Source organism: Solimicrobium silvestre, assembly GCF_002976435.1.
Taxonomy (GTDB): Bacteria; Pseudomonadota; Gammaproteobacteria; order Burkholderiales; family Burkholderiaceae_D; genus Solimicrobium; species Solimicrobium silvestre.
The window spans coordinates 1-51,757 of sequence record NZ_PUGF01000032.1; the positions used below are offsets into that span (position 1 = coordinate 1).

The window sequence follows — 51,757 nt, forward strand, 5'->3', positions numbered from 1 at the left end:
CTCTTCGGTCACATAATCATCCAGCACCTCCGGCAGCAGCGTGCTTTGGGTGCGGTGCTCTCCTTGGATAAATCGCTTCATCAACGCTCCTTAACGTGGATTCGACTTTTTATATAACGCTTGAGAGATATTTCTGTTTACCTCGTTGACAGATTTTTTGAATTATTTTTTATTGCTTTTTAGGGTGCGTTTTTACACAGCCTCTGCCGAAAAGAGCTATTCACCCTAAAGCCATGAACGTCTCCGAACCTACACATTGGAGCCACAAACAAGTTAAAGACAGTAAATCAAAAATTGAAATTTGGCAACATTATTGTTGGTAAAGACCAAATGACACACAATCCACTTTAAATGTGAATCACTGGCATTTTTCAAATGCCAAACGGTGGCTTTCTTGGTGCTGATTTGTAATAGCCGTAAGTATGAGCAGAGCATTGACAATTCAAGCTAAATTGACGTTGTGAATGTCGTTAACCATTCTGGCGAGTTAGTAAGCAAGAATGCCTCAAGTTGCTTATCTAATCCACCCAGCACCAGTATTCCTAATGTGAGCAGTAGTAAGCCAAGTGCATTTTTCCCTATCTTTCCTGCACCAATCAAATTGCCCTTGATGCGTTGAATCACTCGGCGTGACATCAGACTTAATGCAAGTAAAGGTAGGCATGCGCCCAAGCTGAACAGCAACATGACCAGAGTCATTTGAAGAGGATTTTCTCCCTGGCTGGCAAGCGTAATTGCCGCGCCCAATGTCGGCCCGACGCACGGGCTCCAGACCAGTCCGAGTGTGAGTCCAAGTGCTAGCTGCCCTAACCATCCTTCATGCGGAATGCGTTGCGTCCATGTCTGTCCTGCATTACCCAAACCTTGCGTGAGTCGGGCAAATTGCTGCTGCAACCTCTCGGAAAGCAGCACGATGGACAGAATAATCAACACCACAGCGGCAGTGTTGCGGAAGTGCTCTGGGTTAAGGCCGATCGAGGCCCCAACGGTGGCAAGCAATACACCCATTGCGGTAAATGCTGTGGCCAGACCAGCCGTCAGGGCAAGCGGGCCGAAACGATGACTACTCTGCGCACCGGCCAGCAGAATAGGCAGAATCGGTAATACGCAGGGTGAAAGTGTCGATAATATGCCCGCGCCACCTGCGAGCCCTAAGCTGGCTAGTCCGATGCTCATGGTTATAGTGCCTTAAGCATCATTGCTTCAATTGAATCTGCATGAATGTCAAAAGCGTTTTGAGAGATTACTTTGCCGCCTTTGATCATGATGATCGTGCTTTGAATCGGTACATGCCAGGTCTTGAGAAAATCTTGATGGGTATCGAAATCAACGTCGACGACATTCAATGTCTGAAAGCGTGGATCTTTCAACAGCGTGTTGACGACTTCGTCCTGTCTTTTGCAATAAGGGCACCAAGGTGCTGAAACAAGAACCATGATTGGTTTGCCTTCATTTTTCAACGCATCAAAGGTTGCTGCATCGTAGGGTTTTCCAGCGGCTAGTGCAGCGCCACAGAAAATGACTGAAAAAATCATTGCGGTAATAAAGCGGATAAACATCGTTATCTCCAATTAAATAAAACCATGAAACACAGGGATGCAAAAACGCGCACTCTTGGTGGCGTTACGCTAGGAATGCTGATTGTTAGGTTGAGTGAGGTTAGTTATTGTGAGTGGCAGTTCCTTTCCTGTTGACGCCCATAAGGCGTTATTTATAAAGCGAATCACTTTGCATGAGTCCTGAAATAATTTAATTCCTTACACATAAATTTAAATATTTTCGGATTCATTTATTAGCGTGGAAATACTAGCAGGAATGCCAATTCTTTTTCATCGTAAATATAGGGTAAAATAGGTTTTTTACGGAGAAAATCGCTGTGATAGATAAGATAGACAGAGAAATAATCGAATTTTTAAGAAAAGACGCTCGAATTAGTTATAAAGATTTGGGCGAAAAAGTATTCTTAAGTGCTAATGCCGTTGCTGAACGGATGCGCCGTTTGGAGCAGTCTTTGGTCATTCAGGGTTATCAGGTCAAAGTGAACCTGCAGGCGTTGGAATTGCCGTTGATTGCAATTATTGACGTCAAATTAGCTCTGGGAATTACTGCGCTCGAATTTGAAACTAGATTGCAGCGCGTAACAGGGATTATCGAAGCGATATTACTTACTGGCTCCTTCGACTATATGTTGCGCGTGGCTTGTCACGATCAGGATGATTTAGTGCGCCTGACGGAAGAATTGCGGGCAAAGTGCGGAGTGCAAGACTCTCATACCAGATTGTTACTTCGTTCCATGAATCTGGAAAATCGGCTTGCGCACCGCTGATGGGCTTTGTGCTTACTTGCGCTTACTTGCACTGTACCTATCTTTTAGCTACGCTGCTTCCACATCAAAAGTATGACGCCGATGAGAACGACGGCAACCGCCACCCATTCAAAGCTGGTGACTAATTCTCCACCTAACACGGTTCCAAGAACCAGCGCGACGATAGGATTAACGTAGGTATAGCTTGACGCAAGCGTGGGCGAGGTGCGTTCTAACAGCAGCATATACGCGGTATAGCCGACTAACGAACCGGCCACCATTAAGTAACTCCAGCTTGCCAGCGCCATTGGCTCAGGCGGCCAAACGGGCACTTCGCCTACCGCAAATGAAACGAGCAGCAGCATCACACCACCAATCAGCATCTGGCTGGCGTGGCCCATAAAGCCGGGCGCTATTTTTAACGAAATGCCGCCCGGCAGTCCATACACCGCCCAGACGCTACCGATTGACCATGTTACGCAAGCGATGAACATGAATAGTAATCCGCTGGTTGACGCGCTAAAACCACTACCCTGAGTGAGTAAAAAAATACCGATTAACCCGACGACAATACCAATTCCGCGCCGCATGCCAGGGCGTGCTCCATACGGCCATTCCGCCAGGGCGACCATTGATGGCACGACTGCGCTAAAGGCGACCACCAAACCTGATCCGACTCGGGTTTCGGCTAGTGCGGTAAACCCATAACCACCTAGTAACAGCAGTGCTCCCAAAATGCTCCCACCCACCCACTGGCTAGGTTCGGGCCAGTTAGCGCCGCGCCATTTGGCAAACATGGCCAGTAAAATACCGGCGACGATAAATTGTGTACCCATCTGGTAAAACGGTGGAAAACTAACTAGCGCCCACTTGATTGCCAGATACATCGAACCCCAGATAAACCAGGTTGCAACGAGACATAAGAGAACAAGCGGAGAAAGGCGCGTGGTGCTGAGTTGGGTTGTGGAGTTCATGGATTGGAATCAGGTTAATGTGCGTGTTGATCAATTAATCAGTCTGTCCGGCTGACTGGGTTTGTGCTCTTTTTAATCTGCTTGTTAATTTACTTTTTGAGATACCAGCCCCAAGGTTGGCTTGAGTCAAAGCGAGTGATTTGCTTGGTTTCCAGATAGTTCTCAAATCCCCAGCGCCCTAATTCACGTCCGATACCGGATTGCTTAAATCCGCCCCACGGCGCCTCGACAAAAGTCGGCTGCGAGCAATTAATCCAGACGATGCCTGCGCGCAGTTTTTGGGCTACGCGATCACAGCGCGCAAGGTCGGTTGACATGACTGCGGCAGCCAGACCATAGCGGCTGTTGTTGGCGATAGTGACGGCTTCTTCCTCCGTGTCAAAAGGCATCACGCAGAGCACCGGGCCGAACACTTCTTCATTCCAGATCCAGCTATTTGTGCCCATATCAGCAAGGATGGTGGGCGCTAGAAAATAACCTGAATGATTGTTGGCAGGCGGAGTTGATCCACCAGTTATTAGTGTTGCGCCGTCAGCAAGAGCGCGATCAATTGCGGCGCACACTTTTTGGTGATGTTCGCGTGAAATCAATGGACCCAGTTGTACCTTTTCGTGCATGCCGTTGCCGATTACTATCCGTTTTGCTTCGCTAGTCAGGCGTGCTAATAACTGCGGATAAAGTGTGCGCTCAATCAGCACGCGGGATGTGGCGGAGCAGACTTGCCCCTGATTCCAGAAAATACCGAACAGTATCCATTCAAGTGCCTTGTCAATATCGCTGTCGCCAAAGACGATGAGCGGGGATTTTCCGCCTAGCTCAAGACTGACGCGTTTGATATCTTGCGCTGCTGCCTGCATCACGACGGAGCCGATTGCCCGGCTGCCGGTAAAGGCCAGCTTGTCGATGGCCGGATGTGAAATCAATGCCTGTCCGGCGACGGATCCGAAGCCGGTAATAATATTCAACACGCCCGCTGGCAGCCCGGCTTGCTGTGTGATGTCGGCTAGCGCCAACGCGGTGAGCGAGGTCAGCTCTGACGGTTTGAGTACTACCGTACATCCTGCGGCAAGTGCCGGTGCTACTTTCCATGCGGCCATTAACAACGGATAGTTCCACGGAATAATCGCGCCGACAACACCAACCGGATCGCGCACTACCTGCGAGTTAAATCGTGCATCCGGCAGGGCAGGCAGCTCTGGTTCACGACGTTCTTCCTGTTCTGCCATGTCAGCATAAAAAGTGAAACAGGCTGCGGCGTCGCTGATGTCCCAACGTGCTTCTGGGAGTGGTTTGCCGTTGTCGCGCACTTCAAGTTCCGCTAATTTATCTAGTTGATCCAGAATAGCCGCGCTAATTTTGTGCAATACCTGTGCGCGTGCGCTGCCGCTCATGCGCGGCCATGGCCCACTGTCAAACGCTGTTTTTGCGGCATGCACCGCGTCGGCAACATCGTCACTATCTGCGGCGGCGATGGTTGCGAACACCGTGTCGGTCGCCGGATTGATTACATCGATGTGTCTGCCGCGACGAGCCGGTTGCCATGTGCCGTTGATGAACAGTTGTTCTTGATTCATGGAGTGGTTTTTAGATTGAGGTGGGTTGAAAGTGGGCAGTCGCCGTCATGCTGGCTCCAGGCTCGAGCAACACGAAACCGGTTTCAGCGCCATCTATGTTCTGGACATGGATGGCGTTAGTGGTATGTGTTACTGGTTCGACGCAGCAGTAATCTGCATTGTGCGGAGCGTTTATGCATAAGAAGCGATAAGGTGAGTCTGCCGTCATGCGTAAACTGCCATGCTGCCCAGATATCGTGCACCTGCCATTCCATTGCTCGAAGACGTTATCCAACCCAGTTTGTAGTTCCAGTCCTTCTGCCAACATTTGTACGGCAGGGTGGTTGGGGTCTGCCGCATAAGGCAGGCCCAACTCTGACATTAAATGCATGGCCTTAACTTGCGTTTGCACACGCAAGCCTTTACTCCAGGGGAAGAACGTGTGGAGCCCGATACCGGCGGGCATTGGACTGGTATCTTTGTTGCGTAGTGTTACCGTAATCGACAGTCTTTCTGGGTTTAATTCAATGGTTTGTTGAGCGTGGTAGCGCCACGGCCACGCGCCGCCATGATTGTGGTGTGACAGTGTTGCGCGCTGCCGGTGCAAAGTTTGTGTCAACTCATCTACTGTCCACGCCGTAGTCCAGCCCTGACCTAGCAATGATCGATTGAAGCCAAAGCCGCTAGGCGGCAGCATGACATGGCGGTCGCCGAACATGAAATCGTCTTTTTCTAGCCAGCTGAAAAATGGCACCATCACAAAGGAGGCGCTGTCCAGCGGGCCTCGTCCATGATCCGACCACGGTCGCATCCAATCTACATTGCCGTTGCTGCCCTGCGTACGAAAATAAGTCAATGCGCCGCCTAATGTGGGCGCGAGCCCGACTGATAGCGTTCCACAATGTAGGTGAAGTATCTGCATGATCAGTTTTCAACGACAAGGCGAATAGAAAAATGGCGTCGCTCTAACTCGCGGAAGTAGCTTGGGATATCAAAATAAGACTCCGGCGCAAACACCCCAGCGCGTTGCGGCGTTGACAGGATGAGCTGCGCTGCAATCGAAGCGTTCATTGATGTACAGGCATCAACGTAGGATGCATACATTGGATTCGGTTTGACGATAACTTCACAACGCACTGTGCATGCCTTGCCGTTTTTGCGGCCGCGCCCAATCGCAAGATGAATTTCATGGCTATCTTGAGCAGGAATATGTTCTGCATTTTTTGCGATATTACGATTGATGAGCGCACTAAGAAAGTCAACTGGTTTGATCGCTACGCCGTCAACTAACAAGGGCTCTTCAAAGTCGTTGAATCCGGCTTTCACCAGCCCAACCCAGGCCTCATGTTCGCGATGCGGCAGGTGAAGTTTCCAGGTAAATTCACGAATCCCTTTTTCTTTAATGCCTTCGGCTAAAGGCACTGTTAGCTGTTCGGAATGCGGTGAATACATAAACTCGCAATGCCCCCACGGTTCCGGCAGTGTCATGAATTCACGACCTTGCTGGGGCGCACACTGAACATGTTTCCCATCCAGGAATTGGGTGCTTGGATGTGCATATTCAGCCAGTACGGTTGATACGCTGTACGGTGGGCACAATACCGGATTTTCTGCGCCGACCAGCTCTGCGGCCCAGTACAGGTTAATGCTGTCGATGGTATCCAGTTCGTTGGCGACTGCGCGGCAGATCACATTCGACATGCCCGGATCAGCTCCCACGCCGATTACCGCCGTGACACCTGCGGCGGCAAAGCGTGCATGCTCGGCGAGTTGCTTGACGGTATACGTTCCCAGTCCGCCCAGATCAATATAGCTAACGCGCGCGGCCAGCGCGGCTTCAAAAATCGCCATTTGGTGACCGGCCAGAGTGGGCACAGAATTGATGCACAACTGCATGCCATCTAACGCGGCAGCTATCTCAGCCGGGTTGGTGACATCGAGTTGACGCAAGTCGATACGCGGGTCGTTTAATTCGGCTTTAAGTTTGTTCATCCGCTCTAGTGAGCTATCGCAAATCCGCACGCAGCGGATATCAATAATGGCGCGTTCGGAAAGCAGATCGCGAACAATGCCTGCGCCCATCAAGCCTGCGCCTCCAAGTATGACTATTTTCATAAATATTCCGATGTAGTAAGTAAGAGATTGAAGAGAGTGAAAAATTAGTTATGGGTACGGCCGCCAGCATCATGAAACCAGCTATCCGGGTAGGGGTACCACCAGTCTTGCAACGCCGGTTTGTGATTCAGAATGACCATTTTCGAGCGGCGGAATGCATCTAAACCCTGACGCGATAATTCACGTCCGAGGCCGGATAACTTCCAGCCGCCGAAGGGCAGGGCGTCGTTGTCGATCAGCGGATTATTAATCCAGACCATGCCCGCTTCAATCCTTTCTGCAGCTTCCATCGCTTCTTCCAGACTGGTCGTAAAAATGGAAGCGCCCAGACCAAATGCGCTGTCGTTAGCCAGTGTGATGGCTTCGTTAAAATCTGCTACGCGGCAGATGCTGGCAACCGGGCCAAAGCATTCTTCGCGCATGATGTCCATGTCGTGAGTCACGTTAATTAAAATAGTCGGTTCATAAAACCAGCCGCGTTCTTGGGAGGGTGGGATGCGGCCGCCGGTGACGATTACCGCTCCTTGCGCGACGGCTGCATCAACAAGGCGCATTACTTTGTTGCGCGCCGCCTCGCTCACCAGCGGGCCGATTTCACTGCGCTGCAAACCATGCCCGATGCGTAGCTTTAATGTGCAATTGACGAAGGCGGCGACGAAGGCGTCGAACACTGAATCCACAACGTAAATCCGTTCGGTTGAGGTGCACACTTGGCCGGACATATGAAATGCGGCCGTGGTAGCGCCCGCTGCGGCGATGTCGATCGGCGCATGACTGGAAATAATCATCGGATCACTTCCACCGGCTTCGATCACTGCCGGTTTCATTAATGTGGCGGCAGCAGCGGCAACCGCTTTGGCTGCGGCGACTGAGCCGGTGAAGGCTACGGCGTGGGTACGTTCGGATGCAATCAATGCTTCGGCCACGGCGGCACCGCCGGGCAAGCAATTCACAAGGCCATTGGGAAAGTTTGCAGGTAAGTTTGTAAAGCAGCGCATGAATTCGAGCGTGCATAAGGTGGTAGCCGGTGCCGGTTTGATGATGCATCCGTTACCGCTGGCGAGCGATGCGGCTACCGTCCAGCACATTAATAAAATCGGGAAATTGAACGGCATGATGTGGACGCTGACGCCGAGCGGCTCGTACCTTGCATATTGAAAAGAGCCGGTTTGGGTGGTGCCAGCGACCTTGCCCGCATCGTCACGTGCCAGTTCGGCGTAGTAGCGAAAAATCGGTGCACAGTTAGCTAGCTCTCCAATTGCTTCGGGGTAGGGTTTGCCCATTTCGCGTGTCATCAATTCGGCGCAGTAACGCAGGTCTGCTGTTTCAATCGCATTGGCGAGCGCGTGCAATGTTTTGGCGCGGCTCTTGGCATCGAGCTGTTTCCAATCCCGTTGCGCTGCGGTTGCCGAAGTAAGTACTGCGTCGATTTCTTCAGGGCGACTCTCGGCAAATACGCCAACCGTGTTGCCATTGGCAGGGTCGCGCACGGTATTGACCAAACCTTGAGCAGGAATGAACCTGGGGTTGATAAAGTAGCTGGGCGTTTCGATTGAAAATAGGGAGTTCATAGCTTGCTTCATAGTTAAATTCATGCGGATTGTTTTATTGGTAGCCCGACAATTTCCCAGTGCGGAAAATGTTGGTCAAGCAGGTTGGTAATTGCCTGCAAGTTCGCTTGTTCGAGCGCTTGTCGCAGCAGCCGAACAACACGTGGTTGATGGCGCAGATATTGATATTTGCCATCGCGCCGCGCCAGACGTTCAAATATGCCCGCTACCTTGGTGTGGCGCTGAGCAGCTAGCAGCCAATAATCGGATAAGAATTGTGGGTGATTAATCTCAGGCATGGCGTTCAAATAGCGCGTGATCAGATGTTGTTCCAGCCCGTCAGATAAATCACGTCGCGCATCCTGGCACAACGACATCAAGTCGTAAGCGCGGGAACCGATTAGCGCGTCTTGGAAGTCGAGCAAACCACAGGCAGCGGTTCCAATTCGTTCAGGAATAATCATCAGGTTGTCAACGTGGTAGTCGCGCAGCACCAAGGCATCGCGTCGCTGTGCCACATCGCTTAATGCCTCCTGCCATCGTTGAATAAATTGCTGGCCGAACTTGGTTGCGCCTTGTTTTAATTCTGGTAGATACCAATGTAAAAAAAGCTCAACTTCGCTAATTAATGCGGCCATGTCGTAAGTTGGTAGTTCATGCGGCACATGTTGTGCGCTATGCAGTGTTACCAGCGCATCGACGGCCAGTTCGTATAACGTGGTTTCGTCGTGCCCATTCGCTAATGCACTGGTGTAGGTTTGCGTGCCGAAATCGTCGATCAGTGTTAGCCCTGTCGCAGAGTTGCTGCGCAAAACGCGTGGCGCGGAAAGGCCGATGTTGTTGAGGTAGTGACTGATAAGGATGTAGGCAGACAGGTCGGGCGAATCCGGTTCCATGTCCATTAATAATTGCGCGGGCTGGGCATTCGGTAGTCTGAAATAGCAGCGTGATGACGCATCCGCCGCCAGCGCGATGCAAGGGGAGGGTGCAATGCCAGCGGCGCTAATAAAACGCCGACGTTCGAGATCGCGGATGCTCATTCTTATTTTCTCCTCAACGTATCATGTAAACTTTGGTGACCGTCTCATGTACGGTGCAAACGCCTTTCCAGTCCTGTGGAAAGAAGGCGGCAGTGTCAGGAGTGATCTCAATAATTTCGCCACTCTCATGCACATAGGTGCAACGACCCGCCAGAAAATGACAAAATTCATCACGCGTCACGTGGCAGATCCATTTGCCCGGTGTGCAGCGCCAGATGCCGCATTCAGACTGGCCGTCCGGCCCTTTGTGTAATAGCTTGCCTGATGTGTGCGATGTGCCTTCGAGCATGGTTGGAATCACGCCCCATGCAATTAATTCGGTTTGCGCTAAGGGATTTCTGAGGTAAGGGGTAACCATTGTGATGCTCCGGATTTATTATTAAGTTGATGAGTCAGGATCGCTGTTCAAAGCAAAATGTAGGAATTGCGGATGGTTTCGTGCACAGTGCATTCGCCTTGCCAGCCTGCGGTGAACATGACCAACGTGCTAGCCATTACCTCAATTACTTCGCCGTTCAGATGTGCATAGGTGGCGCGCCCAGCGACGAAGTAACAGAGTTCATCGCGTGGAATGGAAAGGTGCCAGCGACCCGGTGTGCAGACCCACAAGCCGACTTCGGGTTGGTTGTCTGGTCCTTTATGAATGAGGCGACCGCTTGAATGCGATTCAGCTTTAAATTCGTCTTCAATGGAGTTGGGTTGACGACCCCAATTGAGTAAGTCGGTACGCGTCGATACATCGACTAAATGTGGCGCAGAGCTTTGAAATTCAGACATAGCAGATGTACTCCTTTGATAGAAGTTCATCGAGTAATCTTGCTGCCTTGGCCGGCCCGTTCTGTGCCTGCATATGCCGACTGGTAGCGGCTAATTTGGTTTGAATTACGGGTGAATACAGACACATTTCCATCTGACTAATCAGCGCAGTTTCGGTCCAGTCATGGCGATTAAGTTTAAATCCGTGCCCGGTTTCTTCGACACGTGTGGCGTTGTCGTGACCGTCCCAGACAAACGGCATGATGATGGCCGGTTTGCCGAAAAACAGACATTCTGTGAATGAATTATTTCCACCGTGATGTATCACCAGATCGACCAATGGGATGACTGATGGCTGCGGGAACCAGCTATCAACGATGACATTCGGCGGTAACTCGGTGTATTGATCCTTATAGGCACCGACATTAACCAATACCCGGTATGGCATGGTTGCTAGCGCAGCAATCAGGCGCTTAAGCAGCGCGACATCGCCAGCGCCAAGGCTGCCAAACGACACATAAATTAATGGTGCTTCATTGTGTGCGCTAAAGTGCGGCACAACATAGGGCTTTTCTTGGCGGACGCATCCCTCAAGATACTCAAATTGAGGCGATAGCAACGGATGAGCGCGTTTGAATTTTACCGGCTCAGGGTAAAGCAATAGGTTCAAATAAGGCGAGGTCTCGAAGAACTGTCCCAGAGGATACGGTGCTTCGCCTGCGCTAGCCAGAAACGCGTTGAAGTCATCGTGCAAGGGGCGGATCACCTCATTAAATCGGGCCCGAAAACGCGCATGTGCTGCGCTGTCTTGCATGGCGCAGCCGGAAAGATGGGGCGGTATTGCGGGGTCTTCGATCTCGTTTTCAGAGCAGGAAATGATGCGTACCCAAGGCGTGCCATATTGTTTTATCGCTGGGAATAAAATTACGTTATCTACGCAAATTAAATCAGGGCGTATTTTATCCAGCACGCGCGGCAGGTCTTCTTGTGCGAACTTTGCGCTGTCCACAATGGCAGCCCAGCAGTCCTTCACATAATTATCAATTTGATCGAAAGGCGACTTGCTAAAGTTGGGAATGTGCCCATTGATGAAACTCTCCCAGAATTTTGCCATTTCTTCTGCGGCCATCGGCGCAGACAAATTGACCGGATGTGCTTCAAATCCGTATTCCTGATACAGCGCAACGAAGCCGGGATCGGAAAGGAAAACTACTTTGTGCCCCAATTGCGCAACTGCCTGCGCTATGCCAATTGAATTGAGTGCCGGACCGTATGCGGCTTCAGGGAAAAATGCAATTTTGCTGGGCTGCATTACTATTTTCTCCAATCTATGATTATTGTCATCAGTGTTTGTGTAGCTTGTTATTTTTTAACTTGATAGTAATTTCTGGTAAATTTGTTTGTACTAATATTTAAAATAATACACATAATTTAATTGATTGTTGTGAATAATCACTATTAATTGGGATTATTGTCTGATTTTCGATGTATTTTAATTTATTTATTAAGTTTAATTATGTATTTAAATACCGTTTAAATTTAGATGTTCTTGCATTGATGGGTGGGCTGGCGGGAGGAGGGCGAGATTTGCCTGGCACGTTTGTGTCAGGCGAATCCCGGTTCCTTTGTGTGGGGGGGGGATTAGATTTGCGCGGCTACTTCGGCTGCGGCTCGTTCGCCGGAAAGTACGGCGCTTTGCATTGTGGAGTCGTAGATGACGGTATGTTCGCCGGCGAAGTGAATATTGCCTTCCTGTGCGGCTTCGTATCCCGCGAACAGGGTCATTTGGCCGACTCTGTAGTAGTGATAAGTGCCGCGCTGCCAAGGACTAAGTGCCCAGCGGCTTTCGTAGGATTTTCCTGAGTAGGCGGCGGTAGTGCCTGGGTAGACATTTTCGATCTGTGCGAGAAACCAGTTGATATCGGCGCTTGGTGTTGCTCCGCGTACGGCGCCGGTTAAGCTGGAGTCTGCTGGAAAAGTAACCATTAATGCCGGGTGACCTTTTGGTCCTAATGGGACTGATTCATCCCAGGCAGTCTGGTAGCCGGAGGGGCCGGTGTTGGTTACGCCGTTGTAGTTCAGTGCGGGCCAGGTCTTGGTTGAGAATTGCGAGGTTATCTTCGATCCTTGTCCCATTCCCTGTTGATTGATTGCCGTCAATTTTAGGGTGGATAGTCCGGCACCGGTCAGGTTGACTAAGCGTAAGGTGCTGAATGGCAATGCAAGCACGACGTGATCGGCGGTGACATTGCTGCTATTGCCGTTGTTGTTGAATGTGCAGTTATAGCTGCCGTCATTGTTTTTGCATAGTGCGGTGAGTTGATACCCTTGCTTGATCGAATTTGCCGGTAACTGGCTGATCATGCCGCTGATAATTTGGTCATTTCCGCCCTTGATGTGAAGTGCTTCATCGAAGCCGCCGCCGTCGAAGGTTTGGTCATTGCCCAGCCATTGGATCATGCTCAATGCTGAGCTGTCTGCGGCGGTACCTCCGCCGCCAACTTGAATGGTTTGAATGAGTTGGCCTAAGCGCGAATTCGGATCAAGTCCGATCTCTGTCAGGTAGTCCAGGCAAGACATATTGTCTAGCCGGAATGCTTCGGGTGTGTAGTTGTTGTAACTGCTTGTTGGTCCGGTCAGTGCATAGGACGCCTTAAAGGCGGGCCAGGCCAGATTGTTCCAGTCATTCTGTTGCGCGTTTTCGCTATAGGTGCTGTTGTTGACCCAGGCAACAAACTGGCCTTTGGGGAGTGCTCCGCCGTTGACGGTTTCGGTTTGAAGTCCGAGTGATTGAGCCAGGGCGAGAATGTTGCTGTCGGTCGTGCTAATGAAGGTCCCGCCTTGTTCGGCAATTAATCCATTATCAAAAAATCCCCTTAATGACCAGCAGCGACCGCCAAGGTGGCTGGTGTCGGCGTCGTAAATGGTTGATGCGATAGGTTTGGTGCGATTCCATAGGCTGTGAGCGCAGCGCAGTCCGGCTAATCCTGCGCCGACAATGACGATGCGTGGTGCAGTGTTTGCTTTGGCTGCGTTTGATGAGTTGCTCCAGCCGACGGCGAGTGTCACTGCCGCAGCGGCGCCGGTACGAAGTACTTGTCGGCGGGAGATTCCTTTGGTTTCGCTGGGCGTGTCTACTGGATTTGTGCTGGTATTTTCTGTTGCGTGCTGTGGTGATTTGGGATTTTTTTTCATCTTTTGCTCCGTTTAATTTTAATTGGTCGATTGTGTAATCGAAGATCAAAGGCTGGGATTGCAATGAATGGAAAGCTAGAGGGTGTTACGCGAATCAGCGGTGCTGACTGGTTATTGCTGTCGATCTGGTGTGGTGTAAGTCATCATTATGATTCGCAATTAATTGTACTATTAAATTAAATAAGACAAAGTAAACGTTGTAAAAAGCAAGAAATATATGGTTTTATGCGGTTTTATTGGGATTGTTTTAAATAATATTAATAAGTTTACAGTTCATTTTTAGTAATAAATACCGTTTAGTTTATTTTTATGGTCAATTGTAGACGCGTACAAATTCATCGTTATTTAATGAAAAACGACATGCCTATGGCGAATTTGTAGGAGGGATTTACGCTATGTTGTTCTGGGGAGGTAGATATTTTGCTGCTCTAATTGAATGGATTAATTCAATTTTCCATAAGCCAGGCAGCGGTCCAACCTGCAACCTGATCTCGCCATGCGCGACGCGAAAATGTGTGGTCGGCTGCAGCGAGTTCATGCTGGCATACCTGCGGTTGCTTCAAGAATTTTTTCCATTGCGGGGATGTGCTACTAACCTCGGTAAATTCCTTTGCAGTCAGGTCTTGACCACTCAAGATCAGTAAGACACGGCCATTAAAATTCTGCAACCCGGCCAGCATGCGTTCCGGAAGCTCAAGCTGCGCTGTCTCTTTTTGATGTGCCGGTTTCAGTTGCTGAAATAGCGAAGTAGCGGCGTGTAGGACATTAAATTTTCCACCGAAAACCTTCTTCCAAAAATCAGCTTGCAGCAATCGTTTTGGGTAGTAATGTTTTAGGTAGGCTTTGGCTAGTCCCTGTTCTGTCCTGATCCATGGATTTAGCATGACGATGCCGCTAATGCGCGGGTCGTGCTGGGCGTAAAGTGCTGCTGCTGTTGCGCCGTCGCATAAACCCCACAAAACAATGCTCTGTATGCTGGGCGCTATCGCACAGAAATAATCTAGCGCAGCACTCAAGTCGGCATCGATATTGTCGAAGTTTATTGGCTCGCCAGTGCTGTCGCCCATACCGCGATAATCGAAGCGCATTACCGGGATGCCGCGTGCAGCAAGTTGACGCGCCAGCAGTGTAAATTGCCGATGGCTACCCGCGCGATATTGAGGGCCGCCTACAATGATTAATACGCCGGATTGTCCTGCCTGTTCCGGTTGGCTAAGTACTCCCACCAATTGCTGACTTTGGCAAGTAAAGCTGAGTGCCATTTCTTCATAGTGCATCATTCGGCTCCAGCAAAAATGGCGCAACTGGCATTTAGCCATTCGGGTGCAATGATGGTTTCCTGAGCGAGCCAAAAGGCTGAACCGGATAGCCGATGTACTTGTAGGGAATTGCCCAATTGCCGCCATGTGTCGGCGATTAACTGACGTGCCGGGGCAAGTTCATTTTGTGCGTTATTGCTTATTTCCAGCCAGTGCAATTGACCTGCTGGTAGAAGCCAGTCTTGTGCGTTCAGGCTATCTATCTGTTTTGCCAAATCTGCTGCTATTTCATAGCCGGCTATTTCTATCGTCTCACCCGCTTCCAGCATGGCGCGTATCTGTTTAGTGCCGCTGACGGATTGTTCTTTGCCGCTGACCATTTCATTGGCGAGCAGCAGGCGGAAAAACTGTGTCATAAACTGTTCGCCGCTAAACACGGGTTGCCAGAGCATGAGTTTATTTATCTGCTCACGTCGCTCGCGCACAACATCCATCGCAAGCAATGCGCCCAATCGATCACCCCAAAGATTTAATGACTTACTGTGTTTTTGTTGCAGCCAATTTAGTCCAGCGACAATGTCTGATTTCCAGATATCCCAACGTGCGTCGGCAAAATCGCCGCTGCTATCGCCGCAACCGTACAGATCAATTTGTAGTACGCCGTAGCCCAGCCCTGCAAGTGCGCGGGCTTGCATTGCAGCCATGCGCCGGCACTTGTTCATTTCTTCCGCAAAGGCATGCACATGCACAATGCTGCCAAGATCTGCGTCAATCTTGTTGAGTGTGGGCGCATGATATAAGCAAAAGCGCTGACCAATCGGAGTGGGTAAGAAGAAGGCTTGAATGGGTGGGGGCGACGCGCTCATTTGAGGCCGGGTTCAGAGCTTGCTATCGACAAAGGCGGCCAGGCTGCCTAGTGTGGCGAAAGTGTTGCCGCTGATTTCATCATCTTCAACGGTGATGCCAAAATGTTCTTCGATTGCAACGATTACATTGATGACGGCCATCGAGTCGAGCTCGGCCAAGCTGCCAAGCAGCATGGAGTCTGCTTGCAGTTTTTGTGCTTGGGCGCCGAGATGAAGGGTTTCGGTCAGGATGTTTTTTAAGGCAATAATTGAACTCATGCACTACCTATGTTGTACGTTTAGCTTAGCTGCTGGCGCTTAAATCGTTTTATCTGGTGCTATTGATCGACTATTGCTTTTTTATGTTGAAGGCTATTTGGCAAGTGATTAATATAATACCTGAACTGATGCTACGCGGCATTTTTTCAATTTCCTAGTGGGAGTATTTGTTGGTTGTGGTGCAAATATTTTCCCGATATGGTGAAGCGTGGAAATATTTGCTTGACTGAGAATGCGCTGTAAATGTAATGTGCACTGGTATTGGGCTGAATGTATTTACCGTATTTTTTATCAGTTAAAGACTGTCGATATTTTTTACGCTTTTTAGTGAAATTGTTGAGTTTATGATCCGCGCTCATAAAATATTCTCTAAGTTGTTGATAAAAAAGGAAATTTATTTTGCGTTGCTGAGTGGAACGTATCTTGCTTTGAATTGCTATAACATACGTGCAATACGATAGGATATCTAATTAGGATCTCTATTTGGGATTCATCGTGTAAAAATGGTATGCAGGACGGAGAGCGTCATGACGATTGAACAGACCCCGCAAGACGAAGATAAACCTCAACCTCAAAAATCAGAAATAACTGATTTTGCGGGAGAGTCACGCCGGCGCTTTACCAAAGCAGGGTTGGCAGCCTCGGGCGTGTTAATGACATTGGCGAGCCGTTCCTTGTTAGCTTGCCATGAAATTTCACCATCCGGATTTAGTTCTGTTAATCAGAGTACCCACGGAACACCGCCAGCTAGCCGCTGTCGCCGTCCTTATTACTGGGCAGGTGATTGCAGTTGGCCAATAGATAAAACAACTAAATTTAGCAGTGTATTCCGCTCCTGTACTAAAGGATCTCCGTACTATAACTACACCTGTGCAGATGTGTTGGCAGGAAAATGCACGACTGACACCAATAGTTATGATTGTGTTGGTCAGTATTTAGTTGCCGCTTATCTGAATGCTTGTATGGGATGGTCGAGCAACTTTTTAACAACCTCACAATGCCTCGAAATGGGTAATGAATGGTTACAGACGAAGGTATATCATCCGACTGCAATCGTTTCTTGGAACTGCAATAAAATCGTCACCTACCTGCAGAACGTACAGGCCTAGTCTCTATAAGTTGAGGATTCTTGATAAGAATGAAATGGCGAACCGTTACCACTACTGCCAATAACTTACGAATTTGGGGGGATGAGTATGTTGTCTATAACCCTCAGTCTGGAAGCACCCATCTGCTAGGTTTGGCTGCTGGCCAAATTCTTCAAAAACTGGAAATTTCACCGTTGGATGTCAGTAGCCTGGCATCGTTACTTGGTGCTGAATGGCAGCAAGAGGCGGAGCCTGATTTTGTGCAATCCGTGCAAAATTTATTGACTGACTTGCAAGCGCTAGCCTTAATTGAGTGCGCCTGATTGAAACTTTCCTCGCTTACTCCTTCGGAGCTGATTCGGCAATTGCGTCAGGGATTATTCCTGCAAACGGGCGCATTTGTGGTCCACATAAAAACCCGTATTCCAGCGGTTGCACATGGCTTGGGGCTGCTGTATGCCGATTATTCCCTGGCTAGTAATGAGTTTGCCGATTTTCATGTGACATTAGCGCCACCGCGTAATCTTCGTCGCTGGTTGCGGTCGCAGGTTCTGTTTCAGTTTGAAGGAAAGTTACCGTTTAAACCCTTACCCTATAGTCAAGCCTTCCCGATGCTGGAATGGGGGTTAAATTGGTGCGTCTCTAACCATGCACATACCTACCTCATGATTCATGCTGCCGTAGTGGAAAAGGGCGGGCGAGCCGCCATTTTGCCAGCACCTCCCGGTTCCGGGAAAAGCACTTTGTGCGCAGCCTTGATAAATCGGGGCTGGCGCTTGTTGTCGGATGAACTGACCCTAATACGCTTGAATGATGGCTTGATTGAGTCATTTCCACGCCCCGTCAGTTTGAAAAATGGTTCCATAGAAGTCATCAAACGTTATGTCCCTTCTGCCATATTTAGTCCTGTCGTGAAAGATACGATCAAAGGCACAGTCGCCCACATGAAACCCTCTACTGACAGTGTGCAGCGTGGGCAAGAACCCGCTCGCGCTGCATGGATCATCTTTCCTAAATTTACTGTAGGTGCGGAAACCCGTCTCGAAGAGATTCCTTCTGCACGCGCCTTCATGCGCGTCGCAGACAATTCATTCAATTATGGGCTGCTGGGGCAACAAGGCTTTCAAGCATTGGCCCAACTCATCGATCATAGTCAGGCCTTCGACTTTAGCTATAGCGAGCTTGATGAGGCAATGCAGGTATTTGATAATTTAACCTTAACAAAGCAAGCATGAGGCCAAACGGTTTGATACTTGCCGCGTTGCGTGACCCTGCCTCGTTGCCTGATTGGAATCTGCACGAATGGGATTTACTCTTGCGTCAACTCAGGCATGCCAATCTGACTGCCAGCTTGCATGCGCAATTACTTGCGCTTGGTCTGTTGTCGCGCATTCCAGCACAACCACGTCGGCATCTTGATTGGTCGGCTAAGTTGGCTAGCAGGCATACACAATCAGTGTTGTGGGAAGTTGAGTTTATCCGCCAGGCAATGAGCGAGGCCGGAGTGCCATTGATATTGCTGAAGGGTGCCGCTTATGTCATGGCTGCGCTACCGCACTCACGCGGGAGAATATTTTCGGATATCGACATTATTGTGCCGAAGGAAAATTTGGATCTTGTTGAGTCAACGCTGATGTTATATGGCTGGAATGCTACACATCATGATGGTTATGATCAGCGCTATTACCGCACCTGGATGCACGAACTGCCACCAATGCAACATCTGACGCGTGCCACCGCCATTGACGTGCATCACGCTATTTTGCCGGTAACGGCTCGGCTACATCCTGATTCGACAAAATTATTGGCAGCGGCAGTGCCGGCTAATGGAGATTTAACAACCTTGGTGTTTGCACCGATCGACATGGTTTTGCACAGTGCTGTGCATTTGTTTCATGACGGCGAATATGATCAAGGTTTGCGTGATTTGGTCGACATTCATTCCTTGTTGGTGCATTTCTCTGCAGAGCCCGGATTTTGGACCAGTCTTACTACGCGTGCGCAAGAGTTGGAGCTTGTCCGCCCACTGTTTTATGCGTTGCGTTATGCCGCACGTTTATTGCATACGCCAATACCGTTGCAGGTAATGCAGGCGGCCGATTCGGGGCGGCCTAACTCAGTATTGCTTGCGTTGATGGACAGTTTGTTTGAGCGTGCGCTAATGCCAAAACATGCCAGTTGCAATGATCGCTACACCGGTGTTGCGCGTTTTGCATTGTACTTGCGCGCCAATTGGCTGCGTATGCCACTCTTGTTGCTGACACGCCATCTTTTGCATAAAGCTATTTTATCGCCCAGAAAAAAAGAAGAGTAATGTCAGTGTCGAATTTCAGTTGTATTGCTTGACATCATTCTTTAAAAAAACAGAAAAATAGTTGAAATTTTTCGTCAAAATTTGTCTGTCTGATACTTGCGCTGACTTTAGAACCTGTACCATATCTTAACTGTGGGCAAGTGATGTCCGGCGGCACTAAAAGTCGATGCATGAATTCAGGCCGAATATCACAGGCTGAATTTCAGCATTGTTAAAAATCATTTTCGAGCTAATGTTAATGAAAGGGCGCAAGTCCTTGGATTGCATATGGCAAGTTTAAAATACGTTTGTTTGTTGGTTTATTGCTCTACTTTTGCAATTGGTAGCTCGGCATTTGCTGGTCATGTTGAATTGCTGTTGAGTACTGATGACAACATTCCTACAGAAGCGATGGTATTAACGAAGCTGGCGCGACAATATGAAAACGCCGAAGGCATCCCAAGAGATTATGCCTTTGCACTAGAGCTATATTGCCAAGCTGCAAAATTAGGTTATGCCGATGCGCAGTACGCGTTGGGCTGGATGTATGCAAATGGACGCGGGGTGGCACGCGACGATGACGTTGCGGCACTCTTGTTCCACACGGCAGCACAGCAAGGGCATGTACAGGCCAAGACGATGACACACTACGTCAGGTCTGGAACGATCAAATTACCAGCATGTAAGTCGGAGGAGATTTCAAAGGTTGTGGAGCAGCAGGCCGTATTGCTGGAGAAACAATTTCCGCGTGGTCAAGTCTTCGATCTGGTGGAAAAACTATCCCCGCTTTATCGCATCGATCCGAATTTAGTATTAGCTATTATTTCTGTGGAATCAGGTTTTAATGCACATGCTGTGTCGCCAAAAAATGCACAAGGTTTAATGCAGTTGTTGCCTGAAACGGCGCAACGTTTTGGCGTGAAAGATTCGTTCAATATTGAGCAAAATTTAAAGGGCGGCATTGCCTATCTGCAATGGCTGTTAGCGTACTTTAAAGGGAATGTTGTATTGGTTGCTGCTGCTTATAACGCAGGCGAAAAGGCAGTTGAAAAATATCGTGGTGTCCCGCCTTACCCGGAAACGGTGGACTACGTAAAACGAATCACCGGTTTGTACCCCAAACCTAGTCATCCTTTTCAGCGCCATATTGTAGAAGCATCAGCGGTAGTAATGCGATAGCACTCAACGAAGTTGAAAGATATGGTTGGAAGATACGATTGGAAAATATGCAGAGCGTTTGTAACGACGGGCCGCTTAGGCGGTGGATCAACTTAGGGAATGCCGTTGGACGTGCTTTTCATTTTTGACTAGGCTGATGTTTTAGTCTTTTTTGAGTAAATGAAGGAAAGACTGTGCGTAATATGGCGGCTTGAGTGAATAGGAAAATCAAAATGTTGATTGAGATATTACTCGGTAAGAGGGACTTGCTTATTCCTTACTTCATGTTCAACAAAGTACTCAGAGGCAATATGGAGTCAACCGTATTGCAGGAGATCTATAAACTCCGATATGAGGTTTATTGTCTTGAATGTAAATATTTAACGGCGGACGATTTCCAGGAAGAAATGGAAACGGATAACTACGATGAAAGCTCAACACATTTTGCGGCATATAACTTAGATCAATCCATTGTAGGTACGGTCAGGCTGGTTCAGCCGCACGATGAGCAGGAATATCCATTCGAGAGTCATTGCGGTGTATTTGATGGATTTGAGTTTCCTGATCGTAAGATGTGTGGCGAAATATCACGCTTGGTAGTGCGCAAAACCTACCGCCGTCGCCGGGGCGATTCGATGGAAGGGGTATCCAAAGATTTTGTTGAAGAGGGTAGTGTTGCGAGCATAAAGCCAAATCCGGAAAGCCATCAGCGTAGCACCAACAGTCCTTTGCTATTGCTGGGTATGTATAGAGAAATGTACCGGCACAGCCGTCAAAACAATATCCGTTACTGGTATGCCGCAATGGAGCGATCCTTGGCGCGGTCACTGGAGAAAATGGGGTTCAAGTTTATTCCTATCGGACCGCAAACTGACTATTACGGACAAGTTACGCCGCATATAGTTGACCTTGAGGAACTGAATGTCAGACTAAGGCGCGAGAACCGATTTTTAGCGGCATGGTTCAACGACGAACCTATTCCTATTTGGATCATGGTAAAGACGTTGGTTGGAAGTATGAAGAGTCAAGCCAAGAAGAAATAAGTTTATGTAGAAAAAATTAATTTGAGGTGAGTTGACGCGTTATTGTTTAGAACTCTCTTCACTGCTATGGATGAGTGCGTCCCAACATCTTTTCGATGATCAACCATGAATGCTATTTTAGCGAAACTGCTGCGGCGCCTTATTCGGTCCCAACTCCAACGCAGTTCACCGCAAAAATTGCTTAAACTTGGTGAAAAGAAATTGTTGCGATCATTTCATCGCGCAGCGCAATTCTCTCCCGCCTATCAAACCTTGCTGGCAGAATCCAGCGTACAAGCGAGTCAAGTACGCACGCCAGCTGACTTTGCTCAGCTTTGCCCTCTGTTAGAAAAAACCAACACATTTCGCCGCTTCCCGATTGAGCAATTGATCGTAGCTAATACCAAATTAGCTGATCTGGCTTCCATACTCACCAGTTCCGGACATGGGCAAGGTGGATATGCGTTGGGTATTAGTACACGCAATCAATACAACTCGACTCCTTTTTTGATTGATCTTGGGCTGGACTTGGCCTTTAACGTTGATAGCAGGCGTACCTTGCTGATCAACTGCCTTCCGATGGGCGTTACCTTTCAGTCAAAAGCGCTATGTGTTGCGAATGTGAGTGTTCGTGAGGATATGGCTTGCGCCATCGTAAAACAAACCGGCCATTTGTTTGAACAAATTATTCTCTGCGGCGACCCCTTGTTCCTGAAACGCTTATGTGACTATTCTGAGGAGCTTCGGCTGGATTGGGCGCGCTATAAAATGAATGTGATTATAGGAGAGGAAACATTTACTGAAAGCTTTCGCGACTATTTGGCGGCCAGTCTTGCCATTAATTTGAGTGATGCCAATAGCGGTTTAATCGGGAGCTCTATGGGAGTCGGTGAGCTTGGCTTGAATCTGTTTAATGAAACGAGGGAAAGCATTGCTATCCGGCGTGCCTGTGTCAAAAATAAGACGTTATTGCAGGATTTGATGGGCGATATTTCCAGTCAGGCACCTCTGCCTACGTTGCTATGCTTCAACCCCTTGCGAACCTATGTTGAGGTAGTTAATCGCGATGCCAGCGGCAATGGAGATCTGGTTGTTTCCGTGCTCGATACTGCAGCGCCTGTTCCTCTAATGCGTTACAAAACGGGCGACCGCGCCAAGCTCATTGATGCGGATCACCTTGCGCAAGTGTTGCAAAAAAGCATTCTTGGATTAACGGCACCAGCACTACCGTTGATTGCCTTGCTTGGCCGCAGCAAAGACATGCTCCCTGGTAATTGGCATGTCGATCACTTTAAGCAGGTTTTGTATAACAATCCTAATGTTGCTCGTGAATGTTCTGGTGCTTTTCGCTTAAGTCAGCGTGAAGATGGCTTGCTATGGGAGGTGCAATTGCGGTTGGACTGCCCCGCAGATCCCATGCTGCTAGCAGATGCCCTCTCGGCTGATTTAGTGCTGTTAGGCAAGGAAGGGGCGGCTAAAGTGCACTGCCTAAGCTATGAAAAATTCCCCTATGGAAAAACGTTGGATTACGAAAGAAAATTTGTGTATTGCTCAGCATAAACAGAGCGATGTCGATTTTTTTTACAGTATGGATGTGGTGTGTTTTAGGTGGAATTTTTTTTTGATGCAATTTCTTTTTAAATCAACGAGTTATGTTTATTTTCTAAATTTGGCACAGCTTTTGCTTATTCAAGCTCGTAGATGATGCGATTCAACCTATCTAAGGGGTAACTTAAATGAATATCAAAAAAATTTCCACCGCAGTTGCACTAGCGTTTGCAGTTTGCACAGTAGCGTCTGCCGGTCCAGTAATCTTAGAATCCGGTAATCTGAAATTTACCGTGGCTAACTATGATTCAGCTGCTGTTGGTTACGGCAATACCGCTGGTCTGGTATGCACTACCGCTGCGACATGCGCAACTGCAGGCGGTGCGGTGCCTGGTGGTGTAGCAGGAGAAAGCTCTTGGGGGATATTCTCCATCAGCTCGATTTCTGAAATATCTACCGGTACTACTATCTGGAGTGCTGGCGCTGGCCAATACCTGACAGGTATGTTCGGTGGCTTGCAAGATTACGAGGTACAAGTCACCAATTCAATCACCGGGCCTTCCACAACAATTTTGGATTCAGGCGGTTGGTTGAATATGTATATGAATTCAACTAACTACACCCCTGCTGACGGTCCTGGCGGTCGTACTGGTCAGTATGCCTACACAGGCATTACAGGCGGTACTTTGATGCTATCAGCCGATTTTTCGCCAGGTATCCTCGGCGGCATACCTGCTGCAACATATACTTCCACTTATCAAGACGCGTCAATCGGCGGTACTGGTGAGGGTTATATGGATGTAACTGGTGGGGCTTGGGCAAGCCAACTGGCAACGGATTCATTGACTGATCCTAACGGTGGCAACCATGACTTGTACTTGGGTACACAATTCGCGGCAAATGCAACAGCAACAGCAGATGGCTGGACAGTAATTTCCGCATCTCAAGTATTTGGCGCCGCCCCAGAACCAGCATCATTAGCTTTGTTCGGTTTAGGATTGGCAGGACTGGCATTTTTACGGCGTCGTAGAACTTAATCCGTACATGCAGTAAATAGAGTAGCTGCCTGGTGTAAGCCAGGCAGTTTTTTTGCATTTATCAGAGGTATTTCAGCGGATCTGCATTAAGCAGTATGTTGCCTTATCTTATGGATGCTGAAGTGGGACTTACGCAAAACCGCTCCAGCGGCGTTACGCTCTCCTTGCTGTACATTCGTACTGTCTGCGTCGGCGTGCCTTACTGGAACAATTTTGCGTAAGTCCTAATAGTTCAAATGCTAGCGTACCTGAGATTCTTGAGAACAATAATTCATCTCGTAAACAAATATCGCTGATATGATGATATGGATTTCAGACAATTCCACTGAATTTATCTGAAGATTCCGGTATTTTCCTGCAAGGAAAAAAGCTGGTGCAAATTGTCAAAGCGAATATCTATAACCTTGTATTAGACGCATAGCGACCCTTGGGCTCGTAAGCTAATTCAGGGAGATAAAGCACTCTCCAAAAAACGATTTAATGCTAAATACTGAGATCATGCAAAGTGGGAATGTAGACTATGCGTATTGCCAATCACCATGTGCCGCAAATCACGGCGTTTTTGCTGTGTGTTGAGTTTTTAGAAGCATTTGCATCAACTTATTTAGGAGCAATGTTACGTTTTCTTGACAGTAACTATCATTACTCCCCGCATCGCGAATTTTTTTTCATATCTGGCATTGCCTTTGCTGTCGCAACCGCATTCAGCATGAGTGCGTTTGGTCTGTATCGAATTAGTTACCGGAAGGGAATACGCAATACCTTACTGCGCCTGATCCCGTCATTTGCATTAAGCTTTTCACTGATTACCCTGTTGTTTTATTTGCTGCCGGATTTGTATATTGGACGGGGGATTTTAGGTTTAGTCGTCCTCATTGCCGCGTCGATGATCATCGGCACGCGCGCATTGATTTTCAAATTTTCCGAAGTTGGGCTACTCAAGTCACGCATCGCCTTCCTGGGCTGCGGTAAATTAGCCAATGAATGTAGAACATTGGCCCTCAATAATACTTCCTATCATCACTACGAACTGGTTGGTTTTATTCCCACCGAAGGCGAAGAATGTCTGGTGCCTGTAAATGAACTGTTGACCAATAACAGTGACTTGACCACTGTTTTGAAGCAGCATAATGTGCATGAAATTGTTGTGTCGGTAATGAATCGGCGTGGCGTTCAATTTCCCTTGCAAGAGCTGTTGGATTGTAAGTTACACGGCATTAAGGTGATTGAATCTACCGCATTTATTGAACGTGAAGCTTGTCAGATCAGGGTGGAATCGTTGCATCCTGGCTGGTTGATATTTGGCGAAGGATTTAATCAGAGTTTTTTGCGTAAGTTTGGCAAACAAACATTTGACTTGATCATTAGTGCGTTAATTTTTGTGATTACCTCACCCATTATGTTGCTGACTAGCATCTTTATTTATTTAGAGGATCGCGGCCCTATCTTCTTTAGGCAGGAAAGAGTGGGAAAAAACAACAGTACTTATATGGTTCTTAAGTTTCGCAGTATGCGCAGCGATGCCGAAAAAAACGGTGTACCACAATGGGCCTGTAATAACGACCCGAGGGTGACGCGCGTGGGCAATATAATACGTAAATTGCGTATCGATGAATTGCCACAAATTATCAATGTTCTTTATGGTGATATGAGTTTTGTCGGGCCTCGACCTGAGCGACCATACTTTGTTGACCAGCTTTGTACAGAAGTACCGTTTTACAATTTACGGCATAGCATTAAACCGGGCATTACCGGCATGGCGCAGGTTCGCTATGCTTACGGTGCTTCGGTAGAAGATTCTTTGCAAAAGCTGCAATACGATCTGTATTACGTAAAAAATAATAGTCTGTTTTTGGATGCCCTGATCCTGATTGATACCGTGCAAGTGGTCTTGTTCGGAAAAGGCAGATAACTTGGACATTTTCTTATGCATTCCCCCATGCTAAGCAACGTCGCAATCTTGAGTTACGGCCTTGCCGCTGCGGCATACCTGGTTTTGTCGGGCATGTTGCTGTGGAAGTGGCGCGGGCGGCTACGTTGGATGCCGCTCATGGTTGCCGCCGGTATAACAACGGTATGGGCGGCGTCGATTGCGCTGAATGCAAAATTTGGAATCCCGACCGGATTTTGGATCAATAGCCTGGAAGTTATGCGTAGCGCGAGCTGGATCATTTTTTTGCTCATGCTGCTGCAACCGCTGGAGCGCGAGACCCCTCAATCCCTGTTTAAGGAAAAACCCTATGTAGTGCTAATAGGGCTATTCCTGTTGCTGTTGCTTGCGGCGACCATGCTCACTAATGTCGGTCTTATGGTCAGGTTTGGCGGTATCGTTAATATTACCGGGCGTGTTGCGTTGGCCGTTATCGGCATGTTATTGCTGGAGCAATTATTCAGGAATACGACGGAACACCAGCGCTGGAGCGTTAAATTTGCCTGCCTGGGTTTGGCGGCTTTATTTGTGTATGACTTCTATCTCTATGCAGATGCCATGTTGTTCCATGCCATTAACGGTGAAATATTGGCGGCGCGCGGTTTTGTGAATGCCTTGTCGGTGCCACTGCTGATGATCTCGCTAAACAGGGATCCCAAATGGACGTTGGGTATTCTAGTCTCACGCCGTGTCCTGTTTCATTCCGCGACCTTACTGGGGGCCGCTGCTTACCTGTTAACAATGGCGGCGGCGGGTTACTACATTCGTTTCTTCGGTGGGCAATGGGGCACGGTGTTGCAGGTTTTTTTCTTGTTCGGCGCGGTTATATTATTGTTTATTCTGCTGTTTTCAGGATCGGTTCGGTCTTGGCTGCGAGTCTTCATTAGCAAGCACTTTTATAACTACAACTACGATTACCGTGACGAATGGATACGCTTTACCCGGGTTTTGTCTGAGTCGGAGCCAGGTCTAGGTGAGCGCGCCATACAAGCCGTTGCGCAATTGGTAGAAAGCGGTGCAGGCACCCTGTTCATTAGCCGCGAATCTGGTTATTGCGAACCTGTTGCGCAATGGTGCGCCCAATTTGAGAGCCAGGCTGAGGCGCTGAATAGTCCGTTTTGCCGATTCCTGCAAGAGAAGCAATGGGTGATCAATTTGACCGACTATAAATTGCACCCCGAAAAATACGATGATATTTCAGTCCCACAATGGTTGCTCGATTTTCCTAGAGCCTGGTTAGTGCTGCCGCTGATACTTCATGGACGTTTGTTCGGTTTTATCATGTTGGAACAGGCCAGAAGCAAGTTCGATGTGAACTGGGAAGTGCTGGATCTGTTGAAAATTGCAACCAGTCAGGCGGCTAGTTATCTGGCCGAACAAGAATCTGCGAATGCGTTGATGGTGGCCCGTCAATTTGAATCTTTCAACCGTATGTCGACATTTATGGTGCATGATTTAAAGAATCTGGTGGCGCAATTATCGTTGTTGACGGCCAATGCTGAAAAGCATCAACATAATCCCGAGTTTCAAAAAGACATGCTGGATACTGTTGATCACTCCGTACAAAAAATGAAATTTTTGCTGCAAAAACTCAGCCGGGGATTTGAAGTGGAAAGTTTGAGTGCGTTGGCGATGGATGAATTGCTGCAACGGGCGGTTGCCTCTAAATCTCCCTATGAACCCAAACCGGTATTACAAATTGAGCAGCCGGATATTGCGGTGTATGCGAATCGAGAGCGTCTTGAACGTGTCATTGGCCACATCATACAAAATGCGATTGATGCGACTCCCCGAGACGGCGATATCAAAATTAAGCTGGGTCTGGATGGACGTGATGCGTTGATCGAGATTGAAGATAACGGAGTAGGGATGACGGAAGAGTTTATCCGGGAAAAACTGTTCAGCCCGTTCGTGTCCACCAAGGTGGCGGGAATGGGGATCGGTGTTTTTGAAACACGGGAATATATTCAGCAATTGGGTGGCCGGTTAGAAGTACAAAGTCGGCCGGAGTCGGGTACTCGCTTCAAAATTACATTACCCGTCTACAGCACACTAGAACAAGTCAACACACAAATAGCGTAAATGCAAAAGGGTAGATTGTGAATCAGGAAAAAAAGAAACTGTTGATCATTGAAGACGACCTCGGTTTGCAAAAACAGTTGCGCTGGAGTTTGGACGCCTACGAGGTCATCGTGGCTGGCGACCGTGAAAGTGCGATGGCACAAGTGCGCCGCCATGAACCCGCCGTCATTACGATGGACTTGGGTTTGCCACCTGATCCCGACGGCTCTTCGGAAGGTCTTGCCATCTTACAACAGGTTTTGTCGATGGCACCCGACACCAAATTAATCGTCTTGTCCGGTAACCAAGACCGGCAGAATGCGCTCAAAGCGATTGCAATGGGTGCCTACGATTTCCATCAAAAACCTTGCGACCCGGAAATGCTGAATCTGGTGATACAGCGCGCCTTCTTTCTGCATGCGTTACAGCAGGAAAATCGGCGCATGTTGCAAAATCAGGCCGCGTCGCCGATGGCTGGAGTAATCACCCGCGACCCAGCCATGTTGAAGGTTTGCCGCAATATAGAAAAGGTTGGGCCGTCGTCGGCTTCGGTAATGTTGTTGGGTGACAGCGGTACCGGTAAGGAAGTGCTGGCAAGAGCATTGCATCAATTAAGCCCGCGACAAGATAAACGTTTTATGGCGATTAACTGTGCTGCTATCCCTGAGAATTTACTGGAAAGCGAATTGTTCGGTTATGAAAAGGGCGCATTTACCGGGGCGGTGAAGCAGAATCTGGGCAAGATTGAATTGGCGAATGAAGGTACTTTCTTTCTTGACGAGGTGGGTGATTTGCCGATGGCGCTGCAAGCTAAATTGCTACGTTTCCTTCAAGAGCGGGTTTTTGAACGGATCGGCGGGCATAAGGAAATTCCGGTGGATGTGCGCATCGTCTGCGCTACCCATCAAAACCTGAAAGAGTTGGCGTCCACCGGTCGTTTCCGCGAAGACTTATATTATCGGCTCAGCGAGATCGTGATTAATATCCCGCCGCTAGCTGATCGTGCCGGTGATGCCGCATTACTGGCCCATCACTTCAAGAATAAGTTCAATGCCAAAGAAGGGCGACCTGGGCTTAATTTTAGCCAGGATGCCTTAGCGCTGATAGAAAGCCATCGCTGGCCGGGTAACGTGCGCGAGATGGAAAACTGTATCAAGCGAGCCGTGATTATGGCCGATGGCCTGCAAATAACGGTGGAAGATCTTGGCCTTTCCGCTAACAACATCGCGGAGGAGCCGATCAATTTGCGCCAGATCCGTGAAGACGCTGAATACAAGGCCGTTGTAAAAGCACTGGCACACGTGGACGGTAATATTGCCAAGGCAGCCGAGTTGTTGGGCATTAGTCGTCCGACACTTTATGACTTAATGAATCGCCATTCGATTAAATGAGGGAAGAATGATGTGCAGTTTTGATATCCGCTTATGACCGATCTCGTACATCAACTTATTTTAGAAGCGGCGGCTCGCGCTCCACAAGCGGAAGCGCTTTGCTACCAGGGACAGCGTATGTCCTATGCGGAACTGGCACAACAGACGCAACAGGTTGGACAGGCATTATTAACATTAGGTGTGCAGCGTAGTGATCGCGTCGCGGTATATCTGGAAAAACGTTTTGAGACTGTGCTCGCCATGTTTGGCGCATCCGCTGCCGGTGCTGCCTTTGTGCCAGTCAACCCCTTGTTGAAAGCGGAGCAGCTGATCTACATTCTCAATGATTGTCAGGTAAAAATTTTAGTCACCTCGGCACAACGATTGGCTGTGGTGCTGCCATTGTTATCCGAATGTCCCAGTTTGAAGGGGGTTATTGTTGTTGGCGGTGACAGCTCTACAGCCATCGCAAGTGGATCGCATTTTCAACTTGTGCACTGGGAAGCTCTGGAACAATTGCACGATGCGCGAACACCGCATTGCTGCATAGACCGCGACATCGTGGCTATTCTTTATACATCAGGAAGTACCGGACAGCCCAAGGGCGTTGTGTTGTCGCATCGCAATTTACTGGCCGGTGCACAAAGTGTTGCGCACTATTTGGAAAACACGGCCGATGATCGGGTTTTGTGTGTTTTACCGCTGAGCTTTGATTACGGCTTGAGCCAATTAACCACGGTATTCCTGACTGGCGGCACCGCAGTACTGCTCAATTACTTACTACCGCGTGACATTTTGGATGCTGTAAAGCAAGAGCGCATTACCGGGCTTGCTGCCGTACCACCATTATGGATTCAACTCGCAGCGTTAGATTGGTCTGGAGCAACAAGTCTGCGCTATCTGACTAATTCTGGTGGCGTAATGCAACGTTCTACATTAGATATCTTGCGTCGAAATTTGCCTGATGCAAAAATCTATTTAATGTATGGCTTGACCGAGGCCTTCCGCTCCACTTTTTTGCCTCCCGAGCAGTTGGATCGCCGTCCAGATTCGATAGGTCGAGCGATTCCTAATGCAGAAGTGCTGGTGTTACGACCAGATGGTAGTGAATGTGATGCAGAAGAGCCGGGCGAACTCGTACATCGAGGTGCTTTGGTTGCATTGGGATATTGGAATGATGCGGAAAAGACGGCAGAGCGTTTCAAGCCGCTGCCGCTACAGTTACAGAACAGCAGCTTGCCGCTGCCGGAAATTGCCGTGTGGTCGGGCGATATCGTGCGTAAGGATGCGGAAGGGTATTTGTATTTTCTGGGGCGTACTGACGAGCTGATTAAAGTCTCAGGTTATCGAGTTAGTCCAACTGAAATAGAACAAGTTATTTGTACGATGGATGGCGTAAGCGAGTTTGCCGCAGTAGGAGTTGCGCACCCTGTTTTGGGGCAAGCTATCGTCGCCATTGTTAAGCAGAACAGTAACTTAACTGCAGAGACTTTGCGCCAACAGTGTCAGCGCAGGCTGCCCGCGTATATGGTGCCGATGCACATCGTAGTCGAAACTGAAGCCTTGCCGCGCAATGCCAACGGCAAGATAGATCGCAAGGCATTGCAACGTCGCTTTGCACATATTTTTAACACTGAGTTTCAACATTAAATGAGTATGAATTCAGACAAACCAGTCCATGCAGCACAAACCAGTTTCACGGTCGCAGACAACTGCCTGCAGGTGGGTAATGTGTCGTTGACCAGGTTAGCACTGCGTGTCGGCGGTACGCCATTTTATGCCTATGACAGAGAGGTGATCTCGGCCAAAATCCATACTTTGCGCAGTGTTTTACCTGCGCAGCTGGCTTTGCATTATTCGATTAAGGCTAACCCCATGCCAGCGGTAGTTCAACATTTAGCGGGGTTGGTTGACGGTTTGGATGTGGCATCTGCCGGTGAAATGCAACTGGCATTAGATACTTTGACGCCGTCAGAACGTATTAGCTTTGCAGGCCCGGGCAAGACAGATGCTGAGTTGCAACAGGCAGTTGCCGCAGGCGTGGTGCTTAATCTGGAGTCGGTCAATGAACTGCGTAGGTTGCAGCGTATCAGTGGAGAGCTGGGCTATGTGCCCAAAATTGTACTCAGAGTAAACCCTGATTTTGAACTGAAATCATCCGGGCTAAAGATGGGGGGCGGCGCTAAGCAATTCGGTATTGATGCAGAACTTGTGCCGGAAGTGTTGGCTGAGTTAGCGAATATGGATATGGAATTTTTGGGATTCCATATTTATGCCGGCTCGCAAAATCTCAATCCAGAAGCGATTATCGAAGCGCACGCCAAAAGTAGTGCCATGGCTATCCGGTTGGCTGACATTGCCCGGCAAGAAGTCCGCACGTTGAATCTGGGAGGCGGTTTTGGCATACCTTATTTCCCGGGCGATATCCCTTTGGATATTGCCCCAATCGCAGATCATTTGCACCGTTGTCTTGAACGCGTAAAACTAGCCTTACCGAAGGCAACAGTCGCGCTGGAGCTGGGGCGTTATCTGGTTGGTGAGGCTGGCATTTACGTTACGCGCGTTATCGACAAAAAAATGTCACGCGGAAAATGTTATCTGATTACCGATGGCGGCCTGCATCACCATCTGGCCGCATCGGGTAATTTTGGTCAGGTGCTACGCAAGAATTATCCGGTTGCTGTCGGCGATAAAATGCAGACAATGTCCGACGAGCTCGTGTCAGTGGTTGGCCCCTTGTGTACGCCGTTAGATTTGTTAGCTGATCAAATGCCGCTTGCTCATGCCGAAGTAGGCGATTTAATTGTCGTTTTTCAGTCCGGTGCTTATGGTTATAGCGCTAGCCCCATGGCGTTCCTGTCACATCCATCTGCACGTGAGGTGTTAGTGTGAATCAGCCTGTGTGATTTTGTAGGGGCATCCCTTGTGGGTGCCTTCGTTGATTAGCCAAGGGTACCCACAAGGGGCACCCCTACGCAAATCCATCTCGTTTTAAAAACTGGAGTTGCAATGAATGCTGCGTCCTTGTTTGTTAGTTTGGTGTTGTTACTGGGTTGGTGTGATGCCAGTTCAGCCGCTCCGGCCAGTGCGGTATCGTCTGCTGACGACGGCGTTCCAATCACGTCGATAAAAATACAAAATGCCAGCAAAGGCGCTACTCATGATTCTGTTGCGACCCCCATCACGTTCGGGCAAGTATTTGCTGCGGGCGATGTTCCTGACCCCAATGCGTTGGTCGGACGACTTGCCGATGGCACGCACATTCCATTGCAAGTAGATGCAAAAGCACGTCATCCTGACGGCTCATTACGCCATGCTGTTATTTCTGCGGTAGTTCCCGTGCCGAGCGGTAGCAGTATTACGGTTTTGTCCCTGAATAAAGTAACCGCACCAACCGCCAAAGCCAGTGGGATCGGACCTGAAGCACTGCTTGGCAACGGTTTTAGCGCCAGTGTGAATTTAACTCTGGATGGTCAGGTTTATTCGGCATCAGCGAACGATTTGCTGCGGAGCGGAAAATACATTAATTGGCTTGCTGGCCCGCAGGTCAACGAATGGGAGGTATCTGCTCCGTTAAAGACAGCGCAAGGGGTCGCGCATCCTAATTTATCGGCACGGTTTGCTATTCGTTCCTACACCGGAATAAATTCCGCTTCGGTTGACGTGACCGTCGAAAACGATTGGGCTTTTGCCCCTGCGCCGCAGAATGTGACTTATGACGTGCAAGTGCTGGTTGGCGGGAAGGTTGTTTATACCAAGTCGGCGTTAAAGCATTTTCATCATGCGCGCTGGCGCAAGGTGTTTTGGTGGGGCACGGAGCCACAGGTTAATCTTCAACACGATAGCGCTTATCTGATTTCAACTAAAGCGCTACCTAACTACGATCAAAGCCTGAAGATCGCGGCATCGACTCTGAATAATATCGGGGTGCGATTTAGTGGCATGGCAACGGAGCCGATGGGGAATGGTTTGGCGGTGCCGTATATGCCGACGACTGGCGGCAGGGGCGATATCGGCTTGTTGCCAAGCTGGGCGGTCAGCTATTTACTGAGTATGAATCCGGTTGCCAAGAAAGCGACCTTAGGCACGGCTGATTTATCCGGCAGCTGGTCTATGCATTATCGGAACCAGAAAACCAACCGCCCCGTCAGCCTGGTTGATTTCCCGTATATGACGTTGGTGGGAAATCCTAGCGATACCTTTAACCCTGCGACGAAAAGGAGCGAGGCATTTCCTGCCTGCGGCGGTGATTGCGTCACACCGTATAGCGCTGATCCGGCACATGAACCGGCATTGGCTTATCTGCCGTATCTGGTTACTGGCGATTATTATTATTTGGAAGAACTGCAATTTTGGGCGATGTTCGATTTGTTTGAGAGCAACCCAGGCTATCGAGCCAACATCAAGGGTTTGTTTCATCAAACGCAAGTCAGGGCGCAAGCCTGGACATTGCGCGATCTTGCCAATGCCGCCTATATCACCCCCGATGCGGATGTTCTGAAGAAGCAGTTTGAAACGGCGTTGTCGGATAACCTTGACTGGTACAACAGCGCATACAAGCCTAAAGCCAGTCTGGATAACGCCTTCGGCGCGCTGACCGATATTAATGCAAGGCAATACAATAACTTTACCGGTATCGCTCCGTGGCAAGATGATTTCTTTACCTCCGCCGTAGGGCACACGGTGGAACTCGGCTACGCCAAGGCCAAGCCTTTGCTGGCATGGAAAGCACAGTTTCCAATCAAGAGAATGATAGACCCTGCTTACTGTTGGATAGTGGGCGCCGTGTATGCTTTTCAGGTCACCGATACGAACGGTGGCCCTATTTATACCGATATGGCAAAAGCGTATCAGACCAGTAATCCACAAGCACTGACGGCTCTTCCTTGCGGTGGAACTGAAATGGCATATTTCCTCAAATTAAAAGTAGGCGAAATGACCGGGCATTCCTCGGAGCCGGACGGTTTCCCGTCGAATATGCAACCTGCGCTGGCGTATAGTGTTTATTCCGGTGCGGCAGGTGGTGCTGATGCATGGAAAGTATTTATGGCGAGATCAATCAAGCCGGACTACTCCACGTCACCGCAATTTGCAATTCTTCCTAGACAGTAAATAATTTTTTAACGGAGCTTGATGTGGCGATCAGTAATTCCAAGAAGATGAAAATTTATCTGCATGTGGCAATACCAAGCAGCAAGGAAAACCACGCATTGCCGACTAGCTTGAAGAAGCGTGTCAAGCGTGTGATGCGCACGGCGCTGGACTGGTTGGCCTGGGGTATTAACAAGACCTTCCTCTTTAAATGCTACAACTATACCCAGCGTGCTTATTGCAACCGGGGTGATATTGCGATCAAGCTGGCGATCAAGGAATTGTTGCAAAAGGGGCTGCACGACGTGGAGCTGGACTTCGTCGAAACCGAATGGGGTTGCCTGAACAAAGAAATATTGGCTGATATTAATCAGAACGCAGCTATTTTTGTTATTGCTGGCGGCGGTTATTGGGTGTTTAGTAAGACCAAAAAATTGAGCCGTGCCTTTCTTGCCGATTCGCCTTTTTTTCCTAAAATAAGCTGTCCTATAGCGGTGTTTGGTTCTGGCGTGAACTTCAATATGCCGTCGGCAGATGCCGTCCTCAACGTTCATCTTGATGCGGAACTGCAAAAAGTATTTATGGAGTTTGACCAGCGGGTAAACTTTCTGGCGGTTCGGGATCAGCTAACTGTTGATTTTTTTCGCTCGCTCGGCATGAAAAAAACCACGCTTTTATGCGACCCGGCGGTGTTTCTTGAGCCCGCCGCAATGCAGGCGCGGCCATCTGGCACACCCATTTCAATAGGTATTAACCTGGCTTTTCACGGCCCGTTTGCCGCGCAGATATTCAAAAAAAATATTCTTTTCTACATCGAATTTTTGAAGTCGGTACAGAAAAAGTTCCATGCAAAGTTCATGTATTTTGTCCATTCAGATGAAGAGCTTCTGATCGTGCAATTGCTCAGATTCTCCGGTATTAAATTAGAGGTAGTTGATCAACCTGCGGCAGAGCTGACCGGTGCTTATGCCCAGTTAGACGTGCTCTTGTGTCAGATGATGCACTCGAATATTCTCAGCTTTAATGTTGGCGTTCCGGCCTTGAATATTGCCTATGATTCAAAAAACTTTGGATTCAATCAATTGATCGGCATGGAAGATTATTGCGTCAGCGCCCACAATCTGGATGCTCAAGTTCTGCTGGAAAAAATGAGCGATCTGATTGCGAATCGCGCGGCGCTTGCGCTCAAACTGGCAAGCAAGAAAAAAGAACTGTCGTTTCCCATGGAAGCGTTCTTGCACGAAGTTCGGGAACTTGCGCTGTCACCTCAATCAGTCGAAATTGAGTCGCCATTGCCGTCTTTATGTGTGAAATCCGGTTGATGTTAACTGGTGTTTTTTTGGATTGGGTCGTCTTTATAAAGAGCTAAAGATCATGTCAACTACTCCTGGTAATCAAGATTTGGCGCAATTTTTTAAAGCGGGACATTTCCTATTGTCTGACGCGAATAGCCCGGACGTTATGCAGCGCATCGTCGCGGCGATGAATCGTTTGAAAGTCGCGTATCCGTTTGGGTTTGATCATGCCAACGGCTTTGGCGCGTCAACCATGAAGCCGCGGCTGGCGGCCCCATTGCCAAGTGACCGCGCACCGACCATTATTTATCATAACGTGGGGTTTTTAGAGCCCGATCTTTTACTGCCTTTACATAACCCCGTTATTATCGACATGGTTGAGCGCGTCGTTGGAAAGGATTTTTATTTGTCCAATGTGTGGTTGCAAGTTGTGCCGCCACATACGGGCCGGATGGGATACCACAAGGACGAGCACGGTTCTATTTCCATCACTATGCCGCTAGATACCATCGGCTGGAATAGCGGCAGTACCTGTCTGGTTCCCGCAAGCCATCGTAATACCCCACCGCCTAATTTTTGTATGCCGGATATTATGCTCGAGCACGGGCGTGAAGCGCAGCTAACGGGCAGCCTCGGCGATGTGGTTTTCTTCACGCCGGAAACCTGGCACGGGCGGGCTGCCAACCAGACCGACCAGCCAACTTGCCGGTTATTTTATAATTTTTATAGCCGCGCCAGCCGCGACGCGACGCGCTGGAGCCCCTGCATTACTGCGGATAAAGTGGCAGAAGTTGCTGAAACGCTCCCAGTGCAATACCGGCACATGTTACGCATTGACCCAGCCAAACCGAAACCAACAGCAACGCAGGGCAGGTTCACTACATGGGTGATGCGCAACGGTTCGTCGTCCTCGGCAGCGAATTTATCTGCGGTGCTTCGAGAGTATTTTTATTGGCGTTTTACTTTCAATACGCCGATCGTAAAAGATGCCAGAGGGCAGAGTTTGCCAGCGTACCGAACCACCATTACCGAGAGTGAACAATTTTCGTTATTGGAATATATCTGTCATTTAAATGCGATGCGAACCGTCAAAAACGGTGTGCGCATGACGCTTAACTATTGGATGTCGGTATTCGGTATTGGGGGCAGGGCAGTAGCAAAGGGTGGCGACTAGGGCAGCTGATTCATTAACCATTTCGATGTGCAATGAAACCACACAACAGAATTAGTTCTCTTGAGTCTAGCCGTGGCTTGTTAGCGCTTTGGGTCGTGGTGGGGCACGTACTCAGGCATGCGGGCTACCGTGAACAAGATCTGGGCATCGCTAAATTTCTTGTGGAACCGGGGCTGGCGGTTGACGTGTTTATCATGATCAGCGGCTTCGTGATTTTTTTCCTTTTAGACCAGCAAAGAACGTCGACTTTGCATTTTTTGGTGCGGCGCTGGTTCCGGCTGATGCCAGTGTTCTTGTTCGTATTAATAGCCTCGGCGTTGACGTTGAATTGGCAGTTGAACGTAATTTCCACTACGCCGTGGCAGGGCGATGCGGTCATGAATGACTTGGCGATTCATTTGGATACGGCAAAATACTTCGTTGCACATTTGCTAGCGCATATCACGTTGTTGCATGGTCTGATATCCGATCATATTTTACCCAACAGTCAGTACGCTTTTATTGGTCAAGCATGGAGTATTTCAGTCGAATGGCAGTTTTACCTGGTCGCCCCGTTCATTTTTCATGCCGTGATTGCTAAAAAATGGAACACGGTAGCGAGCCTGTTAATCGCCGTTTGTGTTTTGCGTTCTCTCAATTACAGCGGTGAAGGGTTTGCGGTAAATCAGGCAGGGTATTTTTTGATTGGCATGCTGTCTTACTTTATCTGGAAGCGCGCTGATCAGCTTAGTGCAATAGATTTTCGACTGATTGAAGTAGCCGCCTTGGTGTTGATTGCCTTAAGTTATTTCCTCATAGTTCGGAGCTTATCGCCGGTGCTGTGGATTGCTTTAATGACGTGCATGCTGGCCGAGCAGCATGACTCGCCGGGCTTAGTGCAACAGTATCTAGGCCGGCTATTGAATCACCCGTTATTACGCTGGTGTGGAAAAATTTCTTACTCCGTCTACATGGTTCATATGCTGGTTATTTACGCGATTCAATACAGCATTTTGACCATGTGGCCGCACATTGAAAAAATCTATTTTGTGGCGTTGATGCTGCCCTTAGCCGTAGCGGGAACGCTAGGTCTGGCAGTATTTTCGTGGACTTTTATTGAGGCTCCGGGGATAGAGCTCGGACGTCGGGTTAGTGCGTATGTGAAAGTACCGGCACCGACAGTAATCGGTTAGATATTCTATTGTTACTCTTCTATCGGATCGCGAATGTCGAGCACGCGATATCGAATATAATCCTGCGCCCGAATAACCAGGCAGCGAGCCGTGTTGCGCCGGAAGGTGCCAACGCCCAACTTATAGGTATGATTTGCAAAGTCCGATTTATGGCGCTGCGCTCCCATGCCATTGTCGATGCATGCGATCCCAAACTGTGCGGCATTTTTTGTCAGCAAATAAAATAATAAACGTCCAGGTGAGTAGGCCGAATAACTCACTTCATAGACGGGAAACCAGTAATGAAAAACCCCGTTGGCAAGCAGCCCGAAGTGTGAGCTGATTAGCTGGTCGCCTGAATACAACTTAGATAAAACCCCTCTGAAATACTTGTTCTGCACCGCATGCAAATTTGTCAGACACTGGTTAGCCCATTGGCTGGCCATGCCATCTGTGGCTCCGGTTACATAGTATTGGTGTCTTTTTGTTTGTATCAAACTTTGCAGATCGGACAAGTCGGGTGAATGGAATTCAAACCGTAGTTCGCCTTTTTCTTTGGAAATTTTATGCAGGCAGCGCATCGTATCCTTGGTAAATTTCGGCGAAATGCGTTCTCGCTCAGCCCAATAAGCCTCAAATCCATCGCATAAATGGGTTGCCGTTCCTTCACGAATAAATTCTGTATTCAGGCCTAGTTTTGCTTGAAATTCATGGAGATGATCGAAGGAATATTGATGAATTTTTGATACTTCCAACAGCTCGATGAGTTGTTCCGGTTGTAATTTTTCCGATGAAATGTAGCCATTGTAATCAGACAGGTATAAGCCTATTCGCTCGGCGCGCCCCAGCACACTGTTGGTAAATTGAAATGGAAAGAAGCCAATTGGGGTAGTGTCTTGCAGTGCAACCGTCACATAGCACCGATCTTTGGCAACTTCGGCGACAGCGCGTGCAAAGTAAGGCGAAAAGAAGGGACTATGAAAAGCCTTGTTGTCTTGGGCGATTTTTTGCCATGCCTCGAACATATCGGGAGGCAAGTCTACAAGTCGAAATCGCTGAAAAGAGGTTAAGGGCATAGGGTACTGAAAATAAATAAGTAATTTAAAGTTATTCTAGTTGTTGAGAAAGAAATTACCCCCCCAAAACGTTGCTTTTATTTGTTAAATAATGAAAACACCAGCATCAGTAAAGCGCGCGGTACATAAGTAAGACTCTTCATCGGTCGTGTCCCGTAGTAAGCAGCCTGCAGGAAAGCGGGAATACTCGGAAGATACTCATCGGCAAAAAATAAATTGCAGCCGGTTTGAAATGATTGTAGTCCACGAATATGACGAATTTCCTTAGCCGACAATTTGTCTTTTTGCTGTACCAGATGTTTCTCCAGCATAGGCAGTACGATCATTTGCGTTTGTGCAAGATGGCGCTTCATGAGGCTGCCAGCACTATCATAATAGTTGATCAAAATCTCTTTTAGTACGATAACCTTGCCTCTCAGCGCTAATCTAATCCACAAATCAAGGTCTTCTCCTACCGGAAGATTTTCGTCAAAGCCGCCCAGTTCCAGTACCAGATGTCGGTGCGTGAGTACCGTTGGGGTAGGTAGAAAATTATAAATTAGCAACGTTTTCCATGCCTCGGCACCTTCCACCGGCGGGCGATTAATATGCCCTTCTTTCAGATATTCACCCGACTCTGAAATCAGTTTACTGTTGCATGACACCAATGTAATGCTCGGATCGCGCTTAATTTCAACTAATTGTTTTTTTAACTTGCCTGCCAGCCATATGTCATCGGCATCTAAAAATGCGAGAAATTTCCCTTTTGCTTCACGTATTCCATAATTGCGGGCAGCAGATACTCCGCCATTTTTCGGCATTTGCAGCAAACGTATCACGCTATGAAGTTGCATTAATTCAGTGACCGCGATGAAGGTGTCATCCGTACTGCCGTCATCGACAATAATAATTTCAAGTGAATCAACGTCTTGAATCAGAACCGAGCCAACCGCCCTTGATATCGTCTCCGCTGCATTAAACGCGGGGATGATGACACTCACGTCGCAAGTTTCATCGTTGCTAACGCAGTCATCGTTGTTGATGGGGTTGTTGGTTAAGTTGTTCATTGGCTTATATTCCCAGCCGCCAGAGTACGCTCTGGAATCCACGCGCAACCAGCGTTGGCAGAGAATTATTGTGCCAGACACCTCGGTAAAAATAATGTTCGTCGCTGAGAATTTCCTTCTTGCTAGGCGTTACCCCTTCGCCCCGATCTATGGTGTGGATATTGTGCAGCGTAGTTGCCTTGCATATATTGTCTAGCAACAGTCTTCCCGGGCCGTATTTGGCCATTTCCGGATTGTATACAGGCAACCAATATTGTAAGACGCCATTACCCATGATGCCAAAATGGCTGGCTACCCATTGATCTCCGGCCTGCAGATGCGAAAGCACGCCCCGGCATGAGCTTGACTTGGTAAACAGCAGCCGTTCCAGAAGATCGATCTTCCAGGCTTGCGCCAAGACATCGGGCACATTGGTTCTTTTGTACTGCGCCCGTTTTTGACGTATCAGGTTATGCAAATGCTCTGTGCGATTTTCGATCAGGTCGAAGGTGAATTCAAGCGGGCCAAAGTCCTCCTTCAAATGCTTCTCGCGCCGTGTCATTTCGCGCATATGCTTTTGGCTGATCGGGCAGTCGACTTCATTGCCGTTAAATATTTTGTCACAAGGAATTCGTAAGCCCGGCCTTGGCAGCTCACCGGTTAAGCCATAAGCCAGTTGCGATTCATCTAAATGGGAAAAGGTGATCTGATTCAGGTTCGCCAGCGATAACAGCGTGGCCGGCGTAATCCTTAAATCTTCGCTGGCGATCAGACCAAAGTAGTCGGTCATTTGCCGGCCGACCGGTTCTGCGGATTTTAACCATTCCGAAGTGCGATTTTGGAATTGGTAAGGTAAGAAACCACGCAACTGCCCATCTTGCGAGATGACGCATACCTTCACATTGACACCCGACTCGGCAACGGCGCTGGTGTATTGAAAGCTTAAAAAAGGCGAAGACAAGTGAGCAATGTTTGCTGACAAGGCATTCCACGCTGTAATTTCTAGTTCCGTCAGATCTGCAGGCGTTACTACGCGTGAGCTTAGTCCGCTGTTTAAGCCACTATTTAGTCCATCCTTCAGTCCACTATTTAAGCCGCTACTCAGCATAGTTTGACCTCGCCACGTAGCCCAGCCTGACTGGCCTTAAGAACAGCCAATATGCCAGCATGAAAGGGTGAAACTTGTTCAGCGTATCGGTAATGCTGCGTTCAGAAATATGGATGCGACCGAATACCAGATTATCTGGGCTTTGTTGATTGACGATATTTAAAATAGGGTCGCTACTGAACAGGTAGCGGTAGTGCGCTTCCCTGCAAACTTGCAGCACACTATTGTCGTAGGCACCGTGAGGAAATGACATGGATTCTATATACAGTCCGTTTAAATGTTTGGATAACGTTTCTTGCGCTAGCTTGACCTCGGACTCGGCGCTAGCCACTTTTGTTAAGGGCTGATGCGTCATGCCGTGGCTGCCGATATAGTGGCGCGCTTTCGCTAGTTTGTGTAATTGGATCAGGCTCAGCATCGCTGCCGGAGCGTTTGCCCTGTCTTGCAAAATAGTTGCAAGATGCCTTAAATTGTTTGGATTGTGTGTATCTAATTGTTGGATCACCGAGCGGATTTCCGCTTCGCTGCTGCGCTCTTTTCCAACCAGCACCACATCAATACTGCTCTGTATGAGCGCCGCATTTAATTGCGTTATTCCATCTGGATGGGTTGCCAGCAGGCGATAGACAGCTTCCTGCCAAAATGGCGCAGCCTGATTGATCACCGACCCGGCTACAAATACGACAGAAGCCATACCCAGCTCATCGAGTATCGGCTGAGCGTATTCGGCAGTGTCTGCCCAGCCGTCGTCAAAGGTAATTAACAGGCTACGCGGCGGTAATTTTTTTTGATCGTGCAAGGCGGCGGCCAGCTCATCCATAGAGATAACGTGATAGTGCCGCTGAAAGAATTGCAGGCATTTTTTAAAGGTTGCCGTGTCCATAGTCCACTCAGGATCAGCGCCCGGGCGACGCTGATCATGGTGCGGAAGCACCCGATGAAACATGGCAACGGTGAGACGTTCTTTATTTCTAAAACGGTGATAAATACTCAAAATACCGAGTTTGTATGAGAGGATTTTTACCGCCGTTTTGAATTGTTTTGTTACGTTTTGCTGGCCTTTAAACGACGATGGGCTAGGGGGCTGTATCGACGTCAAAAATTCAGTGATCTGCGCAAAAAAAGGATGCTTGGTTAAGATAACGCCGAGCAGCCATCCTACTGTGGCAGTCACCGCGCCTAGTACCAGCGGTTGCCATGAGCTGCCCGATGCGGCGGGCCAAAAAAGATAAATCAGCAAAGGCCCGGCGGCACTAAAAATAGTAATTAATCCGCTGTGCCGGCAAGCATGCAGTAACTCGATAAAATTGATGCGTATCGTCATGCGCAAGTACCTGGACACAATCATCAAAGTCAGCAGTTCTGCCGCGATAATGGCAATGGATATGCCGAAAAGTCCAAAGCTGGACGCATAAATGACCGCAATAACGCGCAATGGCTGGGAGAGAAGTTGCGCAAAGGTGGCATGTTGTACCTGCCCATTGGCGATCATGACATGTCCCGCAAAGATCGATAAGGAGGAAATCGCTCCGGCGATGCACAGCATTTGTACGATAGGAACCGACGCATCCCATTGCGGCCCATATAAAACACGCACCATCGGCAAGGCCAGTAACGCCATAACAGAAAAAAACGGCCATGCCAATGTCGTTAAATAATTGACCGAAAGCAGATACGGTTCCCGCAGATCGGTGCCACTGCGTTTGATTTGGGAGAAATACGGCAAGATCAGAGGCGTCAACGCGGAGGCGATCAATTTTGCGAAAAGCTGGACTAAGCCATTACCGCGACTGAAATAACCCACTGATGCCATGTCGATGACTTTGGCAATCACCAGATCGGGACTATTCGTGCCGATAGCGTTGGCAGCATTGCCCAGGCTGGAGATGCTGCCAAAGGAAAGGACTTTACCGATATTCGTGAATTGCGGCAGCCACGGAATATCTTTGGGCCGTCCGATGTTGGAGGCGATTCCAAACGATAGTATTCCTGCAAAATTTGCCCAGGCTAAACTCAACGCACCAAAACCGCGCGTGGCTAATATGGTAGCGACTGCCACATGACAGATTGCGCTGGCAATTTTAATAAAGAAAATTCTCTTGAACTGCATTTCCCGGCGATAAATCCCGAATAACAGGGAGCCAAAAGGGGATACGGCAAAGCTCAGCGCCATCACTTCAAGAATGTCTTTGATAGCCGGATTTTTGTAAAAACCTGCCACTAGAGTACTGCACGCGTACATCGCGCCCGCAACCAATAAGGCCAAAATAATGGCAACGCCGTAAGCGGATCGAATTTTTTCTTTAGTGAGCTCCGCCTCTTGGATGATGTAGTTCACCACGCCAAAGTCACGGAATACATGGAGCAAAGTCATTAAGAAGGCGGCCACCGAATACAAGCCGGTATCCGCTGGCGTCAATATGCGAGCAAGAATAAGTACACCGGCGAATTGAATCGTCAGCTCCAGATACTGAGTGACAAAGTTGATGCCGATTGATTTTCTTGTACTGTTCATCGTCATTCAGCCAACCAGCGTAACAGGCGCAATTTAAACATCAGTTGTGATTTATCCCAAGGGCGACCGCGTGGAATCTGGTAGGGATCGGTTTGACCGGTTGCCGGCCCCATGGTGGTGATGAATGCAGCGCTATAGCCAGCTTCTTTCGCCATTTGCACGTGGCGCTCGTCATAATCCATGCCGACCTTGCCGTTAGGGTAAGCAAATAAGCGCACCGGTTTCCCTATAATGGCTTCAAGTTCTTGTTTGCAGCCGACAATTTCTTCTTTGGCGCGTTGGTCATCTAGCTTGGTCAGGATTGGGTGGGTAACCGTATGGCCGCCAACTTCAATCCCGTTTTCAACCAGTGTGCGCACCATGTCGTGCGTGAGCATTAAACCGGAGCGGTGCGCAGCGCCAATCAGGCTTTCCAGCTTGAGTGACAGATCCAGCCGCTGTTCCGAAGGCAGGTATTTAGCTGCCCGGATTAATTTGTCGGCTGCATTTTCTCGATCGGCCAGCGATGAAATTGGGTGAATTCCCAGCCCCGAATTAGTTAAGTCAAGCGGGCCAACGGGCAAGCTCCGTACCGCTTCGAGTATTCGGTCATTCCACATATTGCTGCCGTCCAGATAGCTGGTGGTGACAAAAACGGTCGCAGGGAAATTGAATTCTTTGAGTATCGGAAGCGCCAGATCGTGCGTGGAGCGGTAGCCGTCATCAAACGTAATGCATACCGCTCTGGGCGGCATGCGTCCGTTGCGTAAGGTGTCGAGCGCTTCATGGAGCGGTAATACATTAAAGCAGCTGGCCAACGCTTCCATCTGCCACCGAAAGCTGGCGACATCCGGTTCCGACTCCAGCAAGGGGTCGACGTGTTCAAGAATGCGATGGTAGATCAATATGCAGAGTCGACCCTGCCCAACCGCACTTGGTGCAATTTGATTTCCCACAACGCGAATAAAACGCGATGTTAAATTATTTATAAGTGAGAATGTCATGCGCTCTACGGTGTTTGTTGGGGTACACGGATAGTCAGGTCTACATTGCTGGCAGTAATTGCTGTTGCTTCAGGTTCTGCCGTAGCGTTGCTAGTCAGGCTGTCCTTTGATAATAGTAATTTCTCAAGCAAAATCAATACGGCGACGATGTCGTAATAAAGATCGTAGTAAGCCAATGTCAAAAAAGCACCGCCGATTGCGTAACCAATAATACTGACTTGGCACATGGCGGCAAGATCCGAAGCCCATTTCAGGTCTTCTCGGTCTTTGCAAAATTTTAGTACCCGAGTTCCCGTGCGCCATGCCAGAAACATAAAAAGTAGAAATAGGCTGATGCCGACGAAGCCGTGTTCACCCACTACCTGAAAATAAATGCTGTGCGCTGCATGTTGGTTATAGGGTTCCGGCGCATACACAACGAAGAGCCGGTTGGTGAAGCAGTCAAAACCACCGCCCATCAAGTTGGCAGAGGCGACGTTAATGGCAAATCCCCAGGCATTGATCCGACCTAAAGCGGATGAATCTTGTTGGTAATTATCAATCGTGTGCATGCGATCAAACCACTGTGCCGGCATTACGGCGTAAATGACAACGACAATCAACAGCAAGATTATTCCGGTACGAATTTTTTGCCGGTTCTTCAGCCAGAGGAAAAAGAACATGGCAGCGCCGCCTAACAGCGCGCCGCGTGAGTACGAGCCGACGGCGGCGATGACTGTCAGCATTGTTAATCCGATGAAGCCATAGCGCAGAATTTTTTGCGTGACACTTAGCTGCACATACCAGATCAAGGGTAGTGCGGTAACCAGCGCCAAAGCTAGCGCATTGTTATCCGTGATATAGCTGCCTTCTGGGCCAAACACATGGCTGCTACCGCCGGAAAGTATCGTGAATACGCCGCCTTTAAACCCAAAAAAACCGAGCGAAAGGCCGATTGTCCAGGCCAGTGCCTGTATTTCTTGCTTGGTATTAATGGTAAGCAGGATCACCGCCACCAAGATCATAGTTTTCATAACGCGACTCCATTCGGCCCAGGCTCGCGTTGGTTCCAATGCGTAAAAAGTAGTTAATGTCATCCATGTAACGAACACCAGCAGGGTTATCGTTAGCCCTGTAACTGGAAAATTTTTCTTCTGGTTCGATACCAGTAGACTAATCAACGTCACCACGACGATGACTGCTGCAAACGGAAAGTCATAGGCTGCGCCATACGTTAGCCTATGCGGGTTCATCAAGCTGACCCAGGTGAACAGCAAGACGCCGATAAACGGCTTCTTGAACACGAAGGGCAGGATGCTGAAAATTAAAATAAAGAGTGCAATATCACGCATGGTGCCGCAGCCTCTCAAATAGTTGCACGACGCGCTCTGCGTTGGCTTTCCAGGTCAGTTGCTTGTCCGCGATAGTGGCTGATGCATTCTTGCTGACACTTAGTCGCAGTGCGTCATCCTTGCACAGTCGGTCTATCGCTTTTGGCATGCCATCGGCCTGGTTGGGGTCAAACAATATCGCATTGTGCTCATCAAACAATAGCTCGCGAATATTTGCTTGCGCCGGTGCCACAATCGCTTTACCCAAGGCTAGATATTCAAACAGTTTTAGCGGTGACGCGTAGGCGACCACGGCGGGCTGTAATGCGATATCAAATGCAGCCACATATTCCGGTATCTTTTCCCGCCCGATGATGCCGGTAAAACTGACTCGGTTCGTCACGTTGAGTGCTTCGGCCTGTTTCTCCAAAGCGGGTCGCGCTGGCCCGTCGCCGACCACCATTAAATGCCGGCCAGCTTCCGGAGGGTCATTGGCGATCATGTCGATGACTTTATCTAGCCCGTGCCAGTCACGCACAAAACCGGTAAAGCCAAGTACCAGTTTGTTCTCTAATCCCAAGGCGGATTTAACCGAGTTGTGGGACGCGACATTGTCGAACTCTTTGGTGTTAATGCCGTTATGAATAACCAGCATTTTTTCAGGCGCTACGCCGTAAGATTGTATGATTTCGGCCATGACCTGAGTGACCGGCAGCACAAAATCTGCCGCCCGCCATGTTGTGGCTTGCGACCAGCGCGCCAGACGTTTAAGTGACAGTCCGTCATAGCGTTCCCGCTCTTCAAAGATCGGTGAATTAACTTCCAGCAGCATGGGTAAATGGTGTTTACGCTTAATCCATATTCCGGCCAGAAGAAAAAGGTTGTAGCGCTCGTAAAGACAATCGGGCTGATGTTGTTTGACGGCTTTTGCCAGGGCGCGGTAAGCGATCCAGTTGTAGGCAAACTCCATCAGCTCATAGCAAAATTTGGGTACATAGCGCTTCAACATCACAACAAAATTATCGTCGGAGCCGAATGACGTATGTTGATTGCCGGCCGGTGCTACAACAATGACTTCATGCCCCAAGTCACGCAAGGCGGCGATCATTTCTTTGATGTGAACGGCTTGGCCGTCTTTGGAACTGGTGCGATGGTGGTAAAGAATTTTCACTGTGCTTTTCCACCATTCAAAATAGTGTTGAATAAGCGCAGTTGCCCCTGCGTAGTTTCGTCCCAGCTAAATTTTTCTGCGTAGCGGCGAGTGGCTTCATGCTCTGGATAGTTGGCTCGCAAACTGTGTATCGCGGCGATCAATGCCTGCGGAGTACGTTCAGAAATCAGTATTCCAGCATCAAGAGAAGTGACGACCTCGGGCGAGCCACCCACGTTACTAGCAATGACCGGTGTGCCGCACGCCATCGATTCTAAAAGGACATTGGCCCAACCCTCCCGGCTAGAAACTAACACCAGTGCATCTGCCGCACTATAAAACGTTTTCAGCTCCGTTTGGGGTACTGAACCTAGCCATTGCACCCGATCGGCTACGCCCAACTGCTGTGCTAATTCGTGCAGTTTTTGGTGTTCAGGACCACTGCCTGCGATCATCAGATGAATGTCGGTGAGTGAACTCAAAGCTCTAATTACCAGATCATGTCCTTTGTGGGTAGTTAGCGATCCGACTGACAGCAATGTGAAGTGTTGCAGCCCTAATTCTTGCCTTACTTTCTGTCGATCCATCGGCTGAAAGCGCTGTAAATCGACACCGTTACGCAGTGGCGTAATGTGCTCGGACGGCACGCCCAGTTTCACCATTTCATCTTTGAGAGCATGGCAGACGGTAATTACGCCTCGTGCGTTTTTTGCCGCCCACAGTATCATTTTCTTGGGCAGGTGATATTGCGGGATCAGGTTAATGTCCGTGCCACGGGCGGTAATTACGACTGGTTTGTTGAAGTATTTGCCGAGCATGACTGCTGCAACGCCGTCGGGATAAAAGTAATGGGCGTCGATTAAATCAAAGTCGTAGCCTTCATCAATAATGCGTGCCAGTGTTTTTTTCAGTGAATGCGCCATCAGCAATGGCGACAGGTGCATACCTATTTTGGGAATCTGGGTGTAGCGGGGATGGTCAATGTGAATACCCTGACGGGTTTCCGCTTCGGGTACACGGGCAAAGCTGGCATAGCGGCCAAAGTGCGGGTGTTTGGAGGGAAACCAGGGAATTGGTGCAATAACCCGTGACTCTGCCTGACCGCTGGCAACTAGGTAGCGCAGCCTGGTCTCTACAAAAATTCCGTGATTCGCTTGTTCTGCATTCGGGTACAACGTGCTGAATGTGAGTAGCTTCATCTTATTAGGAGGTATGGGTAACGTTACATGCAAACGCTGCCGATTAATAGAGTCAGACTTTGTAGAGATACTAACAGAGGGAAACTATTTTGGAAGCAACTTTTCGGAAATAGGGATTGAATAGTTGTTTATTGGTACATAACGACAAATGTATTATTTAATGAGGATACGTCGCTGCGTACTACGTCAAACCTGATAGAGAAAAGCCTTAACATCAAGTAGAGTCCGCGAGCTTTAATTTGATAGCGGGTATTCAGTTCATCGATCGCACCGATGGTGGCAAAGGTCATGAAATGGTCAGAAGAAAGAGCATGTGCATGCAAATGGCATGCACAGTCTTAAAGCAAATTTCTCGAGCTGTTTTTTCGAATTATGAAGGAAATTTATGTGTTTTTGACAGAGTTTGTGCACAAAGGCTATGCCCTAAAGAGGGCATTTTGCTTATTCAGCTTCAATAGTTGTGACAATCTCAAAATACTGTTGTTTTTTGTTTAATAACAGATCGAATGCCCTCTTTAGGGCATAGACAGGGAGTTGCTTGCAGAGTATATTGCCAAATCTTTTTATTGAGCAACATGCAACAGGTGGTGAATTGCTGTTTCAAACAACAGCGACTCGGCTTGGGTCACACTATGCAATCGGCTGTGCGAATCTATCTTCTTTCGGCAACAATCATCAAGTCCACAAACAGGATTTCACATTGAAAAAGCTTTTATTCATTTTCTTATTTTTAATTTTTAATAGCGAATTGTCTTATTCTCAGACGTCTTATTCTCAGACTTTTGCTGCAACAGCTGTATTTTCTGGTCCCGCTACAGTGTCTACTCTTGCTGCTTTTACTTCGTATTGTTTAAATACATACACTCCTGAGCAATTGCATGGTGCTACGCTTTCTGTAGATATGCAACCATATATTCCAAATACAACTTATGTATTTTATTATTGCATGATTAATGGTAATGGGAATCCTCCTAAATGGTTTCTTTTTGCTGGTGATTTTTATTTTAGTTGCCCAAATTATGATGTTATTGTCCTTGGTCAGGATGGTTTCAATAGTACATGCGTCTGCCCTCCAAACAACCTCTATTTTGGTGATGTCCAAAAATGCGTTCCAGTGATACAAGTCCCCCCGCCTAAAAAAGATTGCGGTTGCAAAGTAGGCGACCCAATCGGCGTAGGAACCGGAAACAGTGTTCAAACGCAGATCGATTTAACGGTAGCCACACCCTTATCTGGTTTAACAACGGCACGCACTTACAACAGCGCACCGGGTAACCCCGATGGGCAAATGCTTCGCTCGTTTGGCGCACGCTGGACGCAGCCTTATGATGTCAGCATTGTTCCAATGGGAGTTGTAACGCCGACCAATCCCGTTACCTATAACTTTCCCGCGATCTGCTGGGAGCGAACTGATACCAACTATATCTGGTGTGACTATCCAAAGTATATTGCATCGCCATTACAGCAGATCGTCGAAGTGGTCCGTGGTGGTGGTCAAGGACTGTATTTCACCTCCGCACCGGGTGGGCCTGTCAACGGGACGATGACATGGTTTGCCGATTCCGACGTGTCAGGTCAATTAACCTCCACCGTTGCCAGCAATGGCACAACGATGACAGGCTATACCTTCACGGATACCGATAACCACAAAGAAACTTATGACGGTAATGGCGTGTTATTAAGCATCTCCGCGCAGGGTGGCAGCACCCAGCAACTAACCTACAGTACCGGCGTATCGAATGACAGTAGTGTCGGACGTTATCCAGCCACGGCACCGATTTGCCCGCATGTGCAAGCCGGTGCCGTGGTCAATGGCGGAACATTATTGTGCGTGACTGATCAATGGGGACGCCAACTGCAATATGAGCACGATAGTTTAGGGCGTATTACCGAAACGATTGATCCCAACAATCAACTTACCCAGTACGCGTACGATGGTCCATCGGCTGGTTGCACCGCAGCCAATACCGTATCCTCCTTAGCGTGCAGCGCCAATAATTTAACGGCCATTATCTACCCGGATGGTAAAACCAAGACTCTGTATTACAACGAAGCGGCGCAAATCAACGGTGGAACGGTCTGTCCTAATTCAGCACCGGTGGGTAATGGCTTTAGTTATCTGCTGAATGCCTTAACGGGCATCGTTGATGAGAATGGTAACCGCTCGGTGAGCTGGACGTTTAATTGCAGTGGCGTAGCCACGTCATCGCAATTAGGAGCCGGGGTCGACAATTATCAAATTGCGGTGGGTACCCCGAATGCGAATGGGAGCGGTACAAGCACCGTGACGACGCCATTAGGCGCCCAAGTGACGTACGGATTTACGCCGATTAATAGTTTAGTGGTCAGTAATACGATCACGCAACCGGCCGGCAGTGGCAGTGGGGTAGCCACCGCAACCAGTACGTATGATGCTAACTCGAACGTGCTCAGCTATACGGATTTTAACGGCAACGTCACTACCTACACGTACGACATGGCACGTAATCTGGAGCTGACCAAAGTCGACGCAGCTGGTACTGCGCAACAGAGAACGAGCACAACAGTGTGGAACCCAACGTACCGCTTACCCGCACAAGTGGCCGAACCATTACGCTTAACCACGTACACCTACGACATGAACGGTAATCTGCTGAGCAAGACACAACAAGCGACGAGCGATGCGAACGGCAGCCAGGGACTTAGTGCTACGGTAATCGGCGCCCCGCGCACGTGGAAATACACGTACAACAGCGTCGGCCAAGTGTTGACGATCACCGGCCCCCGCACCGATGTCACCGACCTTACGCAGTTCGCCTACGACACCTACGGCAACCTGAGCAGCGTCACCAACGCCGCCGGTCAGATCACGACACTAAGCAATTACGACCTGAATGGTCATGTCGGCAGCATCACCGATCCGAACGGCTTAACCACCACCTACGTCTACAGCCCACGCGGCTGGCTGACTAGCCAAAGTCGCGGCAGTGAAGTCACCAGTTATAACTACGACGGCGCAGGCCAACTACTCAGTGCCACCTTCCCGAATCAGGCGAAGTTAAATTACACCTACGACGCCGCGCATCGCTTAACCAACATTGCCGACAACCTCGGCAACACGGTCAACTACACCCTGGATGCCATGGGCAACCGGACACTGGAACAAGTCAACGACGCCAGCGGCAACCTGACGCGCCAGATCAGCCGCGTGGTGGATGCCCTAAACCGTCTTCAACAAATCACTGGAGCTCAATAATGCAGGCGCCTATCTGTCGTTGTAAATTAAACCGATCCCTAACCCTCTTAGCGACGCTGGGACTAGT

43 protein-coding genes are annotated in these 51,757 nt (G+C 48.8%); 20 read left to right on the forward strand and 23 right to left on the reverse strand.

Annotated features, from left to right (window positions below):
- Window positions 1-447: 447 nt before the first annotated feature.
- Both S2091_RS21640 and S2091_RS21645 read right to left on the reverse strand, forming a co-directional pair.
- Window positions 448-1,176, reverse strand: coding sequence for a cytochrome c biogenesis CcdA family protein (locus tag S2091_RS21640; protein WP_105534057.1), 729 nt, complete (start codon window positions 1,174-1,176; stop codon window positions 448-450).
- A 2-nt stretch (window positions 1,177-1,178) separates the two neighbouring features.
- Window positions 1,179-1,559, reverse strand: coding sequence for a thioredoxin family protein (locus S2091_RS21645; protein ID WP_105534058.1), 381 nt, complete (start codon window positions 1,557-1,559; stop codon window positions 1,179-1,181).
- Between the two features lie 317 nt (window positions 1,560-1,876).
- On the opposite strand from S2091_RS21645, the gene S2091_RS21650 reads away from it, so the two are divergent.
- Entirely contained in the window at window positions 1,877-2,326 is a 450-nt protein-coding gene (locus S2091_RS21650; RefSeq protein ID WP_105534059.1) for an Lrp/AsnC family transcriptional regulator, read from the forward strand.
- Window positions 2,327-2,370: 44 nt separating this feature from the next.
- On the opposite strand, the gene S2091_RS21655 is transcribed toward S2091_RS21650, so the two are convergent.
- From S2091_RS21655 to S2091_RS21715, 13 genes are all read right to left on the reverse strand, one after another.
- Window positions 2,371-3,279, reverse strand: a complete 909-nt coding sequence (locus tag S2091_RS21655; protein WP_105534060.1) for an EamA family transporter — start codon at window positions 3,277-3,279, stop codon at window positions 2,371-2,373.
- An 89-nt stretch (window positions 3,280-3,368) separates the two neighbouring features.
- On the reverse strand, window positions 3,369-4,853 hold the full coding sequence (locus tag S2091_RS21660) for an aldehyde dehydrogenase family protein (protein WP_105534061.1): 1,485 nt from the start codon (window positions 4,851-4,853) through the stop codon (window positions 3,369-3,371).
- A gap of 10 nt (window positions 4,854-4,863) precedes the next feature.
- Complete coding sequence (locus S2091_RS21665) at window positions 4,864-5,754, reverse strand: aldose epimerase family protein (RefSeq protein WP_105534062.1); 891 nt, start codon at window positions 5,752-5,754, stop codon at window positions 4,864-4,866.
- A gap of 2 nt (window positions 5,755-5,756) precedes the next feature.
- Window positions 5,757-6,947: a saccharopine dehydrogenase family protein gene (locus S2091_RS21670; protein ID WP_105534063.1), complete on the reverse strand. Its 1,191-nt coding sequence runs from the start codon at window positions 6,945-6,947 to the stop codon at window positions 5,757-5,759.
- A gap of 44 nt (window positions 6,948-6,991) precedes the next feature.
- Window positions 6,992-8,518 (reverse strand): aldehyde dehydrogenase family protein, encoded by a 1,527-nt coding sequence (locus S2091_RS21675; RefSeq protein WP_105534095.1) that lies wholly within the window; start codon window positions 8,516-8,518, stop codon window positions 6,992-6,994.
- A 20-nt stretch (window positions 8,519-8,538) separates the two neighbouring features.
- Window positions 8,539-9,537, reverse strand: coding sequence for an aminoglycoside phosphotransferase family protein (locus S2091_RS21680; protein WP_105534064.1), 999 nt, complete (start codon window positions 9,535-9,537; stop codon window positions 8,539-8,541).
- Between the two features lie 13 nt (window positions 9,538-9,550).
- Complete coding sequence (locus tag S2091_RS21685; RefSeq protein WP_105534065.1) at window positions 9,551-9,895, reverse strand: cupin domain-containing protein; 345 nt, start codon at window positions 9,893-9,895, stop codon at window positions 9,551-9,553.
- A gap of 47 nt (window positions 9,896-9,942) precedes the next feature.
- Window positions 9,943-10,314: a cupin domain-containing protein gene (locus tag S2091_RS21690; protein ID WP_105534066.1), complete on the reverse strand. Its 372-nt coding sequence runs from the start codon at window positions 10,312-10,314 to the stop codon at window positions 9,943-9,945.
- Complete coding sequence (locus S2091_RS21695; protein WP_105534067.1) at window positions 10,307-11,605, reverse strand: glycosyltransferase; 1,299 nt, start codon at window positions 11,603-11,605, stop codon at window positions 10,307-10,309. Before S2091_RS21695 ends, S2091_RS21690 begins: the two co-directional genes overlap by 8 nt.
- Window positions 11,606-11,934: 329 nt before the next feature.
- On the reverse strand, window positions 11,935-13,488 hold the full coding sequence (locus tag S2091_RS21700; protein WP_105534068.1) for a flavin monoamine oxidase family protein: 1,554 nt from the start codon (window positions 13,486-13,488) through the stop codon (window positions 11,935-11,937).
- A gap of 446 nt (window positions 13,489-13,934) precedes the next feature.
- Window positions 13,935-14,768 (reverse strand): hydrolase 1, exosortase A system-associated, encoded by an 834-nt coding sequence (locus S2091_RS21705; RefSeq protein ID WP_243405525.1) that lies wholly within the window; start codon window positions 14,766-14,768, stop codon window positions 13,935-13,937.
- The gene (locus S2091_RS21710) at window positions 14,765-15,613 is read right to left on the reverse strand and encodes a hydrolase 2, exosortase A system-associated (RefSeq protein ID WP_105534070.1); all 849 of its coding nucleotides are present in this window, start codon (window positions 15,611-15,613) and stop codon (window positions 14,765-14,767) included. The genes S2091_RS21705 and S2091_RS21710 overlap by 4 nt, the downstream gene beginning before the upstream one ends.
- A 12-nt stretch (window positions 15,614-15,625) precedes the next feature.
- Window positions 15,626-15,871, reverse strand: a complete 246-nt coding sequence (locus tag S2091_RS21715; protein ID WP_105534071.1) for an acyl carrier protein — start codon at window positions 15,869-15,871, stop codon at window positions 15,626-15,628.
- Window positions 15,872-16,398: 527 nt separating this feature from the next.
- On the opposite strand from S2091_RS21715, the gene S2091_RS21725 reads away from it, so the two are divergent.
- The 18 genes from S2091_RS21725 to S2091_RS21805 all read left to right on the forward strand — a co-directional run bounded on the left by S2091_RS21725 (window position 16,399) and on the right by S2091_RS21805 (window position 38,110).
- Window positions 16,399-16,980, forward strand: coding sequence for a hypothetical protein (locus S2091_RS21725; protein ID WP_105534073.1), 582 nt, complete (start codon window positions 16,399-16,401; stop codon window positions 16,978-16,980).
- Between the two features lie 29 nt (window positions 16,981-17,009).
- Window positions 17,010-17,282: an HPr-rel-A system PqqD family peptide chaperone gene (locus tag S2091_RS21730; RefSeq protein WP_105534074.1), complete on the forward strand. Its 273-nt coding sequence runs from the start codon at window positions 17,010-17,012 to the stop codon at window positions 17,280-17,282.
- Between the two features lie 42 nt (window positions 17,283-17,324).
- Window positions 17,325-18,194 carry an HprK-related kinase A gene (locus tag S2091_RS21735; RefSeq protein WP_279338281.1) on the forward strand — a complete coding sequence of 290 codons (870 nt, stop codon included), beginning with the start codon at window positions 17,325-17,327 and terminating at the stop codon, window positions 18,192-18,194.
- The gene (locus tag S2091_RS21740; protein WP_207769782.1) at window positions 18,191-19,273 is read left to right on the forward strand and encodes a nucleotidyltransferase domain-containing protein; all 1,083 of its coding nucleotides are present in this window, start codon (window positions 18,191-18,193) and stop codon (window positions 19,271-19,273) included. Before S2091_RS21735 ends, S2091_RS21740 begins: the two co-directional genes overlap by 4 nt.
- Window positions 19,274-19,540: 267 nt before the next feature.
- The gene (locus tag S2091_RS21745) at window positions 19,541-20,431 is read left to right on the forward strand and encodes a transglycosylase SLT domain-containing protein (RefSeq protein ID WP_105534076.1); all 891 of its coding nucleotides are present in this window, start codon (window positions 19,541-19,543) and stop codon (window positions 20,429-20,431) included.
- Window positions 20,432-20,643: 212 nt separating this feature from the next.
- Entirely contained in the window at window positions 20,644-21,453 is an 810-nt protein-coding gene (locus tag S2091_RS21750; protein ID WP_105534077.1) for a PEP-CTERM/exosortase system-associated acyltransferase, read from the forward strand.
- Window positions 21,454-21,654: 201 nt separating this feature from the next.
- A complete protein-coding gene (locus S2091_RS21755; RefSeq protein ID WP_133166955.1) occupies window positions 21,655-22,992 on the forward strand; it encodes a phenylacetate--CoA ligase family protein in 1,338 nt (445 codons plus the stop codon).
- 176 nt (window positions 22,993-23,168) lie between these two features.
- On the forward strand, window positions 23,169-24,017 hold the full coding sequence (locus S2091_RS21760; protein WP_105534079.1) for a PEP-CTERM sorting domain-containing protein: 849 nt from the start codon (window positions 23,169-23,171) through the stop codon (window positions 24,015-24,017).
- A 95-nt stretch (window positions 24,018-24,112) separates the two neighbouring features.
- On the forward strand, window positions 24,113-24,238 hold the full coding sequence (locus S2091_RS24680; RefSeq protein ID WP_279338280.1) for a hypothetical protein: 126 nt from the start codon (window positions 24,113-24,115) through the stop codon (window positions 24,236-24,238).
- Window positions 24,239-24,537: 299 nt separating this feature from the next.
- The gene (locus tag S2091_RS21765) at window positions 24,538-25,929 is read left to right on the forward strand and encodes a TIGR03013 family XrtA/PEP-CTERM system glycosyltransferase (RefSeq protein WP_105534080.1); all 1,392 of its coding nucleotides are present in this window, start codon (window positions 24,538-24,540) and stop codon (window positions 25,927-25,929) included.
- Window positions 25,930-25,944: 15 nt separating this feature from the next.
- Entirely contained in the window at window positions 25,945-28,029 is a 2,085-nt protein-coding gene (prsK, locus tag S2091_RS21770; protein ID WP_207769783.1) for an XrtA/PEP-CTERM system histidine kinase PrsK, read from the forward strand.
- 17 nt (window positions 28,030-28,046) lie between these two features.
- Window positions 28,047-29,399, forward strand: a complete 1,353-nt coding sequence (gene prsR, locus S2091_RS21775) for a PEP-CTERM-box response regulator transcription factor (RefSeq protein ID WP_105534081.1) — start codon at window positions 28,047-28,049, stop codon at window positions 29,397-29,399.
- A 33-nt stretch (window positions 29,400-29,432) separates the two neighbouring features.
- Window positions 29,433-31,028: an acyl-CoA ligase (AMP-forming), exosortase A system-associated gene (locus tag S2091_RS21780; protein ID WP_105534082.1), complete on the forward strand. Its 1,596-nt coding sequence runs from the start codon at window positions 29,433-29,435 to the stop codon at window positions 31,026-31,028.
- Between the two features lie 6 nt (window positions 31,029-31,034).
- Window positions 31,035-32,270, forward strand: coding sequence for a pyridoxal-dependent decarboxylase, exosortase A system-associated (locus S2091_RS21785; RefSeq protein WP_105534098.1), 1,236 nt, complete (start codon window positions 31,035-31,037; stop codon window positions 32,268-32,270).
- Between the two features lie 117 nt (window positions 32,271-32,387).
- The gene (locus tag S2091_RS21790) at window positions 32,388-34,490 is read left to right on the forward strand and encodes an RIFT barrel domain-containing protein (protein ID WP_243405527.1); all 2,103 of its coding nucleotides are present in this window, start codon (window positions 32,388-32,390) and stop codon (window positions 34,488-34,490) included.
- Between the two features lie 23 nt (window positions 34,491-34,513).
- Window positions 34,514-35,791 (forward strand): polysaccharide pyruvyl transferase family protein, encoded by a 1,278-nt coding sequence (locus S2091_RS21795; RefSeq protein ID WP_133166956.1) that lies wholly within the window; start codon window positions 34,514-34,516, stop codon window positions 35,789-35,791.
- Between the two features lie 52 nt (window positions 35,792-35,843).
- Window positions 35,844-36,938, forward strand: a complete 1,095-nt coding sequence (locus S2091_RS21800) for a phytanoyl-CoA dioxygenase family protein (protein ID WP_105534084.1) — start codon at window positions 35,844-35,846, stop codon at window positions 36,936-36,938.
- 32 nt (window positions 36,939-36,970) lie between these two features.
- Entirely contained in the window at window positions 36,971-38,110 is a 1,140-nt protein-coding gene (locus tag S2091_RS21805; protein WP_105534085.1) for an acyltransferase family protein, read from the forward strand.
- A gap of 11 nt (window positions 38,111-38,121) precedes the next feature.
- Here S2091_RS21805 and S2091_RS21810 read toward each other — a convergent pair whose 3' ends face one another.
- From S2091_RS21810 to S2091_RS21845, 8 genes are all read right to left on the reverse strand, one after another.
- Window positions 38,122-39,165, reverse strand: a complete 1,044-nt coding sequence (locus S2091_RS21810) for a GNAT family N-acetyltransferase (protein WP_105534086.1) — start codon at window positions 39,163-39,165, stop codon at window positions 38,122-38,124.
- Window positions 39,166-39,242: 77 nt separating this feature from the next.
- Window positions 39,243-40,211: a glycosyltransferase family 2 protein gene (locus S2091_RS21815; RefSeq protein ID WP_105534087.1), complete on the reverse strand. Its 969-nt coding sequence runs from the start codon at window positions 40,209-40,211 to the stop codon at window positions 39,243-39,245.
- Between the two features lie 4 nt (window positions 40,212-40,215).
- Window positions 40,216-41,298: a GNAT family N-acetyltransferase gene (locus S2091_RS21820; RefSeq protein ID WP_105534088.1), complete on the reverse strand. Its 1,083-nt coding sequence runs from the start codon at window positions 41,296-41,298 to the stop codon at window positions 40,216-40,218.
- Complete coding sequence (locus S2091_RS21825) at window positions 41,288-43,813, reverse strand: oligosaccharide flippase family protein (protein WP_165795064.1); 2,526 nt, start codon at window positions 43,811-43,813, stop codon at window positions 41,288-41,290. The genes S2091_RS21820 and S2091_RS21825 overlap by 11 nt, the downstream gene beginning before the upstream one ends.
- Window positions 43,814-43,815: 2 nt before the next feature.
- Window positions 43,816-44,796 (reverse strand): polysaccharide deacetylase family protein, encoded by a 981-nt coding sequence (locus S2091_RS21830; RefSeq protein ID WP_105534090.1) that lies wholly within the window; start codon window positions 44,794-44,796, stop codon window positions 43,816-43,818.
- Window positions 44,797-44,801: 5 nt separating this feature from the next.
- On the reverse strand, window positions 44,802-46,127 hold the full coding sequence (locus tag S2091_RS21835) for a putative O-glycosylation ligase, exosortase A system-associated (protein WP_105534091.1): 1,326 nt from the start codon (window positions 46,125-46,127) through the stop codon (window positions 44,802-44,804).
- A complete protein-coding gene (locus tag S2091_RS21840) occupies window positions 46,120-47,277 on the reverse strand; it encodes a glycosyltransferase family 4 protein (protein WP_105534092.1) in 1,158 nt (385 codons plus the stop codon). The genes S2091_RS21835 and S2091_RS21840 overlap by 8 nt, the downstream gene beginning before the upstream one ends.
- On the reverse strand, window positions 47,274-48,455 hold the full coding sequence (locus S2091_RS21845) for a glycosyltransferase family 4 protein (protein WP_105534093.1): 1,182 nt from the start codon (window positions 48,453-48,455) through the stop codon (window positions 47,274-47,276). The genes S2091_RS21840 and S2091_RS21845 overlap by 4 nt, the downstream gene beginning before the upstream one ends.
- A 1,114-nt stretch (window positions 48,456-49,569) precedes the next feature.
- Here S2091_RS21845 and S2091_RS21850 point away from each other — a divergent pair.
- Window positions 49,570-51,690, forward strand: coding sequence for an RHS repeat domain-containing protein (locus tag S2091_RS21850; RefSeq protein ID WP_165795065.1), 2,121 nt, complete (start codon window positions 49,570-49,572; stop codon window positions 51,688-51,690).
- Window positions 51,691-51,757 lie beyond the last annotated feature (67 nt).

Excerpts from the sequence above, each read along its gene's own strand:
- S2091_RS21640 (WP_105534057.1), bottom strand. The coding sequence starts at position 1,176 with ATGAGCATCGGACTAGCCAGCTTAGGGCTCGCAGGTGGCGCGGGCATA.
- S2091_RS21645 (WP_105534058.1), bottom strand. The coding sequence starts at position 1,559 with ATGTTTATCCGCTTTATTACCGCAATGATTTTTTCAGTCATTTTCTGT.
- S2091_RS21655 (WP_105534060.1), bottom strand. The coding sequence starts at position 3,279 with ATGAACTCCACAACCCAACTCAGCACCACGCGCCTTTCTCCGCTTGTT.
- S2091_RS21660 (WP_105534061.1), bottom strand. The coding sequence starts at position 4,853 with ATGAATCAAGAACAACTGTTCATCAACGGCACATGGCAACCGGCTCGT.
- S2091_RS21665 (WP_105534062.1), bottom strand. The coding sequence starts at position 5,754 with ATGCAGATACTTCACCTACATTGTGGAACGCTATCAGTCGGGCTCGCG.
- S2091_RS21670 (WP_105534063.1), bottom strand. The coding sequence starts at position 6,947 with ATGAAAATAGTCATACTTGGAGGCGCAGGCTTGATGGGCGCAGGCATT.
- S2091_RS21675 (WP_105534095.1), bottom strand. The coding sequence starts at position 8,518 with ATGAACTCCCTATTTTCAATCGAAACGCCCAGCTACTTTATCAACCCC.
- S2091_RS21680 (WP_105534064.1), bottom strand. The coding sequence starts at position 9,537 with ATGAGCATCCGCGATCTCGAACGTCGGCGTTTTATTAGCGCCGCTGGC.
- S2091_RS21685 (WP_105534065.1), bottom strand. The coding sequence starts at position 9,895 with ATGGTTACCCCTTACCTCAGAAATCCCTTAGCGCAAACCGAATTAATT.
- S2091_RS21690 (WP_105534066.1), bottom strand. The coding sequence starts at position 10,314 with ATGTCTGAATTTCAAAGCTCTGCGCCACATTTAGTCGATGTATCGACG.
- S2091_RS21695 (WP_105534067.1), bottom strand. The coding sequence starts at position 11,605 with ATGCAGCCCAGCAAAATTGCATTTTTCCCTGAAGCCGCATACGGTCCG.
- S2091_RS21700 (WP_105534068.1), bottom strand. The coding sequence starts at position 13,488 with ATGAAAAAAAATCCCAAATCACCACAGCACGCAACAGAAAATACCAGC.
- S2091_RS21705 (WP_243405525.1), bottom strand. The coding sequence starts at position 14,768 with ATGATGCACTATGAAGAAATGGCACTCAGCTTTACTTGCCAAAGTCAG.
- S2091_RS21710 (WP_105534070.1), bottom strand. The coding sequence starts at position 15,613 with ATGAGCGCGTCGCCCCCACCCATTCAAGCCTTCTTCTTACCCACTCCG.
- S2091_RS21715 (WP_105534071.1), bottom strand. The coding sequence starts at position 15,871 with ATGAGTTCAATTATTGCCTTAAAAAACATCCTGACCGAAACCCTTCAT.
- S2091_RS21725 (WP_105534073.1), top strand. The coding sequence starts at position 16,399 with ATGACGATTGAACAGACCCCGCAAGACGAAGATAAACCTCAACCTCAA.
- S2091_RS21730 (WP_105534074.1), top strand. The coding sequence starts at position 17,010 with ATGAAATGGCGAACCGTTACCACTACTGCCAATAACTTACGAATTTGG.
- S2091_RS21740 (WP_207769782.1), top strand. The coding sequence starts at position 18,191 with ATGAGGCCAAACGGTTTGATACTTGCCGCGTTGCGTGACCCTGCCTCG.
- S2091_RS21745 (WP_105534076.1), top strand. The coding sequence starts at position 19,541 with ATGGCAAGTTTAAAATACGTTTGTTTGTTGGTTTATTGCTCTACTTTT.
- S2091_RS21750 (WP_105534077.1), top strand. The coding sequence starts at position 20,644 with ATGTTGATTGAGATATTACTCGGTAAGAGGGACTTGCTTATTCCTTAC.
- S2091_RS21760 (WP_105534079.1), top strand. The coding sequence starts at position 23,169 with ATGAATATCAAAAAAATTTCCACCGCAGTTGCACTAGCGTTTGCAGTT.
- S2091_RS24680 (WP_279338280.1), top strand. The coding sequence starts at position 24,113 with ATGTTGCCTTATCTTATGGATGCTGAAGTGGGACTTACGCAAAACCGC.
- S2091_RS21765 (WP_105534080.1), top strand. The coding sequence starts at position 24,538 with ATGCGTATTGCCAATCACCATGTGCCGCAAATCACGGCGTTTTTGCTG.
- prsK (WP_207769783.1), top strand. The coding sequence starts at position 25,945 with ATGCATTCCCCCATGCTAAGCAACGTCGCAATCTTGAGTTACGGCCTT.
- S2091_RS21780 (WP_105534082.1), top strand. The coding sequence starts at position 29,433 with ATGACCGATCTCGTACATCAACTTATTTTAGAAGCGGCGGCTCGCGCT.
- S2091_RS21785 (WP_105534098.1), top strand. The coding sequence starts at position 31,035 with ATGAATTCAGACAAACCAGTCCATGCAGCACAAACCAGTTTCACGGTC.
- S2091_RS21790 (WP_243405527.1), top strand. The coding sequence starts at position 32,388 with ATGAATGCTGCGTCCTTGTTTGTTAGTTTGGTGTTGTTACTGGGTTGG.
- S2091_RS21800 (WP_105534084.1), top strand. The coding sequence starts at position 35,844 with ATGTCAACTACTCCTGGTAATCAAGATTTGGCGCAATTTTTTAAAGCG.
- S2091_RS21805 (WP_105534085.1), top strand. The coding sequence starts at position 36,971 with ATGAAACCACACAACAGAATTAGTTCTCTTGAGTCTAGCCGTGGCTTG.
- S2091_RS21810 (WP_105534086.1), bottom strand. The coding sequence starts at position 39,165 with ATGCCCTTAACCTCTTTTCAGCGATTTCGACTTGTAGACTTGCCTCCC.
- S2091_RS21815 (WP_105534087.1), bottom strand. The coding sequence starts at position 40,211 with ATGAACAACTTAACCAACAACCCCATCAACAACGATGACTGCGTTAGC.
- S2091_RS21820 (WP_105534088.1), bottom strand. The coding sequence starts at position 41,298 with ATGCTGAGTAGCGGCTTAAATAGTGGACTGAAGGATGGACTAAATAGT.
- S2091_RS21825 (WP_165795064.1), bottom strand. The coding sequence starts at position 43,813 with ATGAACAGTACAAGAAAATCAATCGGCATCAACTTTGTCACTCAGTAT.
- S2091_RS21830 (WP_105534090.1), bottom strand. The coding sequence starts at position 44,796 with ATGACATTCTCACTTATAAATAATTTAACATCGCGTTTTATTCGCGTT.
- S2091_RS21835 (WP_105534091.1), bottom strand. The coding sequence starts at position 46,127 with ATGCGTGATATTGCACTCTTTATTTTAATTTTCAGCATCCTGCCCTTC.
- S2091_RS21845 (WP_105534093.1), bottom strand. The coding sequence starts at position 48,455 with ATGAAGCTACTCACATTCAGCACGTTGTACCCGAATGCAGAACAAGCG.